Source organism: Natronincola ferrireducens (assembly GCF_900100845.1).
Taxonomy (GTDB): Bacteria; Bacillota; Clostridia; order Peptostreptococcales; family Natronincolaceae; genus Natronincola_B; species Natronincola_B ferrireducens.
Map to the genome: position 1 here is coordinate 115,344 of NZ_FNFP01000004.1, position 57,671 is coordinate 173,014.

General features: G+C 37.2%; 51 protein-coding genes (2 of these 51 cut by a window edge). 37 read left to right on the forward strand and 14 right to left on the reverse strand.

Annotation, left to right across the window (positions count from 1 at the left end; all coding sequences use genetic code 11):
• Positions 1 to 309 carry the final stretch of an FMN-binding protein gene (locus BLS22_RS10355; protein WP_090553681.1) on the forward strand. The gene continues 336 nt to the left of window position 1, outside the view, so only the last 309 of its 645 coding nucleotides appear in the window; its start codon lies off the left edge, out of view; it ends in the stop codon at positions 307 to 309.
• Between the two features lie 80 nt (positions 310 to 389).
• Here BLS22_RS10355 and nhaC read toward each other — a convergent pair whose 3' ends face one another.
• Positions 390 to 1,805 carry a Na+/H+ antiporter NhaC gene (gene nhaC, locus BLS22_RS10360; RefSeq protein WP_330386513.1) on the reverse strand — a complete coding sequence of 472 codons (1,416 nt, stop codon included), beginning with the start codon at positions 1,803 to 1,805 and terminating at the stop codon, positions 390 to 392.
• 503 nt (positions 1,806 to 2,308) lie between these two features.
• Between nhaC and BLS22_RS15640 the strand changes: the two genes are divergently transcribed.
• Entirely contained in the window at positions 2,309 to 2,596 is a 288-nt protein-coding gene (locus BLS22_RS15640) for an iron-sulfur cluster biosynthesis family protein (protein ID WP_332925426.1), read from the forward strand.
• A gap of 154 nt (positions 2,597 to 2,750) precedes the next feature.
• Here BLS22_RS15640 and BLS22_RS15145 read toward each other — a convergent pair whose 3' ends face one another.
• Positions 2,751 to 2,918, reverse strand: coding sequence for a hypothetical protein (locus BLS22_RS15145; RefSeq protein ID WP_176762136.1), 168 nt, complete (start codon positions 2,916 to 2,918; stop codon positions 2,751 to 2,753).
• Between the two features lie 319 nt (positions 2,919 to 3,237).
• Here BLS22_RS15145 and BLS22_RS10365 point away from each other — a divergent pair, with 319 nt between their 5' ends.
• From BLS22_RS10365 to BLS22_RS10450, 18 genes are all read left to right on the forward strand, one after another.
• A complete protein-coding gene (locus tag BLS22_RS10365) occupies positions 3,238 to 3,681 on the forward strand; it encodes a MarR family winged helix-turn-helix transcriptional regulator (protein ID WP_143011279.1) in 444 nt (147 codons plus the stop codon).
• Positions 3,682 to 3,837: 156 nt separating this feature from the next.
• Positions 3,838 to 5,241, forward strand: a complete 1,404-nt coding sequence (locus BLS22_RS10370) for an N-acetylmuramoyl-L-alanine amidase (protein ID WP_090553683.1) — start codon at positions 3,838 to 3,840, stop codon at positions 5,239 to 5,241.
• Positions 5,242 to 5,452: 211 nt separating this feature from the next.
• The gene (locus BLS22_RS10375) at positions 5,453 to 5,719 is read left to right on the forward strand and encodes a Veg family protein (RefSeq protein WP_090553684.1); all 267 of its coding nucleotides are present in this window, start codon (positions 5,453 to 5,455) and stop codon (positions 5,717 to 5,719) included.
• Between the two features lie 524 nt (positions 5,720 to 6,243).
• Positions 6,244 to 7,464 (forward strand): arginine deiminase, encoded by a 1,221-nt coding sequence (arcA, locus tag BLS22_RS10380; protein ID WP_090553685.1) that lies wholly within the window; start codon positions 6,244 to 6,246, stop codon positions 7,462 to 7,464.
• A 161-nt stretch (positions 7,465 to 7,625) separates the two neighbouring features.
• Positions 7,626 to 8,618 (forward strand): ornithine carbamoyltransferase, encoded by a 993-nt coding sequence (argF, locus tag BLS22_RS10385; protein WP_090553686.1) that lies wholly within the window; start codon positions 7,626 to 7,628, stop codon positions 8,616 to 8,618.
• Between the two features lie 15 nt (positions 8,619 to 8,633).
• The gene (arcC, locus tag BLS22_RS10390) at positions 8,634 to 9,593 is read left to right on the forward strand and encodes a carbamate kinase (protein ID WP_090553687.1); all 960 of its coding nucleotides are present in this window, start codon (positions 8,634 to 8,636) and stop codon (positions 9,591 to 9,593) included.
• Between the two features lie 180 nt (positions 9,594 to 9,773).
• Entirely contained in the window at positions 9,774 to 12,128 is a 2,355-nt protein-coding gene (locus BLS22_RS10395; protein WP_090553688.1) for a YcdB/YcdC domain-containing protein, read from the forward strand.
• Positions 12,129 to 12,327: 199 nt separating this feature from the next.
• Positions 12,328 to 13,902 (forward strand): DUF3794 and LysM peptidoglycan-binding domain-containing protein, encoded by a 1,575-nt coding sequence (locus BLS22_RS10400; RefSeq protein ID WP_090553689.1) that lies wholly within the window; start codon positions 12,328 to 12,330, stop codon positions 13,900 to 13,902.
• Between the two features lie 185 nt (positions 13,903 to 14,087).
• Positions 14,088 to 14,966 carry a 4-(cytidine 5'-diphospho)-2-C-methyl-D-erythritol kinase gene (gene ispE, locus BLS22_RS10405; protein ID WP_090553690.1) on the forward strand — a complete coding sequence of 293 codons (879 nt, stop codon included), beginning with the start codon at positions 14,088 to 14,090 and terminating at the stop codon, positions 14,964 to 14,966.
• Positions 14,959 to 15,642: a GntR family transcriptional regulator gene (locus BLS22_RS10410; RefSeq protein ID WP_090553691.1), complete on the forward strand. Its 684-nt coding sequence runs from the start codon at positions 14,959 to 14,961 to the stop codon at positions 15,640 to 15,642. The genes ispE and BLS22_RS10410 overlap by 8 nt, the downstream gene beginning before the upstream one ends.
• A gap of 32 nt (positions 15,643 to 15,674) precedes the next feature.
• Positions 15,675 to 16,409, forward strand: a complete 735-nt coding sequence (locus BLS22_RS10415) for a nucleotidyltransferase family protein (RefSeq protein WP_090553692.1) — start codon at positions 15,675 to 15,677, stop codon at positions 16,407 to 16,409.
• 100 nt (positions 16,410 to 16,509) lie between these two features.
• Entirely contained in the window at positions 16,510 to 16,722 is a 213-nt protein-coding gene (locus BLS22_RS10420; RefSeq protein ID WP_090553693.1) for a CLC_0170 family protein, read from the forward strand.
• Positions 16,723 to 16,738: 16 nt separating this feature from the next.
• Positions 16,739 to 18,334, forward strand: a complete 1,596-nt coding sequence (locus BLS22_RS10425) for a spore germination protein (protein WP_090553694.1) — start codon at positions 16,739 to 16,741, stop codon at positions 18,332 to 18,334.
• Between the two features lie 29 nt (positions 18,335 to 18,363).
• Entirely contained in the window at positions 18,364 to 19,548 is a 1,185-nt protein-coding gene (locus BLS22_RS10430) for a Ger(x)C family spore germination protein (RefSeq protein ID WP_176762137.1), read from the forward strand.
• Between the two features lie 22 nt (positions 19,549 to 19,570).
• Positions 19,571 to 20,680 (forward strand): GerAB/ArcD/ProY family transporter, encoded by a 1,110-nt coding sequence (locus BLS22_RS10435; protein WP_090553696.1) that lies wholly within the window; start codon positions 19,571 to 19,573, stop codon positions 20,678 to 20,680.
• A 292-nt stretch (positions 20,681 to 20,972) separates the two neighbouring features.
• Positions 20,973 to 21,635 (forward strand): stage II sporulation protein R, encoded by a 663-nt coding sequence (gene spoIIR / locus BLS22_RS10440; RefSeq protein ID WP_090553697.1) that lies wholly within the window; start codon positions 20,973 to 20,975, stop codon positions 21,633 to 21,635.
• Between the two features lie 131 nt (positions 21,636 to 21,766).
• A complete protein-coding gene (locus tag BLS22_RS10445; protein WP_090553698.1) occupies positions 21,767 to 22,816 on the forward strand; it encodes a D-alanine--D-alanine ligase family protein in 1,050 nt (349 codons plus the stop codon).
• 18 nt (positions 22,817 to 22,834) lie between these two features.
• On the forward strand, positions 22,835 to 23,260 hold the full coding sequence (locus BLS22_RS10450) for a YwiB family protein (protein WP_090553699.1): 426 nt from the start codon (positions 22,835 to 22,837) through the stop codon (positions 23,258 to 23,260).
• An 85-nt stretch (positions 23,261 to 23,345) separates the two neighbouring features.
• On the opposite strand, the gene BLS22_RS10455 is transcribed toward BLS22_RS10450, so the two are convergent.
• The 8 genes from BLS22_RS10455 to BLS22_RS10490 form a co-directional block, all read right to left on the reverse strand.
• Positions 23,346 to 24,308 (reverse strand): P1 family peptidase, encoded by a 963-nt coding sequence (locus BLS22_RS10455; protein WP_090553700.1) that lies wholly within the window; start codon positions 24,306 to 24,308, stop codon positions 23,346 to 23,348.
• 19 nt (positions 24,309 to 24,327) lie between these two features.
• On the reverse strand, positions 24,328 to 25,959 hold the full coding sequence (locus tag BLS22_RS10460) for an OPT/YSL family transporter (protein WP_090553701.1): 1,632 nt from the start codon (positions 25,957 to 25,959) through the stop codon (positions 24,328 to 24,330).
• Between the two features lie 408 nt (positions 25,960 to 26,367).
• Positions 26,368 to 27,861 (reverse strand): sodium/pantothenate symporter, encoded by a 1,494-nt coding sequence (gene panF / locus BLS22_RS10465; protein ID WP_090553702.1) that lies wholly within the window; start codon positions 27,859 to 27,861, stop codon positions 26,368 to 26,370.
• A gap of 15 nt (positions 27,862 to 27,876) precedes the next feature.
• Entirely contained in the window at positions 27,877 to 28,185 is a 309-nt protein-coding gene (locus BLS22_RS10470) for a YhdT family protein (protein WP_090553703.1), read from the reverse strand.
• Positions 28,186 to 28,429: 244 nt separating this feature from the next.
• Complete coding sequence (locus tag BLS22_RS10475) at positions 28,430 to 29,677, reverse strand: M20 family metallopeptidase (RefSeq protein ID WP_090553704.1); 1,248 nt, start codon at positions 29,675 to 29,677, stop codon at positions 28,430 to 28,432.
• 110 nt (positions 29,678 to 29,787) lie between these two features.
• A complete protein-coding gene (locus BLS22_RS10480) occupies positions 29,788 to 30,705 on the reverse strand; it encodes a ketopantoate reductase family protein (RefSeq protein WP_090553705.1) in 918 nt (305 codons plus the stop codon).
• Between the two features lie 13 nt (positions 30,706 to 30,718).
• Positions 30,719 to 31,552 (reverse strand): 3-methyl-2-oxobutanoate hydroxymethyltransferase, encoded by an 834-nt coding sequence (gene panB / locus BLS22_RS10485; RefSeq protein WP_090553706.1) that lies wholly within the window; start codon positions 31,550 to 31,552, stop codon positions 30,719 to 30,721.
• A 19-nt stretch (positions 31,553 to 31,571) separates the two neighbouring features.
• Positions 31,572 to 32,348, reverse strand: coding sequence for an IclR family transcriptional regulator (locus tag BLS22_RS10490; protein WP_090553707.1), 777 nt, complete (start codon positions 32,346 to 32,348; stop codon positions 31,572 to 31,574).
• 343 nt (positions 32,349 to 32,691) lie between these two features.
• Here BLS22_RS10490 and BLS22_RS10495 point away from each other — a divergent pair, with 343 nt between their 5' ends.
• Positions 32,692 to 33,909, forward strand: a complete 1,218-nt coding sequence (locus BLS22_RS10495) for a dicarboxylate/amino acid:cation symporter (protein WP_090553708.1) — start codon at positions 32,692 to 32,694, stop codon at positions 33,907 to 33,909.
• Positions 33,910 to 33,952: 43 nt separating this feature from the next.
• On the opposite strand, the gene BLS22_RS10500 is transcribed toward BLS22_RS10495, so the two are convergent.
• Positions 33,953 to 35,032, reverse strand: a complete 1,080-nt coding sequence (locus BLS22_RS10500; RefSeq protein WP_176762138.1) for an HD-GYP domain-containing protein — start codon at positions 35,030 to 35,032, stop codon at positions 33,953 to 33,955.
• Positions 35,033 to 35,274: 242 nt separating this feature from the next.
• Here BLS22_RS10500 and brnQ point away from each other — a divergent pair, with 242 nt between their 5' ends.
• Together brnQ and BLS22_RS10510 are read left to right on the forward strand one after the other, a co-directional pair.
• Entirely contained in the window at positions 35,275 to 36,567 is a 1,293-nt protein-coding gene (brnQ, locus tag BLS22_RS10505; RefSeq protein ID WP_090553710.1) for a branched-chain amino acid transport system II carrier protein, read from the forward strand.
• A 294-nt stretch (positions 36,568 to 36,861) separates the two neighbouring features.
• Positions 36,862 to 37,125 carry a hypothetical protein gene (locus BLS22_RS10510; RefSeq protein WP_090553711.1) on the forward strand — a complete coding sequence of 88 codons (264 nt, stop codon included), beginning with the start codon at positions 36,862 to 36,864 and terminating at the stop codon, positions 37,123 to 37,125.
• Positions 37,126 to 37,144: 19 nt separating this feature from the next.
• Here BLS22_RS10510 and BLS22_RS10515 read toward each other — a convergent pair whose 3' ends face one another.
• Genes BLS22_RS10515 through BLS22_RS10525 form a run of 3 tightly spaced genes read right to left on the reverse strand, consistent with a single transcriptional unit; the run spans position 37,145 to position 42,101 of the window.
• Positions 37,145 to 37,729 (reverse strand): TetR/AcrR family transcriptional regulator, encoded by a 585-nt coding sequence (locus tag BLS22_RS10515; protein ID WP_090553712.1) that lies wholly within the window; start codon positions 37,727 to 37,729, stop codon positions 37,145 to 37,147.
• A 14-nt stretch (positions 37,730 to 37,743) separates the two neighbouring features.
• Positions 37,744 to 40,863, reverse strand: a complete 3,120-nt coding sequence (locus BLS22_RS10520) for an efflux RND transporter permease subunit (RefSeq protein WP_090553713.1) — start codon at positions 40,861 to 40,863, stop codon at positions 37,744 to 37,746.
• Positions 40,863 to 42,101, reverse strand: a complete 1,239-nt coding sequence (locus BLS22_RS10525; protein WP_090553714.1) for an efflux RND transporter periplasmic adaptor subunit — start codon at positions 42,099 to 42,101, stop codon at positions 40,863 to 40,865. The genes BLS22_RS10520 and BLS22_RS10525 overlap by 1 nt, the downstream gene beginning before the upstream one ends.
• A 593-nt stretch (positions 42,102 to 42,694) precedes the next feature.
• Here BLS22_RS10525 and BLS22_RS10530 point away from each other — a divergent pair.
• The 14 genes from BLS22_RS10530 to ftsH form a co-directional block, all read left to right on the forward strand.
• Positions 42,695 to 42,901, forward strand: coding sequence for a helix-turn-helix domain-containing protein (locus BLS22_RS10530; protein ID WP_090553715.1), 207 nt, complete (start codon positions 42,695 to 42,697; stop codon positions 42,899 to 42,901).
• A 269-nt stretch (positions 42,902 to 43,170) separates the two neighbouring features.
• On the forward strand, positions 43,171 to 43,506 hold the full coding sequence (locus BLS22_RS10535) for a hypothetical protein (protein ID WP_090553716.1): 336 nt from the start codon (positions 43,171 to 43,173) through the stop codon (positions 43,504 to 43,506).
• Between the two features lie 25 nt (positions 43,507 to 43,531).
• The gene (locus BLS22_RS10540; RefSeq protein ID WP_090553717.1) at positions 43,532 to 44,674 is read left to right on the forward strand and encodes a THUMP domain-containing class I SAM-dependent RNA methyltransferase; all 1,143 of its coding nucleotides are present in this window, start codon (positions 43,532 to 43,534) and stop codon (positions 44,672 to 44,674) included.
• A gap of 179 nt (positions 44,675 to 44,853) precedes the next feature.
• Positions 44,854 to 46,257 carry a sigma-54 interaction domain-containing protein gene (locus tag BLS22_RS10545; RefSeq protein ID WP_090553718.1) on the forward strand — a complete coding sequence of 468 codons (1,404 nt, stop codon included), beginning with the start codon at positions 44,854 to 44,856 and terminating at the stop codon, positions 46,255 to 46,257.
• 371 nt (positions 46,258 to 46,628) lie between these two features.
• On the forward strand, positions 46,629 to 47,666 hold the full coding sequence (gene kdd / locus BLS22_RS10550; RefSeq protein ID WP_090553719.1) for an L-erythro-3,5-diaminohexanoate dehydrogenase: 1,038 nt from the start codon (positions 46,629 to 46,631) through the stop codon (positions 47,664 to 47,666).
• A gap of 37 nt (positions 47,667 to 47,703) precedes the next feature.
• A complete protein-coding gene (gene kamA, locus BLS22_RS10555) occupies positions 47,704 to 48,957 on the forward strand; it encodes a lysine 2,3-aminomutase (RefSeq protein ID WP_090553720.1) in 1,254 nt (417 codons plus the stop codon).
• 125 nt (positions 48,958 to 49,082) lie between these two features.
• Positions 49,083 to 50,114, forward strand: a complete 1,032-nt coding sequence (gene kamB, locus BLS22_RS10560; protein WP_090553721.1) for a lysine 5,6-aminomutase reactivase subunit KamB — start codon at positions 49,083 to 49,085, stop codon at positions 50,112 to 50,114.
• A gap of 1 nt (position 50,115) precedes the next feature.
• Positions 50,116 to 51,762 carry a lysine 5,6-aminomutase reactivase ATPase KamC gene (gene kamC, locus BLS22_RS10565; protein ID WP_176762139.1) on the forward strand — a complete coding sequence of 549 codons (1,647 nt, stop codon included), beginning with the start codon at positions 50,116 to 50,118 and terminating at the stop codon, positions 51,760 to 51,762.
• Complete coding sequence (kamD, locus tag BLS22_RS10570) at positions 51,756 to 53,312, forward strand: lysine 5,6-aminomutase subunit alpha (protein ID WP_090553723.1); 1,557 nt, start codon at positions 51,756 to 51,758, stop codon at positions 53,310 to 53,312. The genes kamC and kamD overlap by 7 nt, the downstream gene beginning before the upstream one ends.
• Positions 53,312 to 54,067, forward strand: coding sequence for a lysine 5,6-aminomutase subunit beta (gene kamE, locus BLS22_RS10575; RefSeq protein WP_090553724.1), 756 nt, complete (start codon positions 53,312 to 53,314; stop codon positions 54,065 to 54,067). Before kamD ends, kamE begins: the two co-directional genes overlap by 1 nt.
• Before the next feature lie 143 nt (positions 54,068 to 54,210).
• Positions 54,211 to 54,981 carry a VWA domain-containing protein gene (locus BLS22_RS10580; RefSeq protein ID WP_280139577.1) on the forward strand — a complete coding sequence of 257 codons (771 nt, stop codon included), beginning with the start codon at positions 54,211 to 54,213 and terminating at the stop codon, positions 54,979 to 54,981.
• Between the two features lie 19 nt (positions 54,982 to 55,000).
• Positions 55,001 to 55,903 (forward strand): protein kinase domain-containing protein, encoded by a 903-nt coding sequence (locus BLS22_RS10585; RefSeq protein ID WP_090553726.1) that lies wholly within the window; start codon positions 55,001 to 55,003, stop codon positions 55,901 to 55,903.
• Between the two features lie 204 nt (positions 55,904 to 56,107).
• Entirely contained in the window at positions 56,108 to 57,505 is a 1,398-nt protein-coding gene (gene tilS / locus BLS22_RS10590) for a tRNA lysidine(34) synthetase TilS (protein WP_090553727.1), read from the forward strand.
• A 94-nt stretch (positions 57,506 to 57,599) separates the two neighbouring features.
• Positions 57,600 to 57,671 carry the 5' end (the start) of an ATP-dependent zinc metalloprotease FtsH gene (gene ftsH / locus BLS22_RS10595; protein WP_090553728.1) on the forward strand. The gene runs 1,923 nt beyond the window's last position, so the window shows 72 of its 1,995 coding nt (coding positions 1–72); it begins with the start codon at positions 57,600 to 57,602; its stop codon lies off the right edge, out of view.

Consider the following 57,671-nt stretch of genomic DNA (forward strand, 5'->3'; position numbering starts at 1 on the left):
GGTATTGAAGATGAAAAAGCAGCAGAGGTTTTTGCTCCCTTTATTATTACAGTTGAAGATGGAGAATATGAAGGTGTAGCTAAAGGCTTTGATGGAGATATTAAAGTTAAAGCAGAAGTAGTTGATGGGAAAGTAACCAAAATTGATTTAGTGGAAATCAATGATACAGAAGGTTTAGGAGACACTGCAGCCCTAAAGACCCTAGATAAAATCATTGATACCCAATCTCTAGAAATAGATACAGTGACAGGTGCTACCGCATCTAGTAAGGGAGTTATTGATGCTGTAAGAGCTGCATTACAATTATAGATAAAAAACCTCGAGGACATACACCTCGAGGTTTTTTATACAACAAAGAAGGGAACCTCTAGGGTTCCCTTTAATAAACTTTACTTAGATGCTGCTGGCTTTTCTTCAACTTTATCAAGTTTTGTAATACTAAATCCAATATAACCGTAAAGTATCGCTATAAGTGGGTTTAGTATATTTAAGAAAGCATAGGGTGCATAGGCAAATGGATGGATTCCTAGAGTACCCCACATATAAGCACCGCAAGTATTCCAAGGAATCAATGGTGATGTGATGGTACCGGCATCTTCCAAAGTTCTAGAGAGGACCTTAGGATGAATACCTTTTTCTGCATAGATTTCTTTATACATCCTACCAGGAATAACGATAGACAGATATTGCTCTCCTGTTAATAGGTTAACTGCAATGCCTGTTAAAATAGTAGAAAGGATTAAAGAACCTGTGCTGTTGGCAAGCTTTAAGATAGACTCTCCAACTGCTTGTAGCATACCAGTTTTCTCTAGAACACCACCAAAGGATAAAGCAATTAAAATCAAGGAAACTGTCCACATCATACCATCTAAACCACCACGGCTTAATAAATCGTCAATAATCTCAACGCCAGATTCCATTTCAAATCCGTAGTGGGCTGCTTCAATGAAATCACCAAAGGATGCCCCTTGAAAAATCATGGCAAAGGCTCCACCTATCAATGTACCTGTAATTAATCCAGGTAGGGCAGGAACCTTCATAACAACAATAGCGATAACAAGAACTGGTGGAATCAATAATACAGGTGAAATCATAAAGTTATCCTTCATGGTATCTAACATTAAAGTAATGTTGGACATATCCAATTCTCTACCAGCATATCTGGAACCGATAATTCCGTAAAGGATAAGGGCGATAATTAAACTAGGAACTGTTGTATAGAACATATGCTTGATATGTTCAAACAAATTGGAACCAGCCATAGCTGGAGCTAGATTAGTTGTATCGGAAAGCGGGGACATTTTGTCTCCAAAGTAAGCACCTGAAATAATTGCACCGGCAGTGATATGAGCTGGAATTTCTAAACCAGCACCAACACCCAGTAATGCGATACCAACTGTCCCGGCGGTTGTCCAAGAGCTACCAGTAGATATAGAAACAATAGAACAAATAATAGCCGTAGCTACAAGAAAGATTCCAGGAGATAATATTTGTAGTCCATAATAAATCATTGTAGGCACAGTACCACTTAAGATCCAAGCACCAATGATGGTACCGATAACCATGAGAATTAAGCTGGCCTGCATACCCATTTTAATGGTATCAAGAATACCCTCCTCTAATTCACCCCATGTATAACCCAATTGATAAACCGCCACAAGGGATGCTACAATGATAGCGAAAATAATGGGTATGTGAGGATCTTGTTCAAACACAACAATAGATATCGATAATACCACAATTAAAAATAAAATAGGAATTAGTGCGTGTCCAAGAGTAGCTCGTTTTTTTTCTTTCATACTCATACTGTTCCCTCCTTTTTAAATTTTAAAAATTTTCTACACAATGTAAAAATTTGCAGCTTATCCTATCACCTCTTTCATCACAGCTAAACTTTTTGTCCATAAACAGCATAGTTTTGTACTATCATATCACAAAACTCTGAAAATTCAAACATAAGTTTATTTTTTAACAAACATTGATGTAGAGCCTATACCCCATATAATATAGACCAATGTTTCTATAAAAAAGAAAACACCTAGGTTTTCCATAGCATATAACTGTAGATGAAATAGAGGTCTTATTGATAAAAAATATACAAACCCATACTAAAAAAATCCAATAAAAGCTGACTGAAAAACCTTTGTATTTCAACAAATAAAATAAATAAGCATAAAAATATTATACAATAATTCGAATAAAAACTCAAAGATTTTATTTTTGTAAATATTGACTTTTAAGGAAAGGTCACATATAATAGAAGTATACCCCACCGAGAGGGGGGGGATATTCGATGGGAGGTATTACCATGAAAATTTCATTGTCAGAAATTGCTAAAGAAGAAATCATAAAGCAAAATAACAACAATAAAGCTGTTCGAATTTATATAAGTGGTATTGGTTGAGGAGGCCCTAGATTTAGCTTGTCTCTGGATGAGGCAAAGAATACTGATGTTGTAAAGGAAGTAGAAGGCATAAAATTTGCTGTGGATAAAAGCTTAGATGAACAATACAAAGAAGTAATAGTAGATTATGCAAAAGGTTGGTTTAGCAAACAATTTATCGTTTCCTTAAAATATGGTGGCAGCTGCCATTAAAGAAAATTAGCAAAATAATTGACCCCCTTCTGATGTTGAAGGGGGTCAATTTTATATGATTTATTTGTATTTTCACAAAGTCATTGACAGTAAATTAAAGATGTACTCTATATAAGTAATCAACAGAAAAGTTATAAATTAAACTTTGGTGTATTTACTTTTCAATCATAGATACTGGAAAGGCTGTACCATCCTCTAGTATTTTTAAAATTTTTAATTCGCGGCTTTTAGAATAAAAGATTTCTATAAAGCAATCACTACAAAAATACCTGGATTTACTGAGTTTACCTGTATGTTCATTTCCACAAATAGGACACTTCATGCCATCACCTCAAAACATTCAAAAAATTTATCTATATAGTGAAAAATATAAACTATAGGAAAAGAGTAAAGTCTTTTCCTTGAAGGATTTATTATTACACTTTGTTGAAATACACTACCAAAATTATAATTTGTTCACAAATTATACAACCCCTAATCCCTATGGGTTATAAAAAATAACGATTACAAATATTTCTAATTATCATTATAGAGGATTGAAAATGATTTGACAAGGAAATAATTCTAAAATCAAAATGTTTTATATTGAAACTATGCCCTTATTAATTATATAATATACAACATAGAAGAAAGGCAGGGTGATGGAATTGACAGAAAATGAAATCCCGGAAATGCTACAAAGTTTTTATCTTTCCTTTGGTAGATGGATGAGATATCAATACAAAAGTCTAAAAGGCAAAGATGTTCTTACCTTACCGCAATTTCAAGTGCTATTTATTATTGGCAACTTAGAAATTTGTAACATGTCAAGCCTCAGTGAAGTTATGGAGGTCAGTAAGGGAACTATGACCTGTATGTTGAATAAGCTAGTGGAGGAGGATTATGTAGAGAGAAAAAGTTGCGTTAAGGATAGAAGAAATGTTTATGTCAGCTTAACAGAAAAGGGAAATAAAAAAGTAAAGGAAATAAGAACAAGATTATTAGAAACCATAACTATTGAATTAGAAGGCTTAGAGGAAGACGCTAGACAGCAGGTTCATCAAGGCCTAGAGATCTTAAGTAATATATTTAAAGGAAAAAAATAAGGCTCCTTATCCCCAAAGTAAGAGTCACTATTATGCGATAGAAGTTGGAATTATGCACACGGAATCAAATTTTTTCATATTATATACTACAATCAAAGATTTGAGAGGAGATTACTTCTATTAGCAGGACTCAAAAGAATAAGGGGGGTAAAGGAGTTGAAAAAAGCTATTGAAACAATATATATAAATATATACAATCCCATTGGGGATAAGATAACAACAAAACCACTGGAGGAACTAGTAAAAGAGTTGGTGGCATGGAGTATGCCGCTGACTTTTCATATAGAGGCCTTAAAGTGTCAAAGTATTATTATGAGGACGAAAATAGCTAAAATGTTAAAGGAACCCCACATATCTCTGGAGGCATTTGAGGGTATTATCCCGTTGGAAGATTATAGGGAAGTGTGGGGCAGGAATTTTCAAAAAAATATAAGCACTTTAAATAATACAGTAGATGATACAGAAGGCATCATTATTATTTTTAATAACAAACCTATCGATGCTAGATTTCACACGGTTTGTGGTGGTGCCACTGAGAATAGTGAAAATGTGGATGGTAACATTGTTCAATATTTACGCAAGGTACTATGTAGCTATTGTCAAAACACCCCTTATAATCTTAGCTATAAGGATATGACCATTGAAGATATAGAAGAGAAGCTAGGGGTTCAATTTATAAAGGAAAGTCCATCTAAAACCTTGGAAATTGAAAATATGTTTTATGATATTGTTCGGGATGAAGAGGGAAGAGTTATCAGGCTGAAGGTTGGGGGAAGGGAATTTACCGGAAAGAAATTAATGGAACTTTTACAATTAAACTCCACAAGATTTAGTTGGAAACCAGAGAAAATAAGGTTTTTTACTACAGGAAAAGGTGATGGTGTGGGTTTATGTCAATATGGCGCCAATGAAATGGCCAAGACAGGCAAAAAATTTCATGAAATATTAGAATATTACTATACGGGGATAAGCTTTAAAAATATGGAGGCAAGTGACATAAAAAAGCCCTTAAAGGGAAAGACTATAGTAATTGATGCAGCCCATGGTGGTGAAAAAGGAGAAGACCATGTAGGCTCCAAAGGATTAAGGGAAAAGGATGTAAATTTAGCCGTCTGCTTTAGCTTGGAGGAGCATCTACAACAATTGGGTGCTGATGTATACATGACGAGAAGAGAAGATGAATATATTCCCCTCACACAAAGGGCTTCCTTTGCTAATGAAATTTCACCTGATTTTTTTATTACTATCCATCAAAACTATTTTAAGCATCCATCTATTTCAGGGACAGAGATCTATTATTATAGAGGAGATGAAGATGCTAAAAAGCTAGGGAAAATCATTATAGAGGAAATAACCCGTCAATTGCATACCACCAATAGAGGCGTGAAAACAGCAGAATTCTTTTTGCTGCGGGATGTAAAAGTCAGTTCTATCCATATAGAATTAGCCCATATATCCAATCCCCAGGAAGAAGCTCTTTTAATGGAGCAGGAATTTAGAGAAAAGGCTGCCCTAGCCATAGCCAAAGGGATTGTAGAGTATTATAGATATTCTCTTTAAATATTTTTGTGATTTTATGGATTCATGAGATTTTAGTTGATTTTATAAAGAAAAATTTATTTTTTCCGCAATTTATTATAGAAAAGATTTGTTGACAAGTCTCTTGTAAACATTGTATAATATTTTGTTAAACCAATTGACAAAGTTTTAATATTGTGTTATCATATATATTATTATACATGTTGTTAGAGATGTGAAAGAAGGTGATGGTTTGGCAGATAGAAATACCTTAAATGAAATTAGAAGAAATATCGAAGGATATGTAGGAGAGAAGGTCACATTAAAGGCAAATAAAGGTAGAAAGAGAACCATGGTTCGGGAAGGTGTTTTAGAAAACACTTATCCAAGTATTTTTGTAGTGAGAATCAATGGGGATTATAATTCCGTAAGACGAGTATCCTACAGCTATTCCGATATTCTAACCGAGTCAGTAGAAGTCACCGTCAGTAAAGACAATCATGAGATAAAAGTAAGTTAGTGTAAACCACCTAAGACCAGGTGGTTTTTTTTTATTTTTGATGAAAAAATGGGAAGTAACTATTTTTCAACAAATGGGGAATGAATAGATGATTTCCTTAAGAATATATAGCATAATAAAATTCATATTTATACAATTAATCAAAGATCTATAACAAACATTGAAAAGCATTGATTTGATCTAGGAATAGAATAAATATGTATTATTTTTAAAAAACATTCAAGAAAATTCAGTATTTTTTTAATGCACATCCTATTTAACATAAACATTAATATTGTATATTTCAGGAGATACAGCATATTATGTAGGAAAGGGATTATATAGACTTCTTAACGTGTTTTAAAAATCAACAAGCTTAAAGGAATCCATGAAATAGATTCCCTATAACTCACCTAAAATTAGAAGAAGTATTAAATAAATACTTGAATATTTATAAAAAAATATGTATAATTAGTTAAAAATAAATCAACGGTATTGTTTAATAGCACCTTAATTAAAGGAAAAACAAAAAGGGGGGGATGTAAATGCCAGAAAGATTTTTAAATGTATCTTCTGAAATAGGTAAATTAAAAATAGTTCTTTTACATAGACCTGGAAGAGAGCTGGAAAGATTGACTCCTCAGTACTTACAAGAGCTGTTATTTGATGATATACCTTGGTTAAAGAAAATGAAGGAGGAGCATGATGGTTTTGCAAAGATGATGGAGGATAGGGGCTGTCAAACTTATTATTACGAAACACTATTGGATGAAATTCTAAAGGATAGGACTATCAGATTTAATTTTATTACGGATATTGTAACGAACTGCAATATAAAGAATGTTGATCTAGAAAGGCTGCTAATAGAATTTCTTCAAGGCAAGACCGTTGAAGAAATTGTGGAAATTGCCATAGCAGGCCTTCATAAAAGGGATTTCCCTGATATAGAAAGGGAACTTCATTTAGTAGATTATATACGGAGAGAATACCCCTTTTATATTAATCCTCTTCCCAATCTTTATTTTACTAGAGATATTGGTGCTGTAATTGGTGAAGGACTATCTATTAATAAAATGAAGACGGCGGCTAGAGATCGAGAAACCATGTTTTTAAAGTATATTTATCAGTATCATCCAACCTTTAAAAGAGAGGTAACCCCCCTATGGTACGATTATAAGGAAACCCACAGTTTAGAAGGAGGAGACATACTGGTATTGAGTCCTAAGGTGGTGGCTATAGGCTGTAGTGAAAGAACCTCTGCTGCTGCTATAGAAACCATCTCTCAAAGACTATTTAAGGAAAGCAATATAGAAAAGGTAATTGCTGTAGAAATACCCTGTACTAGAGCCTATATGCATTTAGATACGGTATTTACAATGGTGGATCAGGATAAATTTACAATTTATCCTGGGATAGAGGATACGGTAAAGGCCTATGAACTAACAGCAGGGAAAATGACACCTAAAGTAAAACCAATGGATAGCTTAAAGGATGCTCTAAAGAATGCTTTAAATCTACCCGCCATAAAATTTATTCAAAGTGGTGGTGGTGATGAAATTACAGCTGCCCGGGAACAATGGAATGACAGTACCAATACACTAGCTATTGCTCCGGGGGTTGTTGTTACCTACAACAGAAATGAATCCTCGAATGAAACCTTAAGACAACATGGGATAGAAGTTATAGAAATAGAAGGGTCTGAGTTAGTAAGGGGGAGGGGAGGTCCACGATGTATGTCTATGCCACTGGTAAGAGAGGACTTATAAATAAAAAAATAAAATGATATTTAATTCATAGGGGGTTTTTACGGCCTATGAATTATAGCCGAATTTACTTCGAGGATGTAGTGCTTGATCTCCCCCTTAAGTGGGGTGAGTCTTAGCAATACATCGAAGGATAAAAATTATATTTTAAGGAGGAATTCTTCATGCCGGTTAATTTAAAAGGGAGAAGCTTACTTACATTAAAGGATTTCACCCCCCAGGAAATCCAATATTTACTGGACTTATCTAGAGATTTAAAGGTTAAAAAGAGAAATGGTGGAAAGGAAAAATTATTAGAAGGAAAAAATATTGTTTTGCTATTTGATAAAACATCTACTAGAACTAGATGTGCTTTTGAAGTGGCGGCTCTAGATGAAGGTGCCCATGTTACCTTTTTAGGAACCAATGATTCTCAAATCGGAAAAAAGGAATCTTTAGAGGACACAGCAAAGGTTTTAGGAAGATTTTATGATGGGATGGAATATAGAGGTTTTAAACAAGAGGTTGTTGAATTGTTGGCAAAGCATGCAGGGGTTCCAGTATGGAATGGCTTAACAGACCTATACCATCCAACCCAAATTTTAGCCGACCTGTTAACTATTACAGAGCACCTAATGAAGCCTTTAAACAAGGTGAAGTTAAGTTATGTGGGAGATGCTAGAAATAACATGGGTAATTCTTTAATGATCGGAGCAGCTAAAATGGGGATGGATTTCAGAGCTGTAGCACCAAAGGAGTTATTCCCATCTGAAGAATTGGTTGCTGAAATGAGGGATGTTGCTAAGGCAACAGGAGGTAAAATCACTCTAACAGAAGACATTGCCGAAGGAGTTAAAGATGTAGATGTAATCTACACAGATGTATGGGTATCTATGGGGGAAGAAGCTGAGTTTGAGGCTAGAATCAAACAGCTATTGCCTTATCAAGTGAATATGAATATGTTGAAGATGACAGGAAATCCAGATGTGATTTTTATGCACTGTTTACCTGCCTTCCATGACATTGAAACAAAGGTTGGAAGAGAAATCCATGAAAAGTTTGGGTTGAAGGAAATGGAAGTTACGGATGAAGTCTTTAAAAGTAAGCATTCTGTAGTATTTGATGAAGCAGAAAACAGAATGCATACTATAAAAGCGGTTATGGTAGCAACTTTATAAAAAGGAGGACACAGCATGATGCAGAAGAAGAGTAGAATCGTATTGGCCCTAGGAGGCAATGCTCTACAAGCTGATCCCAAGGATACTAGAGCAGAATCTCAGTTGGTTACTGCAAAGGAAACAGCAGTGGCTATTGTGGATTTAATTGAAGAAGGTCATGAGGTAATTATTGCCCATGGTAATGGGCCTCAGGTAGGGCAGATAATTGCCACCTATGAAGCAGCTGCTCAAACTAATCCTGGTATACCAGTCATGCCTTTCCCAGAATGTGGTGCCATGAGTCAAGGCTACATAGGTTATCACTTACAACAAGGAATTAGAGAAGAAATGAAAAATAGAGGATTAGATAAAAATGTTGCCACCATTGTTACCCAAGTAGTGGTGGATAAAAATGATCCAGGTTTTGAAAATCCGACAAAGCCGGTAGGCTCCTTCTTTAATGAGGAAGAAGCTAAAATCCTTATGGATAAAAAGGGCTATACTATCAAGGAAGATTCCGGAAGGGGTTGGAGAAGGGTGGTGGCCTCACCGGAGCCGTTAGATGTGGTAGAAGCTCCCATTATAAAAACCTTGGTAGAGGCGGGACATATTGTCATCACAGTGGGTGGTGGCGGTATACCAGTAATTAAGGAGGATATGGGGGCACTAAAGGGGGTTCCGGCTGTAATTGACAAAGATTTTGCATCAGAGAAGATAGCAGAAATATTGGAGGCAGATTATTTGATTATTTTAACCGCGGTTGAAAAAGTATCTATTTATTTCAATACACCTGAGCAAAAAGAATTGGATACTATGACGATAGGGGAAGCGAAGCAGTATATAGAAGAAGGACATTTTGCTCCTGGTTCTATGCTGCCTAAAGTAAAGGCTGCTATAAAATTCGTTGAATCAAAGGCTGGAAGAAAAGCATTAATTACCTCTTTAGAAAAGGCTAAGGAAGGAATTCAAGGAAAAACAGGAACTATATTACAATAATTATTTAGGGCAGAAGTACCCACCTGGGGTCCCCTTATTTCACTATAGAATTATATAAAAATCAATAATAATACTTAACTATAGACTATTTAAAAATTGTTATTTTCTTAAAGTTTTTGATATACTAGTTATGATTAACATATTAGGTATATTTTTACAAAAAAGAAAGGACGTGTTTAGATGGGTTTCAAAAAGACCATTGCTGGTCTAGTTGTAGGGGGATTACTGGTTTCCAATGGAGCTTTTGTCTTTGGAGCTACAAGTACAGTGCATATATCAAGGGTAGTGGATGAAGCTGTAGGTTATGACATGGGGAAGGAAGATGCTGCCCAACCCAATGCCAATATGAAAGAAGAAGAGGCGTTAAAGATAGGGAAGGACTATCTTCAAAAGTATTTTAACCTAGAGATTGATGAAAAGGGACAAAACTTTGAAAGCAATATCCAATTTCGAGAGGATTGGAATAGAAAAGGGAACTTTGTATGGGAATTGGGCTTTCATAGACATGGAAGAAATGAGTATTTAAGTGTAAATGTCACCATCAGGGACGAAGATGGTAAGCTAATGGGGCTAAGAAAACATCAAGATCATCGAAGCGAAGAAAATCAAATCGCTAAATATACCCGTGAGGAAGCTGAAAAGATAGCCCATGAATTTTTATTAAAAAGTAATAAAGATATTTTAGACCAGCTTATTTTAGATCCAAAATTTCACACCCCTCACTATTATGGACATATGGGGAACGGACTAAATCCTAGTGAATACGCTATTTCCTATATGAGACAACAAGATGGTATCCCAGTGCTACATAATGGAGTACAAATAGGTGTCAATAGTGGTAGTGGAGAAGTTACCTCCTATAGTTTAAATTGGAGTGAAGAAAAGTTCCCAGAGAAGAAGACAGTTATTAGTGAAGAAGAGGCTAAGGAAGCTTTCAAGGACAACATAAAGCTGGAATTAAGCTACATTCCTGTTAGAGATACAAGCCAGGGCTATAGTGATGGTGTAAAGGAAGTGAAGTTAGCCTATTCACCAAGATTTGATAGTGGTGCTTGGGTAGACGCAACTACAGGTGAAATGGTGAATTACCGAGGAGAGGTTTCTGAGGAACCGAAGAAAATTGATGTTACACCTGAGGAGAAAAAGGCCTTCCAAAGACTAAAAGCTACTAGAAAGACCCGTAGTCAAGAGATGAACAAAGAGGAAGCCATAGCACTGGCAAGACAAATATTAAGTAAGGTTTATGATGGAGAAGCCTTTAAGATTGAGCACGCCAACTATCACTCCAGTACCATTTATGGAGACGGTACCAGAAGAAAAGCATGGGATATTAACTTTCGTTTTGAGGATGAACCCTATGCCAATGGACAGTTAAGCATTGATGCTATGACGGAGGAAGTAATTCAATTAAATCATCATAACTGGCGAATGAGAGAAATGATGATAATGTCAGGAGATCCTGTCACTCCAGCTTTAACATGGGAGGAGGGCTATCATAAAGCAATTGAGGTTATAAAGGAGTTATACCCAGAAAAGCTGAAAAGCCTTGAACTAGAGGAAACTTACAGGGAAAATATCCATTATTACAATGATAGACAAATTGTCAATCCAGAGTACTATTTCTATTTTGCTAGAAAGGAAAACAATATTCCCTATAGGGATAATCAGGTACAGGTGTCCATCGATGCCTCCACCGGCAGGGTTGAAAGAATTTATTCAAGGTGGCATGATATAGCCCTACCTGAAACCACAAACCTATTGGAACAGGAAAAAGCCTTAGATTTATTAATGGAGGAGTCAGAAGTAAGCCTTTCCTATGTGGTTTTAGGACAGCCAAGAGAAAATGAAGGAAATCAAGTTAAATTGGTTTACGGTAATCAACTTACAAATTACCCCGTTTATAGTTATATAGATGCCCACACTGGAAGCTTTTTAGACTGGAATGGCCAACAGGTTAAACTGGAGGCTGGTCAAAATGGGGGTATCCAAGAGAAGCTTAAAGGCCATTTGGCAGAAAGAGAATTAAAAATTATGGCGGTCAATGGGATCTTGGATTTAGAAAAATTCGATTTAACCGATGAAATCATCAAAAATGAAATTATCAAGATGATGACATCGGCGGTAGGCAATTGGCATTATAGCATTGACGAAGTGGGAGAACTGAAATTCACTGATGTTTCTCCGAAGGATGATTATATAGAATATATCCGTGGGGCGGTAATCCATAGATTTCTTGAAAATAAAGCCGTAGCCCTTGGGGGTTATAACACTGTATCGAGGGAAGACTTTGCAGAAATGCTGATTAAGATGACACCATTAGAAAAAGCAGCTTTGGCTCAGGAAATCTATACTGTACCAGTAGATGACTTCGATAAAATCAGCCCAGATAAACAAGGTGCAGTAGCCTTGATGTATGGGTTAGATATATTAAAGGGAGAGGGAGACAGCTATCAGCCTAAAGGAAAGGTTACATTAGAGGATGCAGCGGTAGCTATCTATCGAACCTTCAAGCTATTTGGAAGAATCAATAGATGATAATATAAATCAATTCTAGAAGTGAAAAATCTAATTTTTCACTTCTTTTTTTTATGTCCTAAACATATATATAGTAGAGAAAAATTTAATGGACATATGGGGAAATTGACAAACTTTCTAACATATTTTAGGGAAAGGCAAATAAGATATAATAAGAGTTTTAATAAAAAATTTATGATAAATGAGAGGTGAGGAAAAAATGGCAGTTGAGCTAATGAAGGATTTATTAAAGGTAGACCAAGTCATAGGAGAAAATACTGTTCAAGCCATTATAGAAGGGGATATATTAGCCCCCGATACAAAGCCAGATATTACACGGGTAGTTGCAGTGGATGGCAATATACAATTGGCTAAACAAGAAACACAGGATAATAAAATTGTTGTAGAGGGTAGTCTACAGTTTAAAGTATTGTATGCATCTGAAAAGGGGGAGGAGCCTCTATATAGTATAGATAGTAGTACGGATTTCAACCAGGCTATAGAGATCAAGAACTTGGCTCCCCACATGAAGAACCAAGTAACAGCTGAAATTGAGCATATAGACTTCAGTTTAAATAATGAACGGAAAATAGGTGTAAAGGCTGTTATCAATCTGGAGGGAAAAGGCATTCAAGAAAGTCAAATAGAAATCACTAAGGATTTAGAAGGTCTTGAGGATATGGAGGTATTAAAGGAAACCCTACAATATACAGATATTATAGGAAGTAATGCCTCTGACACCCTTGTGAAGGATGCCTTTGAGTTGGAAAAGGACTTACCAGAAATCAAGGAAGTATTAAAATGGTATGCTATCCCTGTGGAAAAGGAAACTAAAATTACCGATGGTAAGGTTATCGTAGGTGGCAATGTAATACTAGAAGTTCTTTACATAGGTGAAGATCTAGATGCACCTTTAAATGCAATTAAAAAAGAAATGGCCTTCACCCACTTTATAGAAATTCCAGAAGCCTATAGTGATATGGAATACAAGTTAAACCTTAAGGTGGAGGATGTATATACTGATATTAAGGAAAATGCAGAAGGAGAAAAGAAAATTTTAGAAGTAGAAGGTATACTACGTGTAGAAGCTGTTGTTATGGAAACCCAAAAAAGGGAAGTTGTAGTAGACGCCTATTCTCCAACAAAAAAACTAGAAATAGAAAAAACTAAGCTAGAGGTAAAGGAAAATTTGGGAATTCATCGTTCTCAAGTCTTGGTGAGGGAAACGCTGGATCTCCCCACCAACAATCCACCGATGGCAGAGGTCTTTTCTGTCCACGCAAAACCTATTCTGACTGACTACAATCTATTGGAGGATAAGGTGATGTTGGAGGGAGTATTGGAGACCACAGTTATTTATACTACTGAAGAAGAACTGCAACCTATTTACAGCTATATGCAAGAGGTTCCCTTTAGACATTATATGGAAATTGAAGGATTGAAGGATGGAATGGATGCAGAGGTAAATTTGGTGGTGCAGGACTTAGATTATAGTAGAATCAATGAAGAACAAGTGGAAATAAGAATGAATATAGGAACGGGTTGTGAGGCCTATTGTACAAAATCCATAGATGTTGTTTCTCATGTAGAGGAATTAGAAGAAGTAATTGATATTACTAAGCAACCAAGCTTGACCATTTATTTCTTCCAAGAGGGAGACTCCCTTTGGAAAATAGCTAAAAAGTATCATACCACTGTTCAGCATATTATGGAGACCAATGAAATTGAAAGTATCCAAGATGTAAAGTCAGGAGATCAAATTATTATAGAAAAGGTGTATAACTTCAAATTTTAAGTAAATAACCCAAATCTTTAGTTTCATTTAAATTATCTATGAAACATAAAAGCTTTGACCGCAGTTTCAGACACTGGGGTCCTTCTTTTTTTATTTTCAAATATTTTATTGAAAATTTGCAGAAACTTCATCAATTGATATATAATATATACTAGTTAGTAGAGAATTGAAGGAGCTAATGATCAATGGATAAAATAAAATTAAAATCTAGGGCAAAAATCAATCTATCTCTTGATGTGTTGGGTAAAAGGCCCGATGGCTATCATGAGGTAGAGATGATTATGCAGCAAATTGACCTTTATGACAATATAATCCTAGTGGAGAGAAGGGATAAGAAAACCGTCGACATTATAACCGACTGTGAACATATCCCTAAAAACAACAGCAACATTGCTTACCGGGCAGCAGAAATCATAAAAAAACATTTTAATATTGCTACAGGACTAGATATTTACATTCAAAAGAATATTCCTGTAGCGGCAGGGTTAGCAGGGGGAAGTTCTAATGCAGCTGCTGTTTTAAAAGGTCTTAATTACTTATGGCAATTAAAGCTTTCCCAGAAAGACTTGATGGATATTGGTATCACCATAGGTGCTGATGTACCTTTTTGTATTATGGGAGGCACCGCCTTGGCTCAGGGTATTGGAGAAAAGCTAACTCCTGTTAAAGGTTTAAATAATGTATGGATAGTTATTGCAAAACCGTCTATTTCTGTTTCCACTGCAGAAGTATATAGTAAGCTGGATTTGTCAAAAATAAACAATAGACCTGATACAGTCAAACTATTGAAGGCTGTAGCAGACAATGATTTGTATACATTATCCAAAAACATGATAAATGTGTTGGAAACGGTGACAGAAAAAAAACATCCAATAATTAAAGAATTAAAGGGAAAATTAATAGAATACAATGCACTAGGCAGCATGATGTCAGGAAGCGGACCGACGGTTTTTGCTGTTTTTAAGAAATATGAAAGGGCCAAATCTGCTTATGAAAATCTTAAGATTATCAATAGGCAAACCTATTTGGTACAAAGCTATAGTAAGGGGAATGGTTATGAATAATCTAGAAAAGCTAAAAATTGAAAACTACAAGCCTTTGAGAGAGATTGTATTTCAATATTTAAGGGAGGCTATTTTAGAGGGGAAGCTAGAGCCAGGCAAAAGGTTGATGGAGATACAGTTGGCAGAAGAGCTAGGGGTTAGCAGAACCCCAGTAAGGGAAGCCATCAGAAAGCTGGAGCTAGAAGGGTTGGTAATCATGGTGGCCAGAAAGGGAGCCTATGTTGCCGATGTTTCTGTAAGGGATATGATAGAGGTTCTAGAGATTCGAGGAGCATTAGAAGGATTGGCGGCCTCCCTAGCAGCAGAACGAATGGGGGAGGAAGAAGTAGAACGTTTAAAGGAAATTGCCAAAGAATTTAGACAATGTCATATAGAAGAAGATGTAGAAGGTATGATTCAAAAAGATGTGGAATTCCATGATGCAATTTTTTACTCTACAAAAAATCACAAACTCTATCAAATCTCCCAAAGTTTAAGGGAGCAGATTTATCGTTTTCGTGTTAGATATATTTCTGAATACAACAAGTCTGAAGAACTAGTTATGGAGCATGAAAAAATTTATAAGGCCATCTCTGAAAGGGATGTTAAAAAGGCTTATACCTATGGGATGGAGCATATTGAAAACTTGGCGAAGCATATGCTAAAGCAGGTAGCACCTCCAGATAGAAGAAAATAATACCAGCAAGCAAATCCTAGGGAGGTATCTACATGAAGGCTATTATATTAGCAGGAGAAGGAAAAAAAGACAGGGGAAACTTTCACCAAGAAAAGGCCCTTGCCCCTATAAAGGGAATCCCTATGATTCAATATATTATTAAAGCCTTAAGGACCAGTGATTTTATTGATACTATTTTGGTTATTGGTAATATAGACACCCTTCAAGAGAGGATTGATAAGGATGTAGATATTTTAGTCCAGCAGGAGGCGTCTATGATGGACAATCTTCTAAAGGCCCTTGGATATTTTAAGGGAGAGGAAGAAATCCTCATTGTCACCTGTGATATACCTCTAATCAATAGGGATGTGGTGGATAACTTTATTCATACAGCTTTAGCTTTAAAGGTAGATATCGCCTATCCCATTGTAGAAAAAAGCCTTTGTCAGAAATTTTATCCCCAGGTAAAAAGAACCTATGTCCATCTAAAGGATGGTAGTTTTACAGGGGGCAACATGATTCTGTTGGCACCAACAGTTCTTAATAAAATTCAGCAAACTGCTAGGCTAATGATAGAAAACAGAAAAAAGCCAATTAGCATGTGTCGAGTGCTGGGCTTTCCATTTATTATAGCGTTATTGATGAGGAGACTTACTATACTAGGACTAGAAGGCTACATACAAAAAAAATTCCATATAAGGGCCAAGACCATTATTAGCCAAGACCCGGAAATAGCCAACGACATTGATAAGCTGGAAGACATCTTAATATTAGAAAAATATTTGTAGGAGCAGAGAATTTATTCTCTGCTCTATTAATTTGCATAGAACTTTCCAAAACTGCAAACATTATAAAAAGAAGTGACAAAATGGAAAAGGGTGAAGAAAGTTGCAACAATTTTTAATAAGATTAAAGGATATTTATGACGGCTATATGCTGGTACTAATGGTGTTTATAGGGTTGTTTTTATTATTGAGGGATGTTCCACTTTTGAGAAAAAAGAAGCTTAAAAGGGATGTAAAAATTGCAAAAGCTCTAGGTTATGTTTACGTTGTTGGAGGTATTACTCTATTTATAGCCTTAAGGATTTATAGACCATAGGAGGTGGGGCATTAAGATGGGATTTTGGAAGAAGCTATTTGGTCAAAAACAAAAAAAACAAAAACTAGGGAATATAAAAACCAACAAAAGTCTTGAAAAAAACCTGAAGCTTTTTAAAGAGAAGTTTTTAAAGGACTGTGACGATGTGATCTATAGGGAATTTACTATAGGAAAGGAGGATACCTATAAAGCGGCTGTTGTGTGGGTTGATGGTATGGTGGATAAGCAATTAATCAACAATTATATCATCGAGAGCTTAATGATCGACTCTCGATTGGCACCACCAGAGCCTAAAACCTTCAAAAACAGCATCGTAAATCTAATTAAAAATAAAACCTTAGCCGTCTCGGAAATTAGCGAAGTGGATACCATTGAAGATGCCTTAGTAAATATATTGAGTGGAGAAACTGCTTTTCTATTGGATGATTACGAAAAAATTATTATTATCCCCTCTAGGGGCTGGGAAGGCAGGGGAATTTCTGAGCCACAGACAGAAGCTGTTATACGGGGACCGAGGGATGGCTTTACAGAAACCATGAGATTTAACACCTCTTTAATCCGGCGAAGGATACGAGATCATCGGATGAAGATAAAAAACTATCGAGTGGGTACAAGATCCCAGACGGATATAGCTGTCATGTATATGGAGGATATTGTAAACAAAGAAGTTTTAAAGGAACTAGATAAAAGACTGAACAATGTGGATATAGATGCTATATTAGACAGTGGTCAACTGGAAGAATTAATTGAGGATAAATGGATATCTATTTTTCCTCAAATTCAAAATACTGAGCGTCCAGATACGGCGGCATCGGCAATTTTTCATGGCAGGATTGTTCTAGTGGTAGATAATACCCCTTTTGCCCTCATTATACCTACCACCTTCAATGCTTTAATCCAGTCGGCGGAGGACTATTATGAGCGGTGGGATATCGCTACAGTAATTAGAATATTAAGGTATTTTTGTGTGTTCCTAGCCCTTTTTGCCCCTGCCCTCTATGTAGGTGTCACTTCCTTTCATCCCCAGATGATTCCTACAGACCTAGCCCTTGCCGTAGCCGCAACTAGATTAGCAGTTCCCTTTCCAGCCATTGTGGAGGCTTTAATTATGGAGGTCACCATTGAAATTCTAAGGGAAGCTGGAATTAGATTACCTGGAGCCATTGGATCTACCATTGGAATTGTTGGTGGTTTGGTTATTGGACAGGCAGCAGTGGAGGCTGGGATTGTTGGACCTTTGATGGTTATCACAGTGGCCATTACAGCAATAGCATCCTTTGCCATCCCCAGCTATAATTTATCTATTGCCTTTAGATTGCTTCGGTTCGGTATTTTATTTGCAGCGGCGGCCTTTGGTCTTTACGGTATTATGCTGGCAGCTCTATTGATCCTTATACACCTGTGTAGTTTAAAAAGCTTTGGTATGCCTTATCTATCTCCCTTTATTAGCTTTATTGGAGATTCCTCTGATTTAAAGGATACTGTCGTAAGGGTGCCCCATATTGCCATGAACAAGCGGGATGTAAATTCCCCTAAAGATGAAAAGATCCGGTTGGATGATCATCAGGAGGAGGATTTTAATAGGGAGGACAATATAGAAGAGAAGAAATAAACTTGGAAGTTAGGAGGGGAATGGAAGTAATGAGAAAGAAAATGATACTATTGATGGTTCTAGCTATAGCTATAGTATTAACGGGTTGTTGGGATGCTATTGAAATTGATAAAAGGGGATATGTAATGGTATTGGGGGTAGATAAATATGAAGCACCATCTCCACAGGAGGAAGAAGAAGTAATGGCGGAGGCCCCCCGTGTCCCTAAGGATACCCCAAGAAATAGATATTCCTTCACCTATGTTTTACCTAACCTTTCCTTTATTAACGGAGAAGGAGGAGATGCTAATATTGTTTATAGTACAGTAGGTGAAAGCCTCTATGGGGCTACTCGGATATTAAGCACCCGTATTAACCGCCAGGTTTTTTTTGGTCATATGAAGGTTGTAGTAATAGATGAAAAGGTAGCTAGAGATGCCCATATGTTTCAAGAGACTTTAGATGCTATAGAAAGGGATCCCCTTATTAGTAGAAGGGTGCATATAGCTATTACCCCCAATACCGCCAAAGAGGTGTTAGGGATAGAGCCTCAAATAAATCCAATGACAGGAGACTTTTTGAAGGATTTATTTCTAAACAAGGATCGTTCTCCTCGCTCTGGAGGGGGTGTCATAGGAGATATTTTTGAGGAGCTTCGGCGATGGGGGAATATAGTAATACCACGGATAGTTCCAGGAGAAGAAGATATTAAGGTGGCAGGTTCAGCTGTTTTTAAAGATTATCAAATGGTGGGATGGCTGGGTGAAGTAGAAACAAGGGCTTTAGAAATTCTAAGAGGGACTGCTAGACCGGGAGGACTAACTGTACGATATCAAAATGATACTGAATATATTGTTCCTGTGGATTTAATCTATCTATCTTCTATAACGGAGCTAGATGACACCAGTGATAAAATTAAGATTAAAAAAGAGATTAGGACAGAGGGAAACATTCAACAATTTGCATTTCTTACAGAAAATGATTTGCTGGAATCCCAGATTATTACAGAAATAGAAGCTTTGGTATCGGAGAAATTGGAGAAAGAATTGAAGGATACCATTGAAAAACTCCAAAAGGAATTTGAAGTGGATGTCCTAGGGATAGATGATTATATCAGTAAGTATTACCCAAAGTTTTGGGCTGAGGTGGAGGAGGATTGGCAGGAGATTTTTCCTAACATAGAGATCGAAGTCGATGTAAATACAATAATACGTCGTATGGGATTAACTAAATAATAAGGAAAAGGAGGGAAGAATGATGTTTTTAAATAATGATAAAATATCGATTTCTCAAATGGTTAGCATAATTATATTGACCATTGTGGGCTCGGGGATTTTGACCTTACCTCGGGAATTAATAGAGGTGGCTGGTTCAGATGGATGGTTGATATTAATCGTAGGAGGATTGACAGTGATAGGAGTATCTCTTGTTCATGGCTATATTATAAGATCTTTTCCAGGAAAGAGTTTTTTTCAAATCCTCACTTTAACCCTAACAAAACCTATAGCTTATATTGTAGGGATATACACCATCGTTTACTTTATAGGGGGAACGGGATATATAATCCGAATATTTGCAATGACAGTAAATGCCTTGCTCCTTCCTCAAACCCCTCCTGAACTTACGGGATTGGCAGTTTTACTTATATCAGCCTATCTAGGGAGACAGGGGATAGAAGTGCTGGGAAGAATGGCAGAATTTATAATAATACCATTGTCAGTTGTTACATTAGCTTTATTTATGTTATCCTGGGGACATGCACAACCATCCAATCTTCTACCTGTTCTTCAAACCTCTCCTTTTGAAATTATTCGTGGGATACCTGTAGTACTGTTTAGTTTTTTAGGCTTTGAGCTTTTGTTGATTTTTGGGGGGTTTATAGATAAGCCTAAAAAATCTACAAAGGTGGGGGCTATTGCTATTGTTATGGTATTGTTGTTATATCAAATTCTAAATGCCTCTACCTTAGTAACCTTGGGTCAACAACAAACAAAAGAGCTTTTATGGCCAGTTATAAACACCTTTAAAAGCATAGAACTTCCCGGGGCCTTTATAGAAGATGTACAGGTTGTTGTCATCACCCTATGGATAGTTACTATCTTTATGACTATAGCCCCTTTTCATTTAGGAGCTACACTATTAACGATGGAACTGGCTGGGGGGAAGGAACATAGTTACTATGCCCTCCTACCCTTGCCCTTTATTGGTGTTGTTGCAGCATGGGATACCAGTATAGCTGATGTCTATGAAAGCTTAGGAACGTTTTCTGATTACACAGTCTACGGGGTGATACTTCTTGTACCTTTAGGAATCCTCATATCCATGATCATTAGAGGTAGAAAAAACAAAGAGGATAAAGTAGCATAGCAAAGGTAGTGGGGACAGATGGATGGTTGATATTACTGGGTGGAGGGAAGAATCACTACTATGGAGATTGCAGCCCTCCATTGGTACATTATTAGATTTTTTCAAGGAAGAGTTGTTTTGAAGTCCTAGGATTACTATTGTTATTTTGTTGCCTATGCCAATGAAAGAGATTTTTAACAAAAAGGTTAGAGAAAAAATATAAGGAAAGATAAAGGAAGGCTTGCATATTTTTTCCCCTATTTGTACATACTGATAATAGAACAATCAAATGGTTAAGGAGGGGGAATTTTATATGTATAAACGAATTATAATAGGTATGATGATTACTGGACTTATAGGTGGCATAGTATTTTATAATAAAGTAGATAGTGGAGATTTTCAATTGGAAAGACGGGGAGAAAACCTCATTCGATTCCATGTTTTAGCCAATAGTGATGATCCTGAAGACCAGGTATTGAAGTTAAAGGTGAGGGACAGAATTATTGAAGCCATGGCTGAAGATTTTGAGACCTCCAGTGGTGTGGAGGAAAGTAGAGAAATTATTACAAATAATTTAAAAAAGATAGAGGAAGTGGCGGCAAAGGAGGTCTTTGCCAATGGTAAGGATTTGAAGGTAACAGCAATATTGACAGAGGATAGTTTTCCCACAAGACGCTATGGAGGCGTGGTATTTCCTGCTGGAAAATATGAAGCTCTAAAGGTTGTTATAGGTGAAGGAATAGGTCAAAATTGGTGGTGTGTCATGTTTCCGCCCCTATGCTTTGTAGATGTAAAAAATGGCCTTACCGATGCTAAAACCCAACAGGAGCTAAAAAACACATTAAGTGAGGAAGAATATACATTGCTGTATACAGTCAGTAATGATGGAGAATTACCTCTACAACTAAAGTCCAAGATAGCAGAGGTTTTTAGAGCCTCTAGAAATCAATTTAATCGTTTAGCATCTAAATTTTAAAAGTATATAGAAAATAACAAAGTACAGCAGAGAATAATTCTTTGCTGTTTTTTTATTTACCAAGATTAAAAAGTTGAATAATAGGTGACATAAGAGTAGAATATTAATAGGATATGAAGGAAGGTGTAAATATGAAAAAATTAAATGTTATGGTGGTTTTTGGAGGACAGTCAGGAGAGCACGAAGTATCCTTGATGTCAGTGACTTCTATACTAAAGGTAATGAATAGAGAGAAGTACAATATTATGCCAGTAGGTATCACTAAGGAAGGTATATGGAAGGTATATAAAGGACCCTTTGATAAAATTGCTACAGGAGAATGGGAAGCCTTGGCAGAGGATAAAGAGGTTATTTCCTTAGGAAAGAACAATGGAGAAAAAATAGATGTGGTTTTCCCTGTGCTTCATGGTCCCTATGGTGAGGATGGAACTATCCAAGGTTTATTAGAGATGATGAACATACCCTATGTAGGTGCAGGTGTATTGGCTTCTGCCATAGCTATGGATAAAGCCATGTCAAAAAAACTTTGCACTTCAGAAAATATACCCCAAGCAAAGTATGTTATGATGATACATACTAGTTATTTACAGAAAAAAGAGGTATATATTCAAGAAATTGAGGAAAAATTAGGATATCCAGTATTTGTAAAGCCTGCTAACCTAGGTTCAAGTGTAGGTATTTCAAAGGCAAAAAATCAACAACAGCTGTTGGAAGCTATAGATGAAGCCTTTAAGTATGATAGAAAGGTGGTGGTGGAGGAATTTATCAATGGTAGAGAGATTGAATGCTCTGTCCTAGGTAACGATGAAGCTATAGCCTCCCTACCAGCAGAAATCATACCCTCCCATGAGTTTTATGATTATAAGGATAAGTATTTTAATGGTACCAGTAGTTTTCAAATTCCTGCAGATCTACCAGAGACTATTATAGAAGAGGTCAGAAGCTTAGCCCTAAAGATTTATAAGTTATTGGATTGTAGCGGTTTAAGTCGAGTTGACTTTTTTGTTGAAAGAGAAACCCATAGGATCTATTTCAATGAAATCAATACAATGCCAGGATTTACAAAGATAAGCATGTACCCTAAGATGTGGGAGGCTACAGGCATTGGGTATGAAGCATTGATTGATAGATTAATAGCTTTGGCCATAGAAAGGTTTGATGAAAGACCAAAATCATACTAGTAGTAAAGGATGGATGAGATGAAGGAGAAGAGAATGATAAAGGTAGTGGGTATTCAAAAAGATAATAGAGGGGAAGAAAATAAGATAGAACTAGTGACAGAAGGAACCTGCTACGAAAAAAGGAATCACCTCTATATTGTCTATGATGAATCAGAAATCTCTGGCATGGAGGGGGCAACTACTACCCTAAAGATTGAAGAGGGTAATAGGGTATCTATGAAACGTTTTGGTAGTACGGATTTACAAATGATTTTTGAAGAGGGAAAGGCCTTTACCTCCCAATACAATACACAGTTTGGCAACTTTGGCATGGAAATTTTTACAAAACAATTGGATGTTAAACTATGCGATGATACGAAAAAGGGGAGTATAGAAATCCACTATGATTTGTGGATAGAAGGTTTAGCCGATACCATTAATGAACTAAGGGTACAATTGATGTAGGATAATAAAATTTCAAATAAATATAAGTAATTTAAGATATTATTTAAAAATCAAGTGGAAAAAGGGGCCAAAGGCCCCTTTTCCTTTATAGCATATCTTCATAAGCCTTTATGCCAGCCAATGATGTAGCTGTTTTTACAGCCCTAAGGACAGCTTCCCCCATTACCCTAGCAGCCAAAAACCCAACAACATTGACATCTGCCTCCACCCTACCAGTACCCATTGCAAAGATAGTATCACCGTCCACCATCGTATGGGCTGGACGCATGGTTCTAGCATAGCCATTATGGGCCATGGAGGCCACCTTATTTGCTTGGGCCTTGGTAAAAGTACAATTTGTTGCAATAACTCCTATGGTGGTATTGCCGCTGAAGAGGTTTTTTCTGTTATCGTATTGCTGTAGCATCACATCTTCAGTATCAGCAAAGCCTTTTAAATCCTCATCTAAAAGACCAGCTATGATTTCACCAGTTGAAGGATTGATAACATCTCCTAAACAATTGACTGCCACCAGTGCCCCTACCTTTAATTCCCCTATCTGAAGAGCATAGGAGCCTAAGCCCCCCTTCATGGCCCTTTCATAGCCTAAAAGTTTCCCAACAGTAGCACCTGTGCCTGCTCCAATGGTTCCGTTTATTACAGGTTGGTTGGTAGCATTTAAACAGGCTTGATAGCCCATTTCCCTATTGGGTCTAATTTTATGGTTTCCCACAGGCAAATCAAACAATACTGCACTACAAACAATAGGAACCTTTGTAACCTGTACATCAAACCCAATGCCTCGTTTTTCTAAAAATTCCATAGCCCCAGAGGCGGCATCCAGACCAAAGGCACTACCTCCCGCCAGCATAACTCCGTGAATTTTATCAACCAGATTCACTGGATTTAATAAATCTGTTTCTCTAGTGCCAGGAGCACCCCCTCTTATGTCTACTCCCCCTGTTGCCCCCTCCTCACAAATAATAACTGTACATCCAGTGGCACCTTCAAAATCCTGTTGATGCCCTACTTTAATACCTTCTATTTCTGTAAATTCAATTTTCTGCAACTTTACAGCCTCCTTTTATTTATCCCATAGTAATAACTTTAATGATGGCTATAATAACCCCTGTTACACCTTCTCCACCTAACATACCTGAGGAAACAATAACACCTTTATCACTGGTATTTGGTTTGATTTTAGAGATGATAAAGTTTAAAAATCCTCCTAAGAAAACAGCTGTAGAAATAAACATTGGTAAGTATATACCTATACCTAAAGTCATACCAGGAATATTAAATAAGTATAGGGCTACTCCCAATACTAAACCCACAATAAATGCAAAGGTATTTGGCAAACCCCCAACCATTGTTGAAACAGCATAGGCTTGGGGTGCAGGCAATTCTGTTCCTGGCCCCATAGAACCATAGGCTTTAAACATAACAAATAATACAATAACCGATACAATAGCTCCTATAATACCTCCTACAGCTTCCGAGATAAGCTGAGCCTTAGGGTCAGTTTTTAAAATATAACCTGATTTGAAATCATTTAGTACATCTCCCGTTAAACCACAGGCAACTGCTACAACACCAGCGATTAAAAAGGCTTCTACTCCACCTGTATTTGCTAAACCTTTTACTGCCAGTAAAATAATTATACCAAAAATCTCCATTGGATTGATACCTGTTTGACCTGTAATGGAGGCAGCCATAGCTGTTGTCAACCAAACCCCTAGGATGGTCAATATACTAGGAATTAATCTCATATCAGTAAGGGCTGTTAATAAAAAGGCAATTAAAGCAAAGGCTATAGGGGCCCATTTTAAATTGACACCACCTTCTTTTGCTGCCTTGCCGCTAACCATAGGTCCATAAATTTCTTTGGCCTTTGGAATAATTCCTTTTAAAAGTATACCTATTCCTGTCCCCACCATAAGACCTATTCCTAGACTATCTTTGAAGGCAGTGGCAACCCCTACATCAGGAAACCATCCTGCTCCTACACCTACTGGAATGATAAAGAAGTAAGCTAATACAGCTCCTAAAAACCAGACCCCAGTAAACAATGGTCCGATAATATAACCAATGGCCACCGCCATTGGTGAAATCCATACGCCAAAAAATATATTTTTGGCCATAAGCTTTGTTGACATCCAAGCACCTGGAATCAATCCAAATCCGTCTCGAAGGGCAGTGAATACTGCTGTAATACCTAAAGTTGAAAATAACGTTTTAGCCTTTCCTCCCCCTTCATCTCCTGCTAAAACAGTTTCTGATGCAGCAATACCCATTGGAAAGGGAAGTTTTTCTCCTTCGATAAAATATTTTCTAACTAATGCTGTAAAAATTACACCTAAAACCGTTCCAGATAAAGTAACAACCAATAGGGTTAAAAAGCTAACCTCAGCATCGCTATTTAACATCCAAATTCCAGGAATCGTAAAAGCTAAGCCTCCTGCCACCATACCACCAGCTGACATAGCAGTATGGGTTACATTGATTTCATTTAAGTTTGTTTTCCCCATAGCCTTTAAAATTGTCATAGACATAACAGCAACAAATATAGTGGGCCATGGCAGGGCCCCCATTCTAAGGGCTACATACATAGAACTGGTGGTGATAATGACGGCACCGATAGCCCCAATGATTAGTCCCCTCAAAGTAAGCTGCTCCTTAAAGCTTTTGGCATAACGCACTTCTTTTTTAGAAACGTCCATTTTACTAACCTCCTCGTATAATAAACTTAATGAATCTTCCACTCTTAAATGCTACTTATCTAAGCTGAAATAAAGATCCTCCATATCTTAGAAGAGCTATCTAATGTTGGATTTTTTCGTGATCCTGTTCTAAGTGCTCATTACAATAAGAATAAACGTCATTTTACGACAATAGGTGCTGTTGCAAAAAAGCTATTGTATATAATTTATACTGTACTGAGAAATAATAAACCTTATGCTCTTATTACTTGAGATGAATAACATGAATATCTACCATCAAGGGTTATGGAAAGATACTAAACCTTGATTTACTGTACCCTTTTTGAGGGTAGCAAGTTCAAAATACATTTATGTAGATTACCACAGGGAAGGGTGAAGCACACCCTTCCCTGTATGTTAATGAAATGATTAGATACCCCAGAAGGTTTTTAAAATTTTATCAGAGGGCCTTTCAGTGAAGGAACTTACTACTACAAAGGCAATGAGTGAAAGAATTAGTGGTAGAGCTATGGTGTGCATACCTAGAGGCCGAGTCCATATTTTACTGAATAATATATAGGCTCCTACTCCTGTAACAATAGAAGCAAAGGCACCAGGTGCATTGGCTCTTTTCCAGTAAAGCCCTAATAGAATAGGCCAAAGGAAGGTTGAAATAAGGCCGGCATTGGCATATAGGTTTAACCACACCATAAGGGGTGGTGGATTAAAGGCCACGAAAAAAATAATAATCCCCACAATAATCGTACTAATAAAACTGATTTTAGCTGTTAACTTTTGATTTTTCTTTAGGTTTGGATTAATATAGTTGGAGATGAGATCGTTGACGATAGCACCTACTACAATCAATAATTGTGAGTCCACAGTAGACATGACGGCTGCTAGAGGTCCTGCAAGGATAATCCCTGCAATCCAAGCGGGGAATAAAGTTGTTGTAAGAGCTGGCACCACTAAATCCCCTGATTCTATTCCAGGTACCAATACAATACCCGCAGCTCCTACGAAGTGCATACCTAGTAATAAAACCATAGAAACAACTGTACCGTAAATGATACCATCCTTTAAGCTTTTGCTGTCTTTATAGCTCATGGCTCGCATACCAACGCTAGGCAAGCCTACAACAGCAAAGCCTACTAAAATCCAAAATGATGTAACCCATGCCTTCGTCATAAAACCTTCAGTTACACCATAGGGTGTTATTAATCTAGGATTGATCTCATACATTTTCTGAATGATGTTGGATAGTCCTCCCCCCGCCACAAGAGTTGCTGCTACTAAAGCGATAGTTCCTATTGTCATAATGATACCTTGTAATGTATCCGTTAAAGCTACGGCTCTAAATCCCCCGATAACAGTATAGATTAATACGGTAATAGCAAAGAATGAAAGAGCAACTTGATAGGATACACCTACTGAGCCTTGAATAAGACGAGCAGCTCCAATCCATTGAGCACCCATGGCGGCTATAAAAAAGGCAACAATTGATAGAGAACATAGAACCACCAGCACATCGTTTTTATACCGTTCTCTAATAAAATCAGTAATGGTGACAGCGTTGATTTTTCTAGCTATAATAGCAAATTTTTTACCTAACACTGCTAAGGTGAAATAACCAGTGGGCATTTGACTCATGGCAAGAAAAATCCAACCTAAACCAAAGGTATATGCGGAACCGGGACCACCTATGAAACTGCCGGCACTTAGGTAAGTAACAACCAATGTCATAGCCAATACAAAGCCACCTAGGTCCCTTCCGCCAGTAAGATACTCTGTTAAAAATCCATCTCCTTCGCTTTGGTTTTCACTGGCTTTAGAAACAAATTTCATGCTATGGAATCCTATAAAAAATACGCCAATAAAATAGAGCACCAATGGTATAAGAACACTCCAGTTTACACCTGACATGCATTTCACCTCTTTTTATAATTTTTTTACTTCTTCTGGGTTAATTCTACCTAGAGGCATATCCTTAAAGTATTTTGTCACCATAATAATAGCTAGAGCTGAAAAGAGAATAGCGCCTACGATACAGCTCATAAAGAACCACAGGGGCATCCCCAAAACATAAGAATAGGTTTCTGGTGATTTAGAGCCAAGTCCATAACCCCAAACAAACCACCAAATTAAGTTTAGGATACCTAAACCTAACCCCATTAAAGCTTCTTTGTTACACTGCTTGTAACGAGGGTCTTCAATAAACGCTACTGATTCGTTCTTGTTTTTAGCCATAGCTTTTAACCTCCCTTTTAAATATTTTTATAAACTTTGTCCTTCGGGATGTATTGCTTTTAGCCTGCTAACTCTGCAAGTGGGAGATGAAGCAATACATCCGCGAAGTAACTTAGGCTACAATTCAGCAAGAAAAAAATTCCCCTTAGATAAACAAACTAAGTGACTGACTCAAAATCATAGATTCTGGTCATCTACTTTTGGTCATCTAATTATAAATTAAGGCTCATTTTAGCTAATAGTACTATATATCTTCTTCATCATTGAGATATAATAAGGCTGTCAATGCATAGATTTTTGTTGTCTCCACCAATTCTTTAATTTCCACATACTCATCGGCCTGATGGGGAATAAGGCGATCTCCTGCTCCAGTGGTGACAATGGGAATGCCCTTTAAACAATTTAAGAAGGTACCGTCAGTGGCTCCAGGAACCCCATTGTAGATAGGCTCTTTTCCCGTCAATATTGTATAAGCATTACTAATGGCTTGAACAACATGTTCCTCCTTGGGTGTTTCTGTCCAAGGTCTTTCTTCAATAACCTCCATAGAAGCTTTAAAATCTTTGTTTTCTTCAGCCAACCTGTCAATAATTTCCTGGATTTCTTTTTTCAGTATCTCGTGATTCTGTTCTGGAACTGTCCGTATATCCAATGTTGTATAACACTCCTTAGGGATAACATTAATTTGAGCCTCTCCTTTACTGGGGGCCATGAGGATAGTAGGAGTAATACTGGGATATCCTAAGTAAGGATGCTTGCCTAATCTATTGATTTCCTTCTGCTGAAGCTTTTCCAACTCACATATTACCTTAGCCATACCCCAGTTAGGATTAATCCCTGCCAGTGGCATAGCTCCATGGGCCATCTTTCCCTCAACTCGAAGGATGATTCGCATAGCACCTTTTTGAGTAATACATATATTGTTTTCCTGAGGCTCACATATTACAGCAGCATCTACTTCATCTGCCCAGCCTTTTTTAATAAAATCCTTGATGCCAAGCATCATACCTTCCTCGTCTACAGGGATACACAGCAAAATTTTCCCGAAAAACTTCTGCCCAGAATTAATAATGGCCTTTACAGCAAAGATAGCAGCAGCTAGATTTCCTTTGGTATCACAGGCCCCCCTTCCATAAATGTTTCCGTTATCTATAACGCCATCAAAGGGAGGATAGTTCCACTCATCTAGATCCCCGGCTGTCACTACATCTGTATGACCTTCAAACAAGAGGGTTTTCCCCTCCTCTGCCCCCTGTAGGATAGCGATAACATTGGGACGACCAGGAACTACTTCGTCTATATATACATCTAAGCCCATCTTTTTTAAATAATCGGCAACAAAATATGCAACCCTTTCTTCATTGCAGCCTTCTTTTTTAGGATCATAGACACTGTTGATTCTTAACAATTGCTGTGTAAAGGAGATTAACTCTTCTTCATTAACCATATTCACTACATTCAAATAGGAGTTTCCTATTAAGTTTTCCGTCATTCCTTACACCTCCAATTCTAAAAATAACATCTATTAATATCATGAGACTATAGAACTCTATAAAAATTCTAATAATATAGAATATTTAGATAATTATTAAGCTAATAGGGCTACTGATTTTTTTCTAATACAGTTATTAAATTGGTAAGCACCTTGTTAACTGGTGTTTTCACACCTAATTTTTCACCTTCGGTGACAACAGCCCCATTAATCATAGCTATTTCTGTTTTTCTTTTGTTTAAAAGGTCTTGAAGCATAGAGGATTTATTTAGAGCTGTAGCTCTACAAATTTTCTTTGTGTGGGCTACGGGATCACCGTAGGGTAGCTCTATCCCCCTAGCCATAGCTACAGCAAGTGCCTCTTCTACAGCTAGTTCCAGCAATTCCTCTGTTTCCTCAAACTCTACTAATTGTCCATTTCTTAGATTAGTAATGGCAGTCAAAGCATTGATACCTACATTGACTAAGAGCTTTCCCCAAATTAACCCAAGAACGTTATTAGAAATATTGGTTTTTAGACCTCCAGCTGTAAAAGCTTTATGGATTTCTTTTATCCTTGGGGAAGTAGTACCATCTAGTTCTCCTATATAGGTATCACCTACACCTGCATGATTGATTTTTCCTGGTGCCAGCAGGGTACAACCTTGAGCAGTTGTTCCAGCAATAATATTTTTTTTATCTATCGTCTCCATTATTTTTTCTATATTTCCTAATCCATTTTGAAGGGTAAGGACAGTCGTATTGTTATCACATAATTTTTTGTGTTGAGAAACAGCAATATGGGTTATAGTGGACTTTACAAAGACAATAACCAAATCCATAGCTTCGGCATAGGAGGGATTGGTGGTGGCTTTAATGTTTTTGATAGTTCTATGGCCGTTGACACCTTCCATCGATAAACCCCATTGATTAATGGTATCCACATGCTCCTGCCAAACATCCACCAGCAAAACCTCCTGGCCCCCCTCGGCTAATAGTCCACCATATAAAGAGCCCATTGCTCCAGCTCCTATTATGGCGATTTTCATCATTATACCTCCTTTAATAAAGACGTTTTAACTCCTCTTCCTTAACACCACTGAAGACGTTGGCTTCTTGAGGAAATTTCTTTTCTTTTACTTCGGTTTTAAAGGTTTCTAGTCCCTTAACAATCTCTTGGCCAAGGTTGGCATATTGTTTTGTAAATTTAGGAATAAACTTTTCAAATAAACCAAACATATCATGAAATACTAAAACCTGACCATCACAATATCTACCGCCACCAATACCAATGGTAGGGATGGATACTTTTTGAGTAATCAATTTACCGACTTCCTCTGGGACTGCTTCAATAATAAGACCCCATGCCCCAGCTGCCTCTAGAGCTAAAGCGTCCTTTAACAGAGCTTCTGCTGCTTCTACGCCTTTACCTTGAACCTTAAAGCCACCAAGCTTAGAAATAGTCTGGGGTGTAAGGCCAATATGTCCCATAACAGGGGTACCAGAATCCACAATGGCTTTTACGATGTCGGCTACTTCTACACCACCCTCTAGCTTAATGACATCACAGCCCCCCTCCTTCATAAGACGGTTTGCATTAGTGATGGCCTGTTCCCTAGAGATGTTATAAGACCCGAAAGGCATATCCCCAACAATAAGAGGATTTGGTGCGCCCTTTACAACAGGGCGGATGTGATGGAGCATCTCATCCATAGTGACGGGGACAGTAGAATCATGCCCCAAAACGGTCATAGCTAAGGAGTCGCCTACAAGAATAATTTCGATGCCTGCTTTATCCACAAAGTAAGCAGTGGGATAATCATAGGCAGTAGTCATGCTGATTTTTTCTCCTTTTTCCTTCATTTCCTTTAGTTTGTGAATTGTTATCTTTGCCATGGTAAACCTCCTTTATATTTTAAATGAAATCATTACAGCCCAGCTCTCTAGAGAATTTCTCGCATACGGTTTTTACTAACTCGACATAGCCTATATTTTCTGCCCCTTCATCATAACGATATTTTGGCACAGCAATACTAATGGCGGCCACCACTTGGTTGTGGTAATTTCTAATAGGGGCAGCGATACATTTTAAATCAGCAACATATTCTTCATCATCAATGCTATAGCCTAGTCTTCTAATTTCTGTTAACTCCTCCATCAGCTGAGATAAACTTTTTACGGTTTTTGGAGTGTAAGGATAAAAGACCTGGTCCTTTAAAAGATTTGTTACTGTCTCCTGGGGCATAAAGGCCAACATAGCCTTTCCTAAGCCAGTGCAATAGATAGGAAGTCTTTTACCGATGCTTAAATCCACCTTGATGGTGGCAGGACTTTCTATTTTATCAATGTAGATAATGTATGGTCCATCCTGTATAGCCAAATTAACTGTCTCGTGGGTTTTGGATAGGAGTTCCTCTAAAAAGGGCTGGGCCTGTCGTCTTAGACCTAATTTTTCCACTACATTGTTGCCCATTTCAAATAGCTTAAAGCTATTGCTATATTTTGGGCTAGTAGGACTTTGTACAACGTAGCCCTTTAATTTCAAGGTGGATACAAGACGATGGACAGTACTTTTATCCCAATTCAATTTTTCGCTGAGTTCACTAATTCCCAATTCCTTTTCCTTGTCTAGAACCTCTAAAATATCAAGAGCCTTAATAACCGACTTAATATAATTTGATCGTTGGGACATACTTCAACATCCTTTCTCATAATGCGAAACGATATATCGTATTGCACAATAAATGTTTATACAATCTATTCTATGTTTATGTCTAAACTCCTTTATTTTTTTAAAAATTCTAAAATTTATTGTCAATTGAATGTTGAGTATTGAATCCTGCAATCTTTTCCTATAAAATAAAAATATAATTTATCAATATTTTACTAAGCTGAATTTAATAGTAATTATTCACATATTTTATATTAAGGGGCTTTTATCAATAAAGGAGAAGAGGGGGGAGGGGAAAGAAAGGAGAAGGGATTTATAGGTTTTAAGATAGAAGCTTCAAGAAAACAAAAAAGGAGGTTTTACATTGAAGTTGACAACAAAGATATTAATCGGTCTTATTGCAGGTATTATTGTGGGTCTTATATTAGGGGGAACGCCAGACTTTGCAACCACTTATATAGCACCCTTTGGAACGCTATTTTTTAATCTTATTCGAATGATTATTGTACCTTTAGTATTTTCTTCCCTTATTGTGGGGGCAGCCAGTACAGGAGATGTGAAAAAGCTGGGTAGAATTGGTGGAAAAACCGTAGCATTTTATCTAATTACTACAGCCATAGCTGTAACCATAGGACTTATTTTAGGAAATGTTTTTCAACCAGGAGCCGGCTTAACTATACCTATAGATGCTGCAGTAGAGCCGGGACAGACACCACCTTTATCACAAACACTAATTAATATTGTTCCCAGTAACCCACTAAATGCTTTAGTAACAGGAAGTATGCTTCAAATTATTGTTTTTGCTCTGTTTTTAGGAGTAGGGGTAACATTAGTAGGGGAGAAGGGTAAGCCTTTCTTGAATTTCTTTGACAGCTTAGCAGAAGTTATGTATAAAATCACAGCTTTTATTATGACCTTGGCACCCTATGGTGTATTTGCTTTAATTACCCCAGTAGTAGCTCTAAATGGTCCTGCTGTATTGATGCCTCTATTAAAGGTAATTGTGGCTGTATACTTAGGAGTAATTCTACACTCCTTAATTGTTTATTCTTCTTTAGTAAAGATATTTGGAAAAATGAATCCAATAAAATTTTTCAAGGGTATTTCTCCAGCTGCTACGGTGGCCTTTAGTACCGCCAGTAGTGCAGGAACCCTGCCGGTAACGATTAAATCTGCAAAGGATAATCTAGGGGTACCTAATGGCATTGCCAGCTTTGTATTACCTTTAGGAGCGACCATCAACATGGACGGTACCGCCCTTTATCAGGGAGTATGTGCGTTGTTCGTAGCCCAGGTTTATGGCTTGGATTTATCTATGGCCCAACAGCTGACAATTGTATTGACAGCTACATTAGCTTCCATTGGTACAGCCGGGGTTCCGGGGGCTGGTTTCATTATGCTTACTATGGTTTTAACCTCAGTAGGATTACCAATAGAGGGGGCCGCCCTAATAGCTGGTATCGACAGAATATTAGATATGGCTAGAACAGCTGTAAATGTAGTTGGTGATGCTGCAGTAGCTGTATCTGTATCAGCTACTGAAAATGAACTTGAAGTTCCAGAAGAAGTTAAACCAGTATAAAAACCATATAAAACCAGCCCTAGAAAACAATTCTAGGGCTGGTTTAGATTTTTTGTAAAGTTTCATTAATAACCAAAGTGTTATTTTCTAATAAATCAACAATTCCAGAGATTGTTTTTTTATTAGAATCTATAATTAACTGTACTACGGGTCTAGTGAAAAATCTTCCGTTTATTCGCTTAACTATACCAACACTACCATCACTTAGCTTTACTAAACTATTAATGGGATAAGGGTTAATATTATAGATGAAAGCTTTTGTCAATGTGGGATCAAATAAGGTTCCTCCGCTCCCCATGATAAATTCCAGCACTTCTGATACTGGGGTAGCCCTTCGATAGGGTCTATCGGAGGTCATGGCATCAAAGGTATCAGCTAAGGCTATAATTTTTGAAAATATATGGGTATCAGCATAGGAAATATCCTTTGGATAACCACTGTTATTGTAGCGTTTATGATGCTGCAGGGAGGCTACACGGACAATGGGACTTAATTCTGTCTTTGTCTTGAGGAATTCATAACCTTTGGTAGTATGGGTTTCTATAATTTTTAATTCCTCTGGTGTTAAAGGACTGTTTTTTCTTAAAATTTCCTCCGGAATAAACATCATGCCTATATCATGGAGGGCAGCGGCCAAAGCCAGCTTTTCTAAATCACTCCTATTTAAACCCAAGGTAGTTCCTAAAACCAAAGAATGAATCATAACATTGACAGAGTGTTCATAAATATAGCCTTCTATTGTTTTTAAGTCCAAAAGTTCAATAACAATATCCTTTTTAGAAAAAAGCTCATCTATAACGGTGGAAATAGTAGCCTTTGCCATGGTTAAATCCCCATTAAAACCATCCTTCAGATCTTTCTTCGGGTGTTTTACTGTAGAAGCTAATTTCCTAATGTGACCAATGGCTTTTTGTCGTACTTCGGGTTTAATAATATCCTCAAGCTCTTCTTGGGAAAATTCGTCCTGTATGTATACCTTTGTATGGCCTATTTCCAATAATTTAGCCACTAAGGAAGGTTTTAGTGGTACCCCTTTAGACAACAAAATTTTTCCCTGATCACTAAAAATCGGTACAGCAAGGGTATAATCTTCCGTAACTTTAGTTAAATCCATTATTCTCATTTCCATCACCTTTTCTGTTGAACTAAGAGAGTCAGTACATAAAATATGTTACTACAATACCATATTGCAGGTAAAAAATCTACACGAGAAATAAAAAGAAAATAAAGATAAAAAAACAAAATTTAAACAAAACAAATAATTCATTGTCATATAAAAATTCTGAAAAATTGATAAAAAAATAACATGTTGGTATAATGTTTGTATGCAACTAGAAAATGAAAACAGTAAAGGAGTTGTACAGAATGCATAAACAAACAAGGGACGTTATCGTTGTGGGATTCGCACTGTTTGCCATGTTTCTAGGAGCAGGCAATCTTATTTTTCCACCTTCCTTGGGATTCATTACAGGTGATAACTGGATACTGGCAATGTTTGGATTTTTACTTACTGGTGTCGGTATGCCTTTATTAGGAATTATAGCAGTGTCAAGAGCGGGAGGAACAGTGGATCATCTTGCTAATAAAGTTAATCCTGTTTTTGCTAAAATATTAGGGGCAATGATTATGTTGGCCATAGGACCTCTGCTGGCTATCCCTAGAACTGGAGCCACTACCTTTGAGATAGGGATTCAGCCTTTATTTCCAGAAGTCAGCTCTATCCTAGTATCAATTATTTTCTTCTCTATTACTTTATTCTTTTCATTAAATCCAACAAATGTTGTAGATAAGATAGGTAAAGTTCTTACACCGTGCTTACTAATCGTCCTGGGAATTATTATCTACAAGGGAGTCACAGCCCCCCTCGGACTACCTGTCACCACAAACTTAGGACAAACCTTCTCCATAGGATTTACAGAAGGCTATCAAACAATGGATGCTTTAGGCTCGGTTATTTTAGCTGGAATTGTTATTAGTAGTATAGTTCAAAGGGGCTACACCAACACCAAGGATCAAATTAAGCTTACAATACAGGCGGGACTGATTGCTGCTATAGGCTTAGGTGTTGTCTACGGTGGATTGATTTATTTAGGTGCTACTGCCAGTGGTCTTTTCACAACAGATACTACTAAAAGTCAGTTAATCATTGGAATCACCCAGGAGCTTTTAGGGTCCTTTGGTACGGTGGCTTTAGCAATATCTGTATCATTGGCTTGTTTAACCACTTCCATTGGTTTAACGGCTACTGCGGGAGAATATTTTAATAAGCTTTCCAATGGAAGACTTAGCTATAAAAGTATCGTTATTGCAACAGTGGTATTTAGCGGAGTATTTGCCAACATAGGGGTGGAAAAAATAGTAAGACTGGCTATTCCCATACTGGTAACCCTGTATCCTATCGTTATTGTTTTAATTGTTATGAATATATTTGATGTATATATACCGAGAAAGTCGGCTTATCCAGGAGCTGTTTTCGGGGCGTTAATTGTTAGTCTATTTGATGCTTTATCAACAGTGGGGATAGAATTCAGTTATATTACAAACTTGATTGCAAGGCTACCCTTAGCAAACCAAGGTTTTGGCTGGCTTATTCCAGCTGTGGTAGGTACCATGGTCACGATGATATTTATAAAACCTCGACAAAAACAACATCTTTAAATAGCCATAGGAAGTGGAGGTTTGTTGCATAGAGAGGTATAAATGTGTTACCATAAAGTAAATTTTCAACTGTAGGGAAGGGTTTCATCTTATGGAGATGGAACCCTTCCCTACAGCTTCAGGATGAAATGAGACTGGATTTAGAGGAGATGCTCCTTCCCGTTTAATTACAGTCCAAGTTATTTCTAGGGTATAGTACTTGAACTTCTGGTTATGAAAGAAGGAAAGCCTTAGTAGTACACTGAAGATAAGACTTGATACTTTATATTTAGAGTAAAGAAAGAAGGAGTAGGGATGGAAGATATAGGTTTATTGGCTCCTAGGTTTGTAATAATACATTACTTTATAAAATGGTTTATTAAAAAATTTGGACTAGCCTTCTATTGTCTTGTTATAGTCTTACCTTTACTCGTCATTGCCCTTTATACCCTAAGACAAAGTGCCAAAGGAAAAGAGTGGGATCGGGTTTTAATGATTGTGATTTTTATGCTGATTGCCTTAGGGGGACTGATCGGTCTAGGTTTTGATATACATAATGGATACTCTATGGTCCCTTAATGGACTAAAAAACCACCAGCTAAGGGTGGTTTTTTAGTCCGTTTATAAATAAACTTATATAGCTGTCGATTATCTCCTCCGTAATCCTATCCTGGGCTATACAAATATGATACATAACCATATAGTTGATACCACCTAAAAAAGAGATAGATGCTGTCTTTGTGTCAATCACCCTAAATTCTTCTTCTTTTATAGCATCGGCTAATATTGTCTCAACCATGGTAATAACCCTATCCTTTGTTTCTATCATAAGGGACATAATCTCTTCCTCATGCCTCCACATCTCTTGGGAAAATACCTTCAATATATCTAAATGCTGTTGAGTAAAGCCAATAATCAACAGAAAAAAATTTCTTAGCTTTTCTTCTGTCGTCTGCTGCTTTTGGAGAACAGACTCAATATTGCTGACGTAGATTTCTAAAGAAAACGCCAGGGTTTCTTGAAATAGATGCTTCTTACTTTCAAAATATTCATAGATGGTACCCTTACCCACTCCAGCCACGTCTGCTATATCTTCAACCTTAGCCTTGTGAAAGCCCTCACGGGCAAAAACCTTGATAGCTCCATCGATTATCAGTTCTCTTTTGCTTCGAACGATCTTCATGATCTGCCTCCTAATTAATTTTCAACAGAAACTTTTTTTCTTTTAAGCAATTTTTGTTTAACAAAACTAGACATTCTGTCAAAGACCATATACATAACTGGAATAAATATCAGGGTTAAGAGGGTGGAAAGTAATAATCCTCCGATCACTACTGTTGCTAAGGGGGCTTGGGCTTCTGCACCTTCACCTATCCCTAAGGCTAAGGGTAATAAACCTAGCATAGTTGTTAAAGCTGTCATAAGGATAGGTCTGAGTCTTGTTGGACCAGCCTTTAAAATAGCCTCCCTCATAGACATCCCCTTACCTCTGAGGATATTGATGTAATCCACTAATACAATAGCATTGTTGACAACTATTCCTGCCAATACAATGACACCAATGATAGCTGGTACACTTAAGGCTCTACGGGTTATAAATAAGCCTAGAGCACCTCCAGAAAAGGCTAAGGGTACAGAAAGCATGATGGTGAAGGGGTGTAACAGGGATTCAAACTGGGAGGCCAATACCATATATACCAGTAGTATAGCTAAAATAATGGCCAAACCTAAGCTTTTAAAGGATTCTACCAGGTCCTCATTTTCTCCACCTAACCTATAGGAATAACCCTCAGGCATGGGGTAATCCCCCAGCTGATCTTCAATATCCTTAGCAATACTTCGCAAATCTCTACCTAATATGTCGGAGGTAACCCTGATGGTTCGCACTTGGTCATCCCGCTCAACCCGTGTGGGGCCTTGAGCTAAGGAGATATTTGCTACCTGTTCTAGAGGTACCATAACCCCTAGGGGAGTCATTAACTGCATTTGACTGAAGTTGGCTATACTTTCCTTTAAATAAGGATGACTTCTAATAACTACGTCCACCTCCGTACCCTCCACCTTATATCGGGTAGCTACTGTTCCTTGAACATTGCCACGGATAGACTGGGCTACCTGAGCAGCTGTTAATCCATAGCGGGAGGCGATGCTTCTATTAACTGTTACCTGTATTTCAGGTTTTCCTTCTTCAAAACTAGATTTTACCTCTCGGGTACCTTCAACTCCTTCAACCAAAGCAACAATATTGTTGGATAATTCCCTTAGAACCTCAATATCGTCACCTTTGATGGCAATAGATATGGGAGAACTAGAAAAGCCTGCTCCCATTCCTTGACTCTCCATGGACTGAACAGATATAAGGGCACCTGCAATTTTAGAGGTTTTTCCCCGAATTTCATCGGCAATTACTTGACTGCTTCGATTACGCTGACCTAATTCCTTGAGCATTACAAAAACTTCAGCCCTATTGCCGCTGCCTCCGGCATTGACAAACATATTACCACCGCCACCTAATAGAACGAATACTGAATCCACCTCCGGTATATCGGTGACAAGTTCTTCAATCCTCATGGCCACCTTATCGGTTTCCTCCAATTTGCTACCTGTTGGTAATTCTACGTCAATAGTAATAAGGCCCTCGTCCATAGCAGGGAAAAATTCAGCACCAACAGTAAAGAGTAACCCTATAGATGTTACAAAGATAACAAAAGCCAACAAAATTGTTAATTTTTTGTGGTTTAATCCCCAAGCCAATATCCCACCATAGGTTTCCTCTACTTTAGTAAAGAAGGTCTGGAATCCATCCAATAGTTTTTTAGATAGGGTAGTTCTTCTATGGACCTCATGGGACAGCTTTAAAATTTTAGAGGATAACATAGGAACAATGGTAAGGGACACAAATAAGGATGCCAATAGGGAGAAGGTTACTGTCATGGCTAACTCCTTAAACAGCATAGATGTAATACCCTCTACAAAAACAATAGGTAAAAATACTGCCACCGTTGTGATGGTGGAGGCAGTAACAGCCATGCTTACCTCTCCAGCCCCTTCCTTTGCCGCCTCGATACGGGAGTAGCCCTCTTGACGGAAACGATAAATATTTTCTAATACAACGATGGAGTTGTCCACCAGCATACCCATGCCTAAGGCCAATCCTCCTAAGGTCATGAGGTTAATAGTAACCCCAGAAAAATACATAAGGGAGAAGGTGGCGATAATGGAAATAGGGATAGCTATACCAATAATAAAGGTGGTTCGTATATTTCTTAGAAACAGAAAGAGGATAATAATCGCCAGCAAACCTCCAATAATAGCGTTTTGAGCAACATTTCCAATGGACTGCTTAATATAGTCGGACAAATCAACAATCATGTTAAATTCAATGCCCTCCAGCTCCTGATCAAGCTTGGAAAACTCTTGATTAATTCTATTGGCAACCTGAACGGTATTGAAATCTGATTGTTTGTTAATAACTAAAATAATACTAGAAACCCCATTGGTACGAGATAAGCGATCGGCATCCTTAGGAGCTAGGGTTACCTCTGCAACATCCTTTAGATGAATAATACCACCATTACTTAGAACAATAGGAAGGTTTCTTATTTCTTCAATGCTTTTAAACTCTCCTAAGGTTCTAACCAATAGCTCCCGTTGTCCCCTCTCTACTAATCCCCCTGGAAGATTAAGGTTTTCACTCCGTAATATATTGGCAAGATGATTAACCGATAATCCGTACATTTGTAACTTAACAGGATCGGCTGTAATTTTCACTTCGTTTTCATAGCCCCCTGCTACTGTAACAGAAGCTACTCCAGGGAGACGCTCCAATCTACTTTTTACCCTATCCTCAGCAATACGCTGAATTTCTGACAGATTTTTATCTCCCGTAATAGCCATTTGTATTATAGGTAAGGCTCCTGGATCGATTTTACTTACTCTAGGAGTGGTGGCATCTTCAGGAAGAAAATCCTGAATCATATCGATTTTTTCCCGCATTTCTAAAGTAGCTAAGTCCATGTCTGTGCTATCATTAAATTGTATTACTACAACCGAGCTCCCCTCACTGGAGGTGGAGGTAATATTTTTTACATTACTGACGGTAGCCAATACCTCCTCTACAGGTCTAGTAACTAAGTCTTCTATTTCGTAGGGACCTACTCCTGTGTATTGGGTGCTGACAATAGCTACGGGAACATTAATATTAGGTAATAAATCTATGGACAGCTTTGTTAAGGAAACAAAGCCTAATAATAAAATAATGCAAATCACCATCACCGTGGTAACTGGCCGTTTCACCGATAAATGAGAAAGCTTCATTAGAACTCACCTCTAACTATGTTGACTTTGTAACCATCCTTTATAAAGTCCTGACCTTTGATGATGACGACATCTTCTGTAGTAATACCTTCTACTACTTCAATCAATTCACCACTATCTAAGCCCACCACTACATCTTTTCTTACAGCTCTTTCATCGGAAACTACAAAAACATAAAAGTTTCCACCCTCTTGAAGAACAGCATCACTAGGAAGGGTTACTACATCTGCTTTTTCATTGGTATTAATATAAATATGGGAAAACATCCCAGGTTTGATGATCCCTTGAGGGTTATCCACTTGTATTTTAATGGTGTAGAGTTGGGTCATAGGATCAGCCACTGGATTAATAGTAGTGAAGAACCCTTTTCTTATCTCATCGGAGATGGAGGGAATCACAAGGTTGACATTATCTGCTTCAATAACTCGATTAATCATCCCCTCTGTAACCTGTATAACAGCTTCAAGGGTGGATATATCTGTAATTGTCAATGCAGGCTGGGGGGATACCAAACCCTTTTCTTGAATTTGTAGAGAGGATACAATACCATTTATAGGTGCAGTAACAATGGTATTGTCTAAGTTTTTTAAGCTATTGGTGTAGGCAGTTTTGGCCTGTTCCAGCTGAGCTTCATAGAGGGAAAGCTGTGCTTGAGAGGCTTTCCTATTTTCATAATTTAATTTAGCCTGTTGATAGGGTATATCAGAAGCCATTAGTTTAGCCTGTTCATAATCCTGTTGAGAAACAGCCCCAGCCTTGTATAGCTGCTCTATTCTATCAAAATTTGTTTTGGCATTGTCGTAGTTCTTCTTAGCAGCTTCATAGCCAAGTCTAGCATTAGCTATTTGTTCTTCTAAAATCTCTTTCTGTAAATGATAATTTGCCAAACTGGTTTCGTAGGCCAACTGGGAAGAGGCTACATGGTCTTCAATGGACTCTCTGTCCAACACAAATAAAACATCACCCCTTGTGACATAATCACCAAGCTTGACGTTTAAGGTTTTGACCTCTAATAGACCCTGAATTTCCGGAATAACTGTGACAGCATCAACCGCCTGTAGCTGACCACTTAAAGTAATACTTTGGGAGATATCCCCTAACTGAGGCTTCATTACCTCTACAGCAAAGACGTTTTCTTGATCTGCTTGGGCTTTGAGGGCGGCATCACCGCTACACCCCATCAATAAAAGATTAAGTAAAATAAGAAAAAAAATAAGCAACGAAATCCGTTTTGACATTTTAAAACCTCCGTTCAATTAATCCGACCGAACAGTCAGTCTACCTAATTATAATTTTTTTGGTAAACAATGTCAACTGGTGGAAAAGCCTAAAAATGTAGAAATGGATTGTTTTTTTACAGAAAGAAATAATACCTATAAAAACAACCTTATATCTTGTGGATAAGGTTGTTTTTATTAACACCATTACCCACATGCTTGTCCCCTTCAAAAACCAATTATCAACAGACTTATGCACATTACCCACAGAAATCCTATAAACATATCCACATATATCCTAAAAAATAATGTTCAAAACCAAGAAGTTATGTAAATATTATAACTATAAATTGTAGTTATAGGGAATGGATTGGCAAAGGTTATTGTGAAATTCCGTATTGAAAATATCAGTAGCGATGATTTGTAAGAAATTTAAAATTCATCAAAGCATGAGACTTAACTCTTATTTTTCTTTAAATTATTAAAACATTATAAAATTATAAAGGGAAGAATCTTTTAATGAAGAATATATATATAAAGGCAGTGCATATGTTAAAGGAAGAATATTAAATATCCAGCATCACTATATTTTCACTTTCGAAGGGGGATTTAGTATGTTGAATGGCTTTAAAATAAGGGAAATGAGGATGAAGAAAGGTTATACCACCATGGATGTTTCAAAGCTTACCCATATCTCTAAAAGCTATATTGAGGAATTAGAAAGGGGCGATAAAAAGAATCCCTCATTTAATAAAATAGTATCCATAGCAGAAGCACTGGGGATTGTTATCGATGATTTAATAGTAAAATCCCAATCGTAAAATAAGGCTTAAATCACAGGATAAATCTCCTGTTTCTGAACTTTAGTCTTTAATATACTGTTTCAAAAAGAAGCAACAGTACTAGCAATCTATAGAAGATAAAATAGAAAAAATATAAGTTCTTGACAGCAGGGAAGCTATTTTCTGCTGTCTTTTAGTTTGGGTTAAGGTGTATAATAATTTAGGTAACAATTGAAGGCTTTTATTTGGTATAATAATACAAAAATCCAGCTTTAAACCATGGATTTTACAAAGAAGAGGTGAACCTATTGAAGAATAACAAACAGCCCAAAAACCAAAGACTACAAAAGAATACTGCAAAGGATAAGCATAAAACATTAATAGAATTGTATAATAAGGGTAAAGTTCATTATATAATAAAGCATGGGATCGTGAATTGGGGCATATCTACAGGTATTATTTTTATAATTCTAACAACTATTTTTCAAGGGGGTTTTTCCCTTAGGAAAATAATAGAAGGTTTTTCTAATCCCAATAATCTTTGGGTAATTGGAGGATTTGGTTTGGGGGGGATTGTTTGGGGAAGCCTTATGTGGAAATGGGTAGAAAAAGAGGCCAACAAAATTCAGCAGAAGAAAAAATAGCAGGATATAGAACAGGAGAGATATTGTGAAAAAAATAGAATTGATTGCCACTGCCGCCTTTGGTTTAGAAGCAGTGGTGGCTAGAGAAATTAAGGATTTAGGCTATGAGGACATTAAAGTAGAAAACGGTAGTGTTACCTTCACTGGAGATGAGATGGCCATTGCTAGATGTAATCTATGGCTAAGAACGGCTGATAGAGTTTTCATAAAAATGGGTGAGTTTAAAGCCACCACCTTTGAAGAATTATTTGAAAAGACAAAGGCTTTGCCCTGGAGCCACTGGATACCAGAGGATGGAATATTTCCTGTGGAGGGTAAATCCATCAGATCTCAGCTTGCCAGTGTCCCAGATTGTCAAGCTATTGTAAAGAAAGCTGTAGTAGAAAGCTTAAAGAAAAACTATAATACCACTTGGTTTAAGGAAGAAAAGGGGCAATACACTATAGAAGTGGGACTTTTAAAGGATGTTGCTACCCTCACCATAGATACCAGTGGGACAGGACTACATAAACGTGGTTATCGAACATTATCTAATAAGGCTCCTTTAAAGGAAACTTTAGCTGCCGGGTTGATTTTGTTAAGCTACTGGAATCCAGACAGGGTATTGATAGATCCCTTTTGTGGTTCAGGGACAATCCCTATAGAAGCAGCTTTAATAGGAAAAAATATAGCGCCGGGTATGAATAGAAATTTTGCAGCAGAGGAATGGGAGTATATTTCTAGAGAGGTATGGCGGGAGGCTAGAAAAGAGGCCCATGATTTAGCTAACTATGATAGACCTTTAAGGGTCTATGGCTCTGATATAGACGGAGAAGTATTAAGCCTTGCAAGACACCATATAGGAGAAGCTTTTTTAGAAGATGATATCCATGTTCAAAAACTTGATATAAAGGATTTAGGCTCTAGGTTTGAATACGGCTGTATTGTTTGTAATCCCCCTTATGGAGAACGATTGGGGGAAAGAAGGGAAGTAGAAAATCTTTATAAAACCATGGGAAAGGTTTTTGATAAACTAGACACTTGGTCCCATTATATCATCACCTCCCACCCTGAATTTGAAAAATTATTTGGAAAAAAAGCTGATAAAAAGCGGAAGCTTTACAACGGACGAATTGAATGTAACTATTATCAGTACTATGGTCCAAGACCTCCAAAGACCAATGAATAATGAATAATGAATAATGAAAACCTTAACTAAAAGGGTTTTAGGTTTAAAGAATGATTAGTCCTGTGAGAAATCCAGGGCTTTTTTCTTGTATAATTTGTAAATTTCTAAATGTTACGATATAATAAAACTATAAGTGCTGAAAATTCGGCAAAAATAGCTGAAAAACTGGCGGTGATCAATTGAAAAAAATCCTCACAAAAAGAAATATTGAGAAGGTGTTGGACTATATAGGGGAGGGGATACAAATTATTGACAAAAAGGGAAAAATCGTCTACTGTAATCTATCGGCAGCTAACCTAGACAATGTCAATAGAGATGAAGCTATAGGCAAGTATATATTAGACATTTATCCCTCCCTCACAGAGGAAACTAGCACACTTTTGAAGGTTATTAAAACAGGAGAGCCTATTTACAATTTTCAACAAACCTTTCTAAATTACAAGGGTTACAAAATTACCACCATAAATTCTTCTATTCCCATTATAGAGGAAGGAGAGGTTTTAGGAGCTCTGGAAATCTCTAGAGACATTACACAGGTAAAGGCCCTGTCGGAGAAGGTTGTAGACCTGCAAAAACGATTGTATGATGAAGAAACAGTAAAAAAATATGAGAAAAAAGGAACAGCAAAATATACCTTTGCTAACTTTTTAGGGGAAAGTAAGGAGATCCAAAGGTTAAAGACAAAAGCCCTTAGAGCAGCCCAATCTTTGTCCTCCATCATGGTATACGGTAGTACTGGAACAGGGAAGGAGCTCATCGTTCAATCCATTCACAATGCCAGTAGTAGAAGTAGTAAACCTTTCATTGCTCAAAACTGTGCGGCTATCCCCGCATCTTTATTGGAGGGAATATTGTTTGGAACTTCAAAGGGAAGCTTTACTGGAGCTGATGACCGACCAGGTTTATTTGAATTGGCCAACGGTGGAACCTTATTTTTGGATGAAATTAATTCCATGCCTATAGAGCTTCAGTCCAAGCTTCTAAGGGTACTGGAGGAAGGGACTATACGGAGGGTGGGGGATATTAGGACAAGGCCAGTAGATGTCCGAATTATTGCAGCAATGAATATGAACCCCATGGAGGCAGTGGAAAAGCAGTATTTGAGAAATGACCTTTTTTATCGTTTAAATGTTGTATCCTTAAAGATACCTGATTTAAAGGATAGGAAAGAGGATATACCTCTATTAGTAGATTTTTTCATTAAAAAGTTCAATAAGAAGCTAAAGAAACAGGTTGTAGACATATCCCCAAAGGTTAAGGAGATATTTTATGTCTATCACTGGCCTGGTAATGTAAGGGAGCTAGAAAACATTATCGAAGGTATTATGAATATTTCTGAAGATCAATTGATTACTGAGGAGGATTTGCCCTATTATTTTAAAAATCATCGATTTCAGGTAAACTCTGGGGAAAACAAGCAGAAAAAAGACATTTCTCTAAAAGAGAAACTCCAAGAAACTGAAAAGCAATTGATTAGAGAGGTATTACAGGATACAAAAGGAAATGTTACTACTGCTGCAAAACTACTGGGAATACCAAGACAGACCCTCCAGTATAAGCTACAAAAACACAAAATTAAGTAATTGCCGAATTTTTGGCAGTTACTTTTCTTATTAAAGCCCTTTCTTTTAAAATTTATATTCCTTTGTGGAAAAATTCTTCCTTTAAAGAGCTTTTTCTAATTAAAAATTCATTGGCATGAATATTGCATATTTTAAAAGGAAAGCTAGCCTCTTATCGTAACTTTTATAAAATGCCACTTAATTCAGAGGAAATTTCTCCTGCCACTGAATTTTAGCTAAGTTACTTCACCCAGTACTTGAACCGGCAATGCAATAAGTAAAGGAGGTAAGCTAACGGTAATACACTGTAGAATAAAGAAGGAGAATTGTTAATAAAAAGTACTTACTAATGAAAACCTATGTACAACCAACAAATATGAGGAGGTTATATAATGAAAAAAGGATGTCCATTTGGTACCCACAGAGTAATTGAACCACAGGGCGTTTTACCACAGCCAGCGTTAAAAATTGATAACACCATGGATATATATGACAACGAAATTTTAATTGATGTAAAGACGTTAAATATTGACTCTGCCAGCTTCACACAAATCAAAGAAGAAGCTCAAGGGGATTTAGAAAAGATTAAAGAAATTATGATGAACATTGTAGAGAGTCGTGGTAAACATCAAAATCCCGTTACTGGATCTGGGGGAATGCTTATTGGAACAGTAGAAAAAATTGGTCCAGCTCTAGAGGGAAAAACCCCTTTAAAGGTAGGAGATAAAATTGCTACACTGGTATCTCTGTCATTAACACCTTTAAAAATTCAAGAAATTAAGGAAATACGCAAAGATATTGATCAAGTAGATATAGTAGGAAAAGCGATTTTATTTGAAAGTGGTATTTATGCTGTTATGCCCGATGATCTTCCAGAGAATCTTGCCTTATCTGTATTGGATGTAGCTGGAGCTCCTGCTCAAACAGCCAAACTAGTAAAGCCCGGAGATACAGTTGTAGTTATAGGTGGCGCAGGTAAATCTGGAATGCTTTGTCTATACGAAGCTAAGAAACGGGCTGGTATTACTGGCAAAGTTATTTGTCTGGGTCACAGCGAAAAATCCATAGAAAGAGTAAGGGAGGCAGGTTTAGCAGATGTCTATCTTACAGCAGATGCCACTAATGCTGTTGAAGTAATGAACAAAATTAAGGAAGTCACCAATGGTGAAATGGCTGATATCGTTATCAATTGTGTAAATGTAGCCAATACAGAAATGGCCAGTATCTTAGCGGCAAAGGATGATGGTTTAATTTATTTCTTTAGTATGGCAACCAATTTTACAAAGGCAGCTCTTGGAGCTGAAGGAGTAGGTAGGGATACCACTATGATTGTGGGGAATGGGTATACGAAAGGTCATGGTGAAATCGCCCTTCAAGTTATGAGGGAAAGTCAGACTTTAAGAAAAATTTACGAAGAATTATATGCTTAATTAAATAATTCAGAAATTAAAGATAAGGAGGAATTAGATGCGTAACTTTAAAGATATAGAATTATGGAAAAATGTTACTGAGGAAGAATGGAATGATTGGCAGTGGCAGGTAAAAAATAGAATAACAACTTTAGAAGAATTAAAAAAAGTAATCAACCTAACAGAGGAAGAAGAAACTGGAATATTAAAATGTCTTGAAACCCTAAGGATGGGTATTACTCCTTATTATGCAGCACTAATGGATGAAAATGACCCTAACTGTCCTGTTAGAAAGCAGGCTGTTCCTAGAACGATAGAATTGATGAAGGGCAGTGCTGATATGGAGGACCCATTACATGAGGACGTAGACTCTCCTGTGCCAGGATTAACCCATCGTTATCCAGATCGTGTGCTTATGTTAATTACAGATATGTGCTCCATGTATTGTAGACATTGTACTAGAAGAAGATTTGCTGGACAAAATGATACAGGAATGCCTTTAGATAAAATCGATGCAGCTATTGAGTATATTAAAAATACCCCACAGGTTAGGGATGTCCTACTTTCAGGAGGAGACTGTTTATTGGTTTCTGATGAAAGATTGGAGTATATTATTAGTAAATTAAGGGCCATTGACCATGTACAAGTTATTCGTTTAGGTAGTAGAGCACCAGTAGTTATTCCCCAAAGAATAACACCAGATCTAGTTGGGATGCTGAAGAAGTATCATCCAATTTGGTTAAATACCCACTTTAATCATCCAAAGGAATTAACTGAGGAAGCTAAAAAAGCCCTCACCCTATTGGCTGATGCTGGAATTCCGTTGGGGAACCAATCGGTATTACTAAGGGGTATTAACGATTGTGTCCATATTATGAGGGATCTTGTTCATCAATTGGTTAGAAATAGAGTCAGACCCTATTACATTTATCAATGTGATCTTTCTATGGGGATTGAACATTTTAGAACCACCGTTGCTAAAGGTATAGAAATCATTGAAGGGCTAAGGGGTCATACCTCTGGATATGCGGTTCCAACCTTTGTTGTAGATGCACCAGGTGGTGGGGGTAAAATCCCTGTTATGCCAAATTATTTACTATCTCAATCCTCTAATAGAGTAGTTCTAAGGAACTATGAAGGGGTTATTACCACCTATACAGAGCCCAGTGCCTATGAAGAAAGCTGCAGCTGTGATGTCTGTACTGGGAAAAAAGATCATAAAGTCCATGGCGTGGCAGGATTGTTACAGGGGAACAAAGTGGCTCTAGAGCCAGCTAATCTAGAAAGACACGAAAGAGGCAACAAAGCATAAATCAAAAGCAATTAATAAATTTAACGATAATCTTCAAGGTAAAGGTAAAGGTTAAGGTTTAGGTTTTGAGTTTTACCTTAACCTCAGCCTCAACCTTAACCTTGTTCATGTTAGGAGGTGTAGGGATGCAGTTAATGGACTTAATTCGATATAAATACAAGACTGTTTCTGTAGTAGGTATGGCTAAAAATGCTGGCAAAACCGTTACCTTTAATAGGCTGTTGGAGGAAGCAGCAGAGAAAAATATCCTACTTGGACTGACCTCCATTGGCAGAGATGGTGAAGGTCAAGACCTGGTAACAGGAACAGAGAAACCCACAATCTATGTTATGGAAAATACCATTGTAGCCACTACAGAGGATTGTCTACTGAGAAGTGAAGCAAAATTGGAGATATTAGAGGTCACTGATTATGCCACAGCTATGGGTAGGGTAATTATCTGTAGAGTTAAGAGTAGTGGTATTCTTGAGATTGCAGGTCCTGACACCAATGCTGAAATTAAGGAAGTAGCTATGAAGATGATGTATTATGGTGCTGAAATTGTATTGATAGACGGCGCTATTAATCGCAAAACTGCAGCTTCTCCTGCCATTACGGAGGCTACAATTTTGGCCACTGGGGCGGTTGTCAGTAGAGATATCCATAAGGTGGTGCAGGAAACCCTTCATCAGGTAGACTTATTTAATCTTTCTCCATTAGAAGATGACATGATGGCTCTTTTGATTGATAGCCTCTTGGAGGATAAAGCCTACAGCATTGTCAATAATAAGGGTGAGGTAAAAAGACTAGATATCAAAACTGCAATCAATGGGGGCACGGTGATTGGTAGAGCTTTGGAAGAGGATAGTGCTTATGTAATATTAAGTGGTAGTTTAGTAAAGAAAACTTTAGAGGATATTATGACAGTAACAGATCTCTATAAAAATGTTACTTTTGTGGTGAAGGATGCTACAAAAATATTTATAGGTCCACAGGACTGGAAATTTTTCATCAAAAGAGGCTTCAATATAAAGGTGGCAGAAAAGATTAATACGCTGGTTGCTACCTTGAATCCTTACGCCCCCCAAGGTTATCAATTTAATCCTAAGGACTTTTACCAAAGAATGAAGGAAACCCTACCACTGCCAGTAATTGATGTCATGCTGGAGGAGGAATAAGATGCAGAATTTTCTTAGCGACGAAAAGGCAAGAGAAATTGGATTAAAACAGGTTTTGCAAAAACTCCCCACCCAAACCCCCTATGGCAAAGAGGTAAAAGACAAAATCGTCCCTTTCTTCTCTCAGGACGTACAAGATCTTCGTAAGGCTTTAAAGGATTTAGGGGTGCTACTGGAAGCTATAGAAAAAGATTATCAACTACTAAGGGAGTTAAAAAATCTTTTGGGAGATCTAAAGGATATTAAGGGATCTATTTATAGAGGAAAAACAGGTGAGGTATTGAATGAGGTTGAATTTTTTGAAATAAAAAAGCAGGTTATGTCTATGGAAAAACTGCGGAAATTTCTCCTGCGAGGATCTATAGGGATTGAGGCCTTTGAACTATTGTCTATGGAGGATTTGTTAAAGAAATTAGATCCAGAAAATACCGGTATTGAAACCTTTTATATATATGATGCCTATTCTGAAAAGCTAACAGCTATTCGAGGTAAGAAAAAGGAAATTGAAGGAAAAATTTTTCACAACAACAAAGAGGCTAAAGAAGATATTTTTAAGGAGTTTGCCATAAAACCCAAATTAAATGGTGAAATAGTTGTATTAAAGGAGGAAGAAGAACTACTGGAGAAGCTATTAACCTCCAATAAGGTCTATCAAACAGCAGAAAACTTTAAACAATTTATTTTTAGAATAAAACCATCAAAGGCATTAAAGGAATTAAAGGCGCAATCAGAGGATTTAAAGCTTTTAGAGGAAGAAGAAGAGTTTAAGGTTCGGCAAATGCTATCGAAAACAATAGGTGACAATGCCAGTAGCATATTGGAAAATATTAACACAATAGGCATGATAGACTTTATGATGGGCAAGGCTATACTAGCCCTTCAAATAAAGGGGGTAGCTCCACGAATTGTAGACGAACCCTTTATTTCTATAAAGGAAGGAAGACATATTGTGATAGAGGAAGGGTTAAAAAAGCAGGGCTTAAAGTATACTCCCGTTGATGTGACCTTGAAAAGAGGTGTGACTTTGATTACAGGGGCCAATATGGGAGGGAAAACGATAACCTTAAAAATGATGGCCTTAATTACTGCTATGGCTCAGCTAGGGCTATATGTTCCAGCAGAGGAGGCCGTCATTGGACCCGTAACCTTTATCTATTTTTCCTCTGGAGATCAACAGTCGGAGGAAAAGGGACTATCAACCTTTGGTGCTGAAATTGAAGCGCTAAATCATATCGTGGAAAGGGTTGAAGAAGGTGGTCTTATCCTCATTGATGAATTGGCAAGGGGGACTAATCCCCTTGAAGGCTACGGTATATCCAGAGGGGTTTTAGAATACTTGAAGAAAAAGCCATCCCTATCCGTTATTACTACTCATTTTGATGGTCTTAGTAATGTAGAGGGGATTAAACACTTTCAGATAGTAGGATTGAAGAATGTCTCAATAGCAACCCTGAAGGAGGAGCTTCAACAAAGGAAAGGCTATAGGGGCGTATTGGAAAAACATATGGACTATCGGTTAGAGGATAGAAATCAGCAAACAGGACCTCCAAAGGATGCTATCATGATTGCTAGATTGATGGGTTTAAAGGAAGAAATTATAGAAGAAGCACAAAAGTCCATAAGTGAAAGGGAGGGGCAAAGATGGTAAGCAAGTTAAATTTAAATGAAGAATTAATTCATAAGGCTAGGGGTGCTGCTGCTACTATTGCAGAGGATATACAAAGGTTTATTGATGAACACACAACAGTAGCAGTTGAAAGAACAATTGTCCGGTTATTGGGGATAGATGGTGTAGATGAAATAGATAAGCCTATACCCAATGTTGTAGTAGACCATGTGAAAGAGGGTGGGGGTCTAGCCAACGGCATTGCCTACTGGATAGGAAATGCTATGGTATATACAGGAAAATCTCCTCAGGAGATTGCGGAGGCTGTCAGTCAAAATCAAATAGATCTATTAAAAATTCCAGCCCAAGACAGCAAGGCTATAGAGGAAGCAATAAATACCATAGCAGAAAAAACTGTCAATACAATCAAAGCAAATAAAGAAAAAAGAGATAACTATTTAAACACTATTGGCGAAGGAAAAAAACCTTACCTTTATGTAATTGTAGCAACAGGAAATATTTATGAGGATGTGGTTCAAGCCCAAGCTGCTGTAAAGCAAGGAGCAGATGTTATTGCTGTTATCCGTAGTACTGGTCAGAGTTTATTGGACTATGTACCCCATGGTGCTACGACAGAAGGCTTTGGAGGTACCTTTGCCACCCAAGAGAACTTTAAAATTATGAGAAAGGCTCTAGATGAAGTAGGAGAGGAAGTAGGACGGTACATTCGTCTTTGCAACTACTGTTCCGGATTATGTATGCCTGAAATTGCTGCTATGGGTGCTGTAGAAAGATTGGATATGATGTTAAATGACGCCCTTTACGGCATTTTATTTAGAGACATTAATATGCAGAGAACATTTATCGATCAATACTTCTCTAGAATTATTAATGGTTATGCTGGGATTATTATCAACACTGGGGAGGATAACTACCTTACCACTGCTGATGCTGTTGAAGAAGCCCATACTGTTCTGGCATCTCAATTGATTAATGAGCAGTTTGCCTTGAAGGCAAGGATTCCCCAAGAACAGATGGGGCTAGGTCATGCCTTTGAAATGAATCCCAATGTTGAAAACGGCTTCCTTTGGGAGCTTGCTCAAGCACAAATGGCTAGAGAAATTTTTCCTAAGGCCCCACTAAAATATATGCCCCCTACAAAGTTTAAAACAGGGGATATCTTCAAAGGCCATATCCAGGATGCCATGTTTAATCTTATATCTATATGGACTAATCAAGGGATACAGCTATTAGGCATGCTGACAGAAGCTATTCATACTCCTCATCTCCATGATCGGGCCTTAGCTATAGAAAACGCTAAATATATCTTCAATAACTGTAGGGATCTAGGAGAGGAAATAGAATTTAAAAAGGATGGGATGATTCAAAGAAGGGCCCATGAGGTACTATACAAGGCAACTGACTTATTAGAACAAATTGAGAAGGAAGGACTTTTTTCTACCATAGAGGCGGGGAAATTTGGAGGAGTAAAGCGTTCTAGAACTGGAGGAAAAGGATTAGAGGGAGTAACAAAGAAGGCAGAAGGCTATATCAATCCCTTTATTGATTTGATGTTAGGGGGGAGAAAATAATGGCGATAGAAAAGGTAGATTTAACAAGAATAAAGCCCTATGGAGATACATTAAACGATGGCATGACTCAATTAAGCTTTACATTGCCCGTCCCCTGTGGAGAAGAGGCTAAAGAAGCAGCCAGAAGGTTGGCCTTAAAGATGGGTTTGGAAGAACCCAGTGTTGTTGAAGCTAAAGATTTAGGCATAGGCTATACCTATTTTGTCCTTTATGGAAAGTGCCAACATACTGTTGATTACAGCACTATAGAAGTATCGAAGGTAGATGTAGATACAATGGAAAAAGCAGAAGTAGAAGCTTATATTGAATCTAACATAGGCAGAGAGGTTGTTGTTATAGGAGCCTGTACCGGGACAGACGCCCATACTGTTGGTATCGATGCTATTATGAACATGAAGGGCTATAATGGTCATTATGGTTTAGAAAGATATAAAGGAATGGAAGCCTACAATCTAGGTAGCCAGGTACCTAATGAAGATTTAGTGGCAAAGGCTATAGAGCTAAAGGCCGATGTTATACTGGTTTCCCAGGTAGTTACCCAAAAAGATGTTCATATACCTAATCTAACTGAATTGGTAGAGCTATTGGAGGCGGAAGGAATTCGAGATAAGATCGTCCTTGTATGTGGAGGACCTAGAATTTCCCATGAATTGGCTAAGGAATTAGGATATGATGCAGGCTTTGGTGCTGGCTCCTATGCAGAGGATGTAGCTTCCTTTGTAGTGGAGGAAATTGTGAAGCGAAAGCTAGTGTAGGTTTTAAAAATATTTTATTGTTGAGCATAGGGGATTACCTTTATGCTCAATTTGTTTTTTGATAAATAAGCTATAGCCCTATTATGCTGAAATTAGAAAAGGGGTTGTGTCTATGGCCTTCTATTTGCATAAAAACCCCTTAGTTGGCAATACTTCAAAAAAACTATAGGAGGAAAACCATGGATAATAAAGAGGTTATTATTAAACAAATCATCGTTATTACAGATGGTCAATCTAATGTAGGAGGGAACCCTGTTGAAGTTGCTAGAAAGGCCTTTAAAAAAAATATTATTGTAAATACCATTGGCATTATGAATCAAAATCAACAGGAGGAGAAGCCTTTAGAGGAGATTGTGAATATTGCTGAAGCTGGAGGGGGTATATATGAGTATACCTATATCGATGAACTCCATCAAACGATGCAAAGTATTACCTATAAAACCGTTAACAAAACCATTCAAGAGGCAGTGAACAAGCAGTTAAAGGAAATTATCCATCAGGATATCAATGATATGAATCCAGCTGCTAGAAGTAAAATACTACATTACATTGATACCTTTTCTGAAGAAGTAGCTCTGCAAACCTGTATTGTTATGGATGCCAGTGGTAGCATGGCCCCTAAAATCCTATCGGCTAGACATAGCATTCTAGACTTAATGGAGTCCCTGGAATTGCGGAGGGGCAACTGCGAGATAGCTGTTGTAATTTATCCTGGGGAGGGAGGGGATTATTGTCAACTAATAAGCGGTTTTGGGGAAACTGTAGAGGATTTTGAGAGAAAAATTGCCATCATTAAGGCCAAGGGCACTACACCCACAGCCCCAGCCATTGATTATGCTATCCAACTTATTGAGGGCTATAACAGAATAGGGCTTCAGAAAGAACCAGTAGAACTAGAAGGTGCTATGGGGTAAAAAGAGGAGAGGTGAACCCATGGCTATATCCTATGTAAAGCATGCCACAGTAATTGAAGGTAAATGGAATAAGAATAAATACAAAGTAAAAAAAATTTTGGGGGAAGGTGGTATTGCTACTGTATATTTAGTAGAAGATATAAACAAAGGCAGAGACTATGCTTTAAAAATTACGAAGGATAGTATCTCCATCAATAGAGAATATGAATTATTGAAAAAATTTCATAAAGTTGATATCATTGTTAATGCCTATGAAATTGATGATTGGTTAGTGGAGCAAGAAACCTATTACTTTATTGTTCTGGAGTATATAGAAGGAACTACATTAAAAATGTATTGCAAAAAAAATAAACTAGAAAAAAATATAATTATAGGGATTATTCTTATTTTATTAAAAGGATTAGAGGCCTTTCATAGCGAAGAATATATTGTTGGAGATTTAAAACCAGAAAATATCATGATAGATAAAGCCCGCAGAAAAATAAAGCTTATCGACCTTGGAGGTGTGGTGAAGAAGGGGGATGCCATCAAAGAATTTACTCCCCAATACGATAGAGCCAGCTGGGGATGTGGCAAAAGGATATCAGAAGATTCCTATGATATTTTTAGCAGCATGATGATTTTTGTCAAGCTCCTTTTACAGGAGGAACTATACCCTAGAAAACAAAGTATCCAGGATATAATAAATAAATTGAAGAAGATGGACTTAGAGGGATGTGTAGAAGCATATATTAGTGAAGGATTAATAAAAAATGAAAAACCTTTACTTTATTTTATAAGAAGATTAAAGGTTTTGTATGATAGGGAAATAATAAAGCAACAATATAAAAAGTCATACTTAAGAAATAAAAGGGTTAATCATATGTTGACCATAAGTGTAATTTTTTTTGTTGTTACGATGATTTTTATATTAGTGGATTAAAAATTTTAAAGTTTTTAAAATAAAGGCTCTAAGTTTTAGATCTAAAAGGCTAGATCCTTCGATGTCTTCAGGATGATAAGTCTCTTAGACTTATACTAAAATTACAATTTAGTCTAAAATCAACAATGAAATTTAACATAGCCAAACTAAAGGGTAAATTTACAACAAGAAAAAGAATTTACATAATAAATGAGGGATGAATCTATGCTGGAACAAGTAATTAAGACAATAAAGAGACACGACCTTATAGATAGAGGAGATAAAATTGTTGTAGCAGTTTCGGGGGGGCCAGACTCTGTATGCTTATTGCATATATTACATAGCCTAAAGGAGGACTTTCAGTTGCAGCTATATGCTGCCCACTTGAATCACAATTTCCGTGGAATTGAAGCTCAAATGGATGCCCAGTATGTATCAAAGCTTTGTGAAGAGTTAAATATTTTAAGCTTTATTAAAAGTATGGATGTACCTAAATATAGTAAGGAAAAGGGATTATCCCCAGAGGAGGCTGGAAGGATTCTCCGATATGAATTTTTTCAGGAGGTGGTGGAAAAGGTAGACGCCTCTAAAATAGCAGTAGCCCATAATCAAAATGATCAGGCGGAGACTGTACTAATGAGGTTATTAAGAGGTACTGGAATTCAAGGTTTAACGGCTATTCATCATGGAAGAGGAAAAATTATTAGACCTTTATTGGATATCAGCCGCAGGGAGATTGAAGATTATTGCTTATTTCATCGGTTATCTCCTAGGATAGACGAAACTAATTTAGAACCTATTTATCACCGTAATAAAATTCGTTTAGAACTAATACCTTATATTCAGCAGGAATACAATCCTAACATTATTGAAAGTTTAGCCAGAACTGCTGAAATATTAAAAAAAGATAATGACTTTATTGAAGAAACCGTTAGAAAAGCCTATAATGCCATGAAAATATTGGGAGGAGAAGGGTGTTTAGAACTACCTATAGAAGGTATAAATAAACTACATCCAGCTTTGCAATCAAGAATATTTAGATTAGCAGCAGAAGATTTGGTTGGAAAAAAAGAAGCTTTAGAGTATAAGCATATACAAAATATTGTAGAGTTACTCCACAAAAACGAAACTGGCAAAAAGATTTTGTTGCCCAAGGGTATAATAGTAAAGATCAGTTATAATAAGATGATTTTTTCTACAGAAGATAAAGAGGAAGTCATCAACTTTTATTACGAATTAAGGGAAGATGATTCAATAAAATTAAATGAAGTTCAAGGAGAGATTGTAACAAAAGTACTGATGAAAGAAGAGGGAGTTACCATTAGTAGAGACAAGTACGTTAAGTACTTTGATTATGATAAAGTACAGGGTACGTTAAACGTTAGGAACCGAAGGGAAGGTGATCGTTTTTGGCCTTTGGGGTTAACAGGGAGTAAGAAACTAAAGGACTTTTTTATTGATTATAAAATAGATAGAAGTAAACGTCAGGAGATACCCTTAATCTGTGATGGAAATGAAATTATGTGGATAGTAGGTTATAGAATCAGCGAAAAGTATAAAGTAACCAATGACACTAATAAAATATTGGCAATAGAATACAAATCACTATCAAAAAAGGAATAATTTTTTACACTTAGGTTTAGTTGTTTTTAAATGAATAATGTGGTAAAATGTTTTAATGTAGTGTAAAAAGGTAGTCAGGAGAGGAGGACTTTTTTTGAGGAAATTTTTCCGAGGAGCTAGTTTTTATATATTAATTTTTATTATATTATTGATCCTTGTACAACAG

Coding starts and splice junctions, on each gene's coding strand:
- nhaC (WP_330386513.1), bottom strand. CDS start 1,805: ATGAGTATGAAAGAAAAAAAACGAGCTACTCTTGGACACGCACTAATT.
- BLS22_RS15145 (WP_176762136.1), bottom strand. CDS start 2,918: ATGAAGTGTCCTATTTGTGGAAATGAACATACAGGTAAACTCAGTAAA.
- BLS22_RS10365 (WP_143011279.1), top strand. CDS start 3,238: ATGGAATTGACAGAAAATGAAATCCCGGAAATGCTACAAAGTTTTTAT.
- arcA (WP_090553685.1), top strand. CDS start 6,244: ATGCCAGAAAGATTTTTAAATGTATCTTCTGAAATAGGTAAATTAAAA.
- argF (WP_090553686.1), top strand. CDS start 7,626: ATGCCGGTTAATTTAAAAGGGAGAAGCTTACTTACATTAAAGGATTTC.
- arcC (WP_090553687.1), top strand. CDS start 8,634: ATGATGCAGAAGAAGAGTAGAATCGTATTGGCCCTAGGAGGCAATGCT.
- BLS22_RS10395 (WP_090553688.1), top strand. CDS start 9,774: ATGGGTTTCAAAAAGACCATTGCTGGTCTAGTTGTAGGGGGATTACTG.
- BLS22_RS10400 (WP_090553689.1), top strand. CDS start 12,328: ATGGCAGTTGAGCTAATGAAGGATTTATTAAAGGTAGACCAAGTCATA.
- ispE (WP_090553690.1), top strand. CDS start 14,088: ATGGATAAAATAAAATTAAAATCTAGGGCAAAAATCAATCTATCTCTT.
- BLS22_RS10410 (WP_090553691.1), top strand. CDS start 14,959: ATGAATAATCTAGAAAAGCTAAAAATTGAAAACTACAAGCCTTTGAGA.
- BLS22_RS10415 (WP_090553692.1), top strand. CDS start 15,675: ATGAAGGCTATTATATTAGCAGGAGAAGGAAAAAAAGACAGGGGAAAC.
- BLS22_RS10425 (WP_090553694.1), top strand. CDS start 16,739: ATGGGATTTTGGAAGAAGCTATTTGGTCAAAAACAAAAAAAACAAAAA.
- BLS22_RS10430 (WP_176762137.1), top strand. CDS start 18,364: ATGAGAAAGAAAATGATACTATTGATGGTTCTAGCTATAGCTATAGTA.
- BLS22_RS10435 (WP_090553696.1), top strand. CDS start 19,571: ATGTTTTTAAATAATGATAAAATATCGATTTCTCAAATGGTTAGCATA.
- spoIIR (WP_090553697.1), top strand. CDS start 20,973: ATGTATAAACGAATTATAATAGGTATGATGATTACTGGACTTATAGGT.
- BLS22_RS10445 (WP_090553698.1), top strand. CDS start 21,767: ATGAAAAAATTAAATGTTATGGTGGTTTTTGGAGGACAGTCAGGAGAG.
- BLS22_RS10450 (WP_090553699.1), top strand. CDS start 22,835: ATGAAGGAGAAGAGAATGATAAAGGTAGTGGGTATTCAAAAAGATAAT.
- BLS22_RS10460 (WP_090553701.1), bottom strand. CDS start 25,959: ATGGACGTTTCTAAAAAAGAAGTGCGTTATGCCAAAAGCTTTAAGGAG.
- panF (WP_090553702.1), bottom strand. CDS start 27,861: ATGTCAGGTGTAAACTGGAGTGTTCTTATACCATTGGTGCTCTATTTT.
- BLS22_RS10470 (WP_090553703.1), bottom strand. CDS start 28,185: ATGGCTAAAAACAAGAACGAATCAGTAGCGTTTATTGAAGACCCTCGT.
- BLS22_RS10475 (WP_090553704.1), bottom strand. CDS start 29,677: ATGACGGAAAACTTAATAGGAAACTCCTATTTGAATGTAGTGAATATG.
- BLS22_RS10480 (WP_090553705.1), bottom strand. CDS start 30,705: ATGAAAATCGCCATAATAGGAGCTGGAGCAATGGGCTCTTTATATGGT.
- panB (WP_090553706.1), bottom strand. CDS start 31,552: ATGGCAAAGATAACAATTCACAAACTAAAGGAAATGAAGGAAAAAGGA.
- BLS22_RS10490 (WP_090553707.1), bottom strand. CDS start 32,348: ATGTCCCAACGATCAAATTATATTAAGTCGGTTATTAAGGCTCTTGAT.
- BLS22_RS10500 (WP_176762138.1), bottom strand. CDS start 35,032: ATGAGAATAATGGATTTAACTAAAGTTACGGAAGATTATACCCTTGCT.
- brnQ (WP_090553710.1), top strand. CDS start 35,275: ATGCATAAACAAACAAGGGACGTTATCGTTGTGGGATTCGCACTGTTT.
- BLS22_RS10510 (WP_090553711.1), top strand. CDS start 36,862: ATGGAAGATATAGGTTTATTGGCTCCTAGGTTTGTAATAATACATTAC.
- BLS22_RS10515 (WP_090553712.1), bottom strand. CDS start 37,729: ATGAAGATCGTTCGAAGCAAAAGAGAACTGATAATCGATGGAGCTATC.
- BLS22_RS10520 (WP_090553713.1), bottom strand. CDS start 40,863: ATGAAGCTTTCTCATTTATCGGTGAAACGGCCAGTTACCACGGTGATG.
- BLS22_RS10525 (WP_090553714.1), bottom strand. CDS start 42,101: ATGTCAAAACGGATTTCGTTGCTTATTTTTTTTCTTATTTTACTTAAT.
- BLS22_RS10530 (WP_090553715.1), top strand. CDS start 42,695: ATGTTGAATGGCTTTAAAATAAGGGAAATGAGGATGAAGAAAGGTTAT.
- kdd (WP_090553719.1), top strand. CDS start 46,629: ATGAAAAAAGGATGTCCATTTGGTACCCACAGAGTAATTGAACCACAG.
- kamA (WP_090553720.1), top strand. CDS start 47,704: ATGCGTAACTTTAAAGATATAGAATTATGGAAAAATGTTACTGAGGAA.
- kamB (WP_090553721.1), top strand. CDS start 49,083: ATGCAGTTAATGGACTTAATTCGATATAAATACAAGACTGTTTCTGTA.
- kamC (WP_176762139.1), top strand. CDS start 50,116: ATGCAGAATTTTCTTAGCGACGAAAAGGCAAGAGAAATTGGATTAAAA.
- kamD (WP_090553723.1), top strand. CDS start 51,756: ATGGTAAGCAAGTTAAATTTAAATGAAGAATTAATTCATAAGGCTAGG.
- kamE (WP_090553724.1), top strand. CDS start 53,312: ATGGCGATAGAAAAGGTAGATTTAACAAGAATAAAGCCCTATGGAGAT.
- BLS22_RS10585 (WP_090553726.1), top strand. CDS start 55,001: ATGGCTATATCCTATGTAAAGCATGCCACAGTAATTGAAGGTAAATGG.
- tilS (WP_090553727.1), top strand. CDS start 56,108: ATGCTGGAACAAGTAATTAAGACAATAAAGAGACACGACCTTATAGAT.